This window comes from Rhodococcus sp. HNM0569 (genome assembly GCF_012726205.1).
Lineage (GTDB): Bacteria > Actinomycetota > Actinomycetes > Mycobacteriales > Mycobacteriaceae > Rhodococcus_F.
Map to the genome: position 1 here is coordinate 225,777 of NZ_JAASAE010000002.1, position 57,047 is coordinate 282,823.

At 69.4% G+C, this 57,047-nt stretch carries 52 protein-coding genes and 4 pseudogenes (2 of these 56 cut by a window edge); 19 read left to right on the plus strand and 37 right to left on the minus strand.

Going from position 1 to position 57,047, the window contains the following annotated elements:
• The 5 genes from HCA44_RS03415 to sdhC form a co-directional block, all read right to left on the minus strand.
• A protein-coding gene (locus tag HCA44_RS03415) for a D-alanyl-D-alanine carboxypeptidase family protein (protein ID WP_169647130.1) crosses the window boundary here: on the minus strand, positions 1–974 show its 5' portion. It extends 361 nt beyond the left edge of the window; 974 of the gene's 1,335 nt are visible here — the first part of the coding sequence; the start codon lies at positions 972–974; its stop codon lies off the left edge, out of view.
• A 206-nt stretch (positions 975–1,180) separates the two neighbouring features.
• Positions 1,181–1,948, minus strand: coding sequence for a succinate dehydrogenase iron-sulfur subunit (locus HCA44_RS03420; RefSeq protein WP_169647131.1), 768 nt, complete (start codon positions 1,946–1,948; stop codon positions 1,181–1,183).
• A complete protein-coding gene (gene sdhA / locus HCA44_RS03425) occupies positions 1,948–3,699 on the minus strand; it encodes a succinate dehydrogenase flavoprotein subunit (RefSeq protein ID WP_169647132.1) in 1,752 nt (583 codons plus the stop codon). The genes HCA44_RS03420 and sdhA overlap by 1 nt, the downstream gene beginning before the upstream one ends.
• Positions 3,700–3,714: 15 nt before the next feature.
• Positions 3,715–4,170: a succinate dehydrogenase hydrophobic membrane anchor subunit gene (locus HCA44_RS03430; RefSeq protein WP_169647133.1), complete on the minus strand. Its 456-nt coding sequence runs from the start codon at positions 4,168–4,170 to the stop codon at positions 3,715–3,717.
• 1 nt (position 4,171) lies between these two features.
• Entirely contained in the window at positions 4,172–4,576 is a 405-nt protein-coding gene (gene sdhC / locus HCA44_RS03435; protein ID WP_169647134.1) for a succinate dehydrogenase, cytochrome b556 subunit, read from the minus strand.
• A gap of 270 nt (positions 4,577–4,846) precedes the next feature.
• Here sdhC and HCA44_RS03440 point away from each other — a divergent pair, with 270 nt between their 5' ends.
• From HCA44_RS03440 to HCA44_RS03450, 3 genes are read left to right on the plus strand one after another with little or no spacing between them, the layout of a single operon-like run.
• Positions 4,847–5,251: a cytidine deaminase gene (locus HCA44_RS03440; protein WP_346764577.1), complete on the plus strand. Its 405-nt coding sequence runs from the start codon at positions 4,847–4,849 to the stop codon at positions 5,249–5,251.
• Complete coding sequence (locus HCA44_RS03445) at positions 5,244–6,548, plus strand: thymidine phosphorylase (protein WP_169647136.1); 1,305 nt, start codon at positions 5,244–5,246, stop codon at positions 6,546–6,548. The genes HCA44_RS03440 and HCA44_RS03445 overlap by 8 nt, the downstream gene beginning before the upstream one ends.
• Before the next feature lie 28 nt (positions 6,549–6,576).
• Positions 6,577–7,680 carry an adenosine deaminase gene (locus HCA44_RS03450; RefSeq protein WP_169647137.1) on the plus strand — a complete coding sequence of 368 codons (1,104 nt, stop codon included), beginning with the start codon at positions 6,577–6,579 and terminating at the stop codon, positions 7,678–7,680.
• 9 nt (positions 7,681–7,689) lie between these two features.
• On the opposite strand, the gene HCA44_RS03455 is transcribed toward HCA44_RS03450, so the two are convergent.
• The 5 genes from HCA44_RS03455 to HCA44_RS03475 all read right to left on the minus strand — a co-directional run bounded on the left by HCA44_RS03455 (position 7,690) and on the right by HCA44_RS03475 (position 11,200).
• A complete protein-coding gene (locus HCA44_RS03455; RefSeq protein WP_169647138.1) occupies positions 7,690–8,991 on the minus strand; it encodes a primosomal protein in 1,302 nt (433 codons plus the stop codon).
• A gap of 84 nt (positions 8,992–9,075) precedes the next feature.
• Complete coding sequence (locus tag HCA44_RS03460; protein ID WP_169647139.1) at positions 9,076–9,393, minus strand: YbaB/EbfC family nucleoid-associated protein; 318 nt, start codon at positions 9,391–9,393, stop codon at positions 9,076–9,078.
• Entirely contained in the window at positions 9,390–9,734 is a 345-nt protein-coding gene (locus HCA44_RS03465; protein ID WP_169647140.1) for a hypothetical protein, read from the minus strand. Before HCA44_RS03465 ends, HCA44_RS03460 begins: the two co-directional genes overlap by 4 nt.
• Positions 9,735–9,752: 18 nt before the next feature.
• Complete coding sequence (locus tag HCA44_RS03470) at positions 9,753–10,889, minus strand: C40 family peptidase (protein WP_169647141.1); 1,137 nt, start codon at positions 10,887–10,889, stop codon at positions 9,753–9,755.
• Positions 10,886–11,200 (minus strand): type VII secretion target, encoded by a 315-nt coding sequence (locus tag HCA44_RS03475; RefSeq protein WP_169647142.1) that lies wholly within the window; start codon positions 11,198–11,200, stop codon positions 10,886–10,888. The genes HCA44_RS03470 and HCA44_RS03475 overlap by 4 nt, the downstream gene beginning before the upstream one ends.
• 146 nt (positions 11,201–11,346) lie before the next feature.
• On the opposite strand from HCA44_RS03475, the gene upp reads away from it, so the two are divergent.
• Entirely contained in the window at positions 11,347–11,970 is a 624-nt protein-coding gene (upp, locus tag HCA44_RS03480) for a uracil phosphoribosyltransferase (RefSeq protein ID WP_169647143.1), read from the plus strand.
• Between the two features lie 57 nt (positions 11,971–12,027).
• Here upp and HCA44_RS03485 read toward each other — a convergent pair whose 3' ends face one another.
• Both HCA44_RS03485 and HCA44_RS03490 read right to left on the minus strand, forming a co-directional pair.
• Positions 12,028–13,635, minus strand: coding sequence for a phospho-sugar mutase (locus HCA44_RS03485; RefSeq protein ID WP_169647144.1), 1,608 nt, complete (start codon positions 13,633–13,635; stop codon positions 12,028–12,030).
• Positions 13,632–14,480, minus strand: coding sequence for a purine-nucleoside phosphorylase (locus HCA44_RS03490; protein ID WP_169647145.1), 849 nt, complete (start codon positions 14,478–14,480; stop codon positions 13,632–13,634). Before HCA44_RS03490 ends, HCA44_RS03485 begins: the two co-directional genes overlap by 4 nt.
• Positions 14,481–14,500: 20 nt before the next feature.
• Between HCA44_RS03490 and HCA44_RS03495 the strand changes: the two genes are divergently transcribed.
• From HCA44_RS03495 to HCA44_RS03510, 5 genes and pseudogenes are all read left to right on the plus strand, one after another.
• The gene (locus HCA44_RS03495) at positions 14,501–15,199 is read left to right on the plus strand and encodes an enoyl-CoA hydratase-related protein (RefSeq protein WP_169647146.1); all 699 of its coding nucleotides are present in this window, start codon (positions 14,501–14,503) and stop codon (positions 15,197–15,199) included.
• A 37-nt stretch (positions 15,200–15,236) separates the two neighbouring features.
• The gene (locus HCA44_RS03500) at positions 15,237–16,427 is read left to right on the plus strand and encodes a M20 family metallopeptidase (RefSeq protein WP_169647147.1); all 1,191 of its coding nucleotides are present in this window, start codon (positions 15,237–15,239) and stop codon (positions 16,425–16,427) included.
• Positions 16,427–17,644, plus strand: coding sequence for a M20 family metallopeptidase (locus HCA44_RS03505; RefSeq protein ID WP_169647349.1), 1,218 nt, complete (start codon positions 16,427–16,429; stop codon positions 17,642–17,644). The genes HCA44_RS03500 and HCA44_RS03505 overlap by 1 nt, the downstream gene beginning before the upstream one ends.
• Positions 17,645–17,728: 84 nt before the next feature.
• A pseudogene (locus HCA44_RS21240) lies at positions 17,729–17,800 on the plus strand (helix-turn-helix domain-containing protein); the annotation flags it as partial.
• On the plus strand, positions 17,800–18,561 hold the full coding sequence (locus HCA44_RS03510) for a transposase (protein ID WP_240945268.1): 762 nt from the start codon (positions 17,800–17,802) through the stop codon (positions 18,559–18,561). The pseudogene HCA44_RS21240 and the gene HCA44_RS03510, both read left to right, overlap by 1 nt.
• 180 nt (positions 18,562–18,741) lie before the next feature.
• Here HCA44_RS03510 and HCA44_RS03515 read toward each other — a convergent pair whose 3' ends face one another.
• From HCA44_RS03515 to HCA44_RS03535, 5 genes and pseudogenes are all read right to left on the minus strand, one after another.
• Positions 18,742–19,281, minus strand: a complete 540-nt coding sequence (locus HCA44_RS03515) for a DinB family protein (RefSeq protein WP_059384781.1) — start codon at positions 19,279–19,281, stop codon at positions 18,742–18,744.
• 243 nt (positions 19,282–19,524) lie between these two features.
• The gene (locus HCA44_RS03520; protein WP_226435577.1) at positions 19,525–19,764 is read right to left on the minus strand and encodes a hypothetical protein; all 240 of its coding nucleotides are present in this window, start codon (positions 19,762–19,764) and stop codon (positions 19,525–19,527) included.
• Between the two features lie 170 nt (positions 19,765–19,934).
• Positions 19,935–21,011 (minus strand): NAD(P)-binding domain-containing protein, encoded by a 1,077-nt coding sequence (locus HCA44_RS03525; RefSeq protein ID WP_169647148.1) that lies wholly within the window; start codon positions 21,009–21,011, stop codon positions 19,935–19,937.
• A pseudogene (locus tag HCA44_RS03530) lies at positions 21,008–22,242 on the minus strand (MFS transporter). The gene HCA44_RS03525 and the pseudogene HCA44_RS03530 overlap by 4 nt, the downstream one beginning before the upstream one ends.
• A gap of 5 nt (positions 22,243–22,247) precedes the next feature.
• Positions 22,248–23,588, minus strand: a complete 1,341-nt coding sequence (locus HCA44_RS03535; protein ID WP_169647149.1) for an FAD-dependent oxidoreductase — start codon at positions 23,586–23,588, stop codon at positions 22,248–22,250.
• 100 nt (positions 23,589–23,688) lie between these two features.
• Between HCA44_RS03535 and HCA44_RS03540 the strand changes: the two genes are divergently transcribed.
• Positions 23,689–24,576 carry a metalloregulator ArsR/SmtB family transcription factor gene (locus tag HCA44_RS03540; protein WP_206037692.1) on the plus strand — a complete coding sequence of 296 codons (888 nt, stop codon included), beginning with the start codon at positions 23,689–23,691 and terminating at the stop codon, positions 24,574–24,576.
• 17 nt (positions 24,577–24,593) lie between these two features.
• Positions 24,594–24,905 carry a hypothetical protein gene (locus HCA44_RS03545; protein WP_064063798.1) on the plus strand — a complete coding sequence of 104 codons (312 nt, stop codon included), beginning with the start codon at positions 24,594–24,596 and terminating at the stop codon, positions 24,903–24,905.
• A 73-nt stretch (positions 24,906–24,978) separates the two neighbouring features.
• On the opposite strand, the gene HCA44_RS03550 is transcribed toward HCA44_RS03545, so the two are convergent.
• From HCA44_RS03550 to HCA44_RS03570, 5 genes are all read right to left on the minus strand, one after another.
• The gene (locus HCA44_RS03550) at positions 24,979–25,818 is read right to left on the minus strand and encodes a F510_1955 family glycosylhydrolase (RefSeq protein WP_064063736.1); all 840 of its coding nucleotides are present in this window, start codon (positions 25,816–25,818) and stop codon (positions 24,979–24,981) included.
• A gap of 39 nt (positions 25,819–25,857) precedes the next feature.
• Positions 25,858–28,023, minus strand: a complete 2,166-nt coding sequence (locus HCA44_RS03555) for a copper-translocating P-type ATPase (protein ID WP_169647150.1) — start codon at positions 28,021–28,023, stop codon at positions 25,858–25,860.
• Between the two features lie 52 nt (positions 28,024–28,075).
• Positions 28,076–28,741, minus strand: coding sequence for a DUF305 domain-containing protein (locus tag HCA44_RS03560; protein ID WP_169647151.1), 666 nt, complete (start codon positions 28,739–28,741; stop codon positions 28,076–28,078).
• Positions 28,742–28,827: 86 nt separating this feature from the next.
• Positions 28,828–30,345 carry a multicopper oxidase family protein gene (locus tag HCA44_RS03565; protein WP_169647152.1) on the minus strand — a complete coding sequence of 506 codons (1,518 nt, stop codon included), beginning with the start codon at positions 30,343–30,345 and terminating at the stop codon, positions 28,828–28,830.
• Positions 30,338–30,625: an SHOCT domain-containing protein gene (locus HCA44_RS03570; RefSeq protein WP_066903553.1), complete on the minus strand. Its 288-nt coding sequence runs from the start codon at positions 30,623–30,625 to the stop codon at positions 30,338–30,340. Before HCA44_RS03570 ends, HCA44_RS03565 begins: the two co-directional genes overlap by 8 nt.
• A 213-nt stretch (positions 30,626–30,838) precedes the next feature.
• On the opposite strand from HCA44_RS03570, the gene HCA44_RS03575 reads away from it, so the two are divergent.
• Together HCA44_RS03575 and HCA44_RS03580 are read left to right on the plus strand one after the other, a co-directional pair.
• Entirely contained in the window at positions 30,839–31,537 is a 699-nt protein-coding gene (locus HCA44_RS03575; protein WP_066904106.1) for a response regulator transcription factor, read from the plus strand.
• Complete coding sequence (locus HCA44_RS03580) at positions 31,534–32,691, plus strand: ATP-binding protein (RefSeq protein ID WP_169647153.1); 1,158 nt, start codon at positions 31,534–31,536, stop codon at positions 32,689–32,691. The genes HCA44_RS03575 and HCA44_RS03580 overlap by 4 nt, the downstream gene beginning before the upstream one ends.
• Positions 32,692–32,733: 42 nt before the next feature.
• Here the strand turns inward: HCA44_RS03580 and HCA44_RS03585 are convergent, their stop codons facing one another.
• The 10 genes and pseudogenes from HCA44_RS03585 to HCA44_RS03630 form a co-directional block, all read right to left on the minus strand.
• Complete coding sequence (locus HCA44_RS03585; protein ID WP_246222381.1) at positions 32,734–33,144, minus strand: alkylmercury lyase; 411 nt, start codon at positions 33,142–33,144, stop codon at positions 32,734–32,736.
• Positions 33,141–33,542 carry a MerR family transcriptional regulator gene (locus tag HCA44_RS03590; protein WP_169647154.1) on the minus strand — a complete coding sequence of 134 codons (402 nt, stop codon included), beginning with the start codon at positions 33,540–33,542 and terminating at the stop codon, positions 33,141–33,143. The genes HCA44_RS03585 and HCA44_RS03590 overlap by 4 nt, the downstream gene beginning before the upstream one ends.
• 428 nt (positions 33,543–33,970) lie before the next feature.
• Positions 33,971–34,317: pseudogene (locus HCA44_RS03595) on the minus strand (DUF3703 domain-containing protein).
• Positions 34,314–34,830: pseudogene (gene lspA / locus HCA44_RS03600) on the minus strand (signal peptidase II). The pseudogenes HCA44_RS03595 and lspA overlap by 4 nt, the downstream one beginning before the upstream one ends.
• Complete coding sequence (locus tag HCA44_RS03605) at positions 34,827–36,785, minus strand: cation-translocating P-type ATPase (protein WP_169647155.1); 1,959 nt, start codon at positions 36,783–36,785, stop codon at positions 34,827–34,829. The pseudogene lspA and the gene HCA44_RS03605 overlap by 4 nt, the downstream one beginning before the upstream one ends.
• On the minus strand, positions 36,782–37,153 hold the full coding sequence (locus tag HCA44_RS03610; protein WP_054720048.1) for a metalloregulator ArsR/SmtB family transcription factor: 372 nt from the start codon (positions 37,151–37,153) through the stop codon (positions 36,782–36,784). The genes HCA44_RS03605 and HCA44_RS03610 overlap by 4 nt, the downstream gene beginning before the upstream one ends.
• Positions 37,154–37,301: 148 nt before the next feature.
• On the minus strand, positions 37,302–38,168 hold the full coding sequence (locus HCA44_RS03615; RefSeq protein ID WP_072738915.1) for a TniQ family protein: 867 nt from the start codon (positions 38,166–38,168) through the stop codon (positions 37,302–37,304).
• Positions 38,169–38,214: 46 nt separating this feature from the next.
• Positions 38,215–39,150, minus strand: a complete 936-nt coding sequence (locus tag HCA44_RS03620; protein ID WP_169647156.1) for an AAA family ATPase — start codon at positions 39,148–39,150, stop codon at positions 38,215–38,217.
• Positions 39,151–39,264: 114 nt separating this feature from the next.
• On the minus strand, positions 39,265–41,319 hold the full coding sequence (locus HCA44_RS03625; RefSeq protein ID WP_172506154.1) for a helix-turn-helix domain-containing protein: 2,055 nt from the start codon (positions 41,317–41,319) through the stop codon (positions 39,265–39,267).
• Positions 41,316–42,005 (minus strand): TnsA-like heteromeric transposase endonuclease subunit, encoded by a 690-nt coding sequence (locus HCA44_RS03630; RefSeq protein ID WP_226435562.1) that lies wholly within the window; start codon positions 42,003–42,005, stop codon positions 41,316–41,318. Before HCA44_RS03630 ends, HCA44_RS03625 begins: the two co-directional genes overlap by 4 nt.
• A 143-nt stretch (positions 42,006–42,148) precedes the next feature.
• Between HCA44_RS03630 and HCA44_RS03635 the strand changes: the two genes are divergently transcribed.
• A complete protein-coding gene (locus tag HCA44_RS03635) occupies positions 42,149–42,466 on the plus strand; it encodes an RNA-guided endonuclease TnpB family protein (RefSeq protein WP_346764557.1) in 318 nt (105 codons plus the stop codon).
• Positions 42,467–42,562: 96 nt separating this feature from the next.
• Here HCA44_RS03635 and HCA44_RS03640 read toward each other — a convergent pair whose 3' ends face one another.
• On the minus strand, positions 42,563–43,033 hold the full coding sequence (locus HCA44_RS03640; RefSeq protein WP_169647157.1) for a gamma-glutamylcyclotransferase: 471 nt from the start codon (positions 43,031–43,033) through the stop codon (positions 42,563–42,565).
• A gap of 131 nt (positions 43,034–43,164) precedes the next feature.
• Between HCA44_RS03640 and HCA44_RS03645 the strand changes: the two genes are divergently transcribed.
• Complete coding sequence (locus HCA44_RS03645; protein WP_169647158.1) at positions 43,165–44,571, plus strand: NAD(P)H-quinone dehydrogenase; 1,407 nt, start codon at positions 43,165–43,167, stop codon at positions 44,569–44,571.
• Between the two features lie 214 nt (positions 44,572–44,785).
• Complete coding sequence (locus tag HCA44_RS03650; protein WP_169647159.1) at positions 44,786–45,994, plus strand: PLP-dependent aminotransferase family protein; 1,209 nt, start codon at positions 44,786–44,788, stop codon at positions 45,992–45,994.
• Here the strand turns inward: HCA44_RS03650 and glpK are convergent.
• Positions 45,979–47,484: a glycerol kinase GlpK gene (gene glpK / locus HCA44_RS03655; RefSeq protein ID WP_169647160.1), complete on the minus strand. Its 1,506-nt coding sequence runs from the start codon at positions 47,482–47,484 to the stop codon at positions 45,979–45,981. The two genes, HCA44_RS03650 and glpK, sit on opposite strands and share 16 nt — an antisense overlap.
• Positions 47,485–47,589: 105 nt before the next feature.
• Here glpK and HCA44_RS03660 point away from each other — a divergent pair, with 105 nt between their 5' ends.
• The 3 genes from HCA44_RS03660 (at position 47,590) to HCA44_RS03670 (ending at position 50,685) form a co-directional block, all read left to right on the plus strand.
• Complete coding sequence (locus HCA44_RS03660) at positions 47,590–49,314, plus strand: glycerol-3-phosphate dehydrogenase/oxidase (RefSeq protein WP_169647351.1); 1,725 nt, start codon at positions 47,590–47,592, stop codon at positions 49,312–49,314.
• A gap of 71 nt (positions 49,315–49,385) precedes the next feature.
• On the plus strand, positions 49,386–49,958 hold the full coding sequence (locus HCA44_RS03665; RefSeq protein WP_169647161.1) for a TetR/AcrR family transcriptional regulator: 573 nt from the start codon (positions 49,386–49,388) through the stop codon (positions 49,956–49,958).
• A gap of 7 nt (positions 49,959–49,965) precedes the next feature.
• The gene (locus HCA44_RS03670; protein ID WP_169647162.1) at positions 49,966–50,685 is read left to right on the plus strand and encodes a DUF1353 domain-containing protein; all 720 of its coding nucleotides are present in this window, start codon (positions 49,966–49,968) and stop codon (positions 50,683–50,685) included.
• Here the strand turns inward: HCA44_RS03670 and HCA44_RS03675 are convergent.
• The 3 genes in view from HCA44_RS03675 to HCA44_RS03685 are tightly spaced (at most 55 nt apart) and all read right to left on the minus strand, a layout consistent with a single transcriptional unit that may run on beyond the window.
• The gene (locus HCA44_RS03675) at positions 50,678–51,424 is read right to left on the minus strand and encodes a DNA-formamidopyrimidine glycosylase family protein (RefSeq protein ID WP_169647163.1); all 747 of its coding nucleotides are present in this window, start codon (positions 51,422–51,424) and stop codon (positions 50,678–50,680) included. The two genes, HCA44_RS03670 and HCA44_RS03675, sit on opposite strands and share 8 nt — an antisense overlap.
• Before the next feature lies 1 nt (position 51,425).
• Positions 51,426–55,970 carry an ATP-dependent helicase gene (locus tag HCA44_RS03680; protein ID WP_169647164.1) on the minus strand — a complete coding sequence of 1,515 codons (4,545 nt, stop codon included), beginning with the start codon at positions 55,968–55,970 and terminating at the stop codon, positions 51,426–51,428.
• A gap of 55 nt (positions 55,971–56,025) precedes the next feature.
• Positions 56,026–57,047, minus strand: partial view of an FAD-linked oxidase C-terminal domain-containing protein gene (locus HCA44_RS03685; RefSeq protein WP_169647165.1) — the 3' portion only. 355 nt of this gene lie beyond the right edge of the window; 1,022 of the gene's 1,377 nt are visible here — the last part of the coding sequence; its start codon lies off the right edge, out of view — the gene reads right to left on this strand; its stop codon occupies positions 56,026–56,028.

A 57,047-nucleotide genomic window follows, 5' to 3' on the forward strand; every position in this document is an offset into this window, starting at 1 on the left:
CGCTGCGCGCCGCCGACGTAGGTGTGCCGCGACGCATTCGTGAAGCCCGTCTTGCCGCCGAGCGCGCCGGGGTAGTTGTAGAGGAGGTCGTTGTCGTTGGTCAGCTCGAATCCGGGACGGTCGAAGTCGAGTGGATCGGCCGGATCCTTCGGATGCCCGGGGAAGAACACCTCGGGCACCGAGATCAGCTCACGGAACACCGGATTCTTCAGTGCTTCGCGGAACAGCAGCGACAGGTCGTACGGCGAACTGCTCTGACCCGGCCCGTCGAGTCCCGACGGTGTGGCGGCACGCGTGTCGAGGGCGCCGAGGGCCTGCGCCTTGGCGTTCATCTTTGCGACGGTGGCGTCGACGCCACCCAGCTCGCGCGCGAGCATGTTCGCGGTGTCGTTCCCGGACGCCATCATCAGGCCCTGCATCACGGTGTGGAGCGTGTAGGTGCCGCCGAGGCCCACGCCCACCCGGCTGCCTTCCATGTCCTCGTCCTCCTGCAGCGCGACGACCGTCTTGTTCAGGTCGAGTTCGTCGAGTGCGACGAGAGCGAGCAGGATCTTGATCGTGCTCGCGGGGCGGTACCGCCCGTGCGGGTCCTTCGCGGCGAGCACCTCGCCGGTGTCGACGTCGGACAGCAACCAGCCCGCAGCGAGGATGCCCTCGGGCAGCGGCGGCGCACCCGGCGGGAGGGCGTAGCCGCAGGTCGACAGTGCGCTGCCACCGATCGTGGTGGCGGGCACCGGCAGCGGTTCCGGGGCCGCGGCGCCGGGGCGCGGCACTTCCGACTCGTCCGCCGCGGGCGCCGGGGTGAGCCGGAAAGGGCACGCGTCGGTGTTCGGCGTCGTCGGGCCGGGCGGCGGCTGTTCGTGCGCGGGCTCTGCGGGGAGGGGTACTCCGATGGGCTGGGCGGCTGCGGTGCCGCCTGCGAGGACGAGTGCACCGCACGTCGCCACGACCGCGAGGGTGCGAAGTGTCAGCATGGCGTCTTCGAGCCTATGCGCTGGGGCCCGCCAGGACGACCGTATGGTCTGTGATTGTGGTGAGAGCGATGCACCGGTAGGCCCTATCGGCACCCCTCGTCGCGCACCTCGCCCGGCACGCGGTACGAGAACGGCCCGGTGCGCGTGCCCTCCCTCGACGGGAGAACACGCACACCGGGCCGTCGGTCGCCGGTGCGGCCGCGAGATCAGCGGCTGAACAGCAGGGCGCGCTTGACCTCGGCGATCGCCTTCGTCACCTGGATGCCACGAGGGCACGCGTCGGTGCAGTTGAAGGTGGTGCGGCAGCGCCACACGCCTTCCTTGTCGTTGAGGATGTCGAGACGCTCGGCGGCACCTTCGTCGCGGCTGTCGAAGATGAACCGGTGAGCGTTGACGATCGCGGCGGGGCCGAAGTAGCTGCCGTCGCTCCAGTACACCGGGCACGACGTCGTACAGCACGCGCACAGGATGCACTTGGTGGTGTCGTCGAAGCGCGCGCGGTCGTGCTGGCTCTGGATGCGCTCACGCGTGGGCTCGTTGCCGGTCGTGATGAGGAACGGCTTGACGGCGCGGTACGCGTCGAAGAACGGCTCCATGTCGACGACGAGGTCCTTCTCGACGGGCAGTCCGCGGATGGGCTCGATCGTGATCGTGACGGGCTTGCCGTCCGACGGGAGCATGTCCTTCATGAGCAGCTTGCACGCGAGCCGGTTGACGCCGTTGACGCGCATCGCGTCCGAGCCGCACACGCCGTGTGCGCAGCTGCGGCGGAACGTGAGCGTGCCGTCGAGGTAGCCCTTGACGTACAGCAGCAGGTTCAGCAGCCGGTCGGTGGGCAGCGCCGGAACCTGGAAGCTGTCCCAGTGCTGGGTCTCGCTGACCTCGGGGTTGAATCGTGCGATCTTGAGGGTGACCATCACCGCGCCGTCGGGGACGGGCGGCAGGGCGGGGGCTTCTACAGCTGGCGCGGACATCAGTACTTACGCTCCATCGGCTCGTAACGGGTCTGGACCACCGGCTTGTAGTCGAGACGGATGTCGGAGAGAAGTTCCTTGCCCTCCTTGTAGGCCATCGTGTGCTTCATGAAGTTCTCGTCGTCGCGCTTCGGGAAGTCCTCGCGCGCGTGACCGCCGCGCGATTCCTTGCGGTTGAGCGCGCCGACCACGGTGACCTCGGCCATTTCGAGCAGGAAGCCGAGCTCGACGGCCTCGAGCAGGTCGCTGTTGTAGCGCTTGCCCTTGTCCTGGACGACGATGTGGTTGTAGCGCTCCTTGAGCGCCCGCACGTCCGTCAGGGCCTGCGTGAGGCGCTCCTCGGTGCGGAACACCGACGCATTGTTGTCCATCGACTGCTGCAGCTCGGAGCGGATGTCCGCGACCCGCTCGTGGCCGTGATCCGAGAGGATGACCTCGAGCCAGTCCTCGACCATGCCCTCGGGCTTCTCGGGCAGTTCGGTGAAGCTCGCCGAGTTGGCGTACTCGGCTGCGGCGATGCCGGCGCGGCGGCCGAACACGTTGATGTCGAGGAGCGAGTTGGTGCCGAGACGGTTGGCGCCGTGCACCGACACGCACGCACACTCGCCTGCGGCGTACAGGCCCTTGACGACGTTGTCGTTGTCGCGCAGCACCTCGCCGTTGATCCGGGTGGGGATGCCACCCATGACGTAGTGGCAGGTCGGGTACACCGGCACCGGTTCCTTGACCGGGTCGACACCGAGATAGGTGCGCGAGAACTCCATGATGTCGGGGAGCTTCTCGTTGAGGGTTTCCTCGGGGATGTGCGTGACGTCGATGAGGACGTAGTCCTTGTTCGGACCGGCGCCGCGGCCTTCGAGCACCTCGAGCACCATCGAACGGGCGACGATGTCGCGCGGCGCCAGGTCCTTGATGGTGGGGGCGTAGCGCTCCATGAAGCGTTCGCCGTCGGCATTGCGCAGGATGCCGCCCTCGCCGCGCACCGCCTCGGAGATGAGAATGCCGAGGCCTGCGAGTCCCGTCGGGTGGAACTGGTGGAACTCCATGTCCTCGAGCGGCAGGCCCTTGCGGAACACGATGCCCATGCCGTCACCGGTGAGGGTGTGCGCATTGGACGTCGTCTTGTACATACGACCCGAGCCGCCGGTGGCGAAGACGATCGACTTGGCATGGAAGACGTGCAGCTCGCCTGTCGCGAGCTCGTAGGCGATGACGCCGTTCGCGACCGGGCCGTCCTCGGTCTCGACGATCGAGATGTCGAGCGCGTAGAACTCGTTGTAGAACTCGACGTCGTGCTTGACGCAGTTCTGGTACAGCGTCTGCAGGATCATGTGGCCCGTGCGGTCCGCCGCATAGCACGCGCGACGCACCGGCGCCTTGCCGTGGTCGCGGGTGTGACCGCCGAACCGGCGCTGGTCGATCTTGCCCTCGGGGGTGCGGTTGAACGGCAGACCCATCTTCTCGAGGTCGAGCACCGCGTCGATGGCCTCCTTGGCCATGATCTCCGCGGCGTCCTGGTCGACTATGTAGTCGCCACCCTTGACGGTGTCGAAGGTGTGCCATTCCCAGTTGTCTTCTTCGACGTTCGCGAGCGCGGCACACATGCCACCCTGCGCAGCGCCGGTGTGGCTGCGCGTCGGGTACAGCTTGGTCAGCACGGCGGTGCGGGCACGGGGGCCCGCCTCGATGGCTGCGCGCATTCCGGCGCCGCCAGCGCCGACGATGACGACGTCGTAACGGTGTTCCTGCATGAAGTGTGTGCTCCCCTAGCTCGCGGCGATGTTGGGGTCGAAGGTGAAGATGACGTAGGTGCCGAGACCCATGATGAGGATCATCGCGACGACCAGCACGGTGTTGAGCCAGAAGCGCGTCGAGTCCTTGCGCGAGTAGTCGGCGATGACCGTGCGCAGGCCGTTGCCGCCGTGCAACTGGGCGAGCCACAGCATCAGGAGGTCCCACACCTGCCAGAACGGGTTCGACCAGCGGCCGGCCACGAACGCGAAGTTGATGCGGTGGACGCCGTCGTCGAGCATCAGCATGATGAACAGGTGGCCGAGCACGAGCACGATGAGTGCCACGCCCGAGAAGCGCATGAACAGCCACGCGTACAGCTCGAAATTGTTCTTGGACTGACGGCGCGGCGAACGCGGGTTGTCCAGGCTGGCCGGGCGGTCGTAGGTCTTGCCGAGGCTCACGGCCTCGCTGCCGGAAGTAGTCGCCATGTCAGTGCCCCGCGAACATGTTGTAGAAGATTCGACCCGCACCCGGGATCATGACCACGAACCACACCGCGATGATGATCCAGAGCATCAGGCGCTGGTACTTGGGTCCCTTCGACCAGAAGTCGACGAGCAGGACACGCAGACCGTTGAGCGCGTGGTAGAGGACGGCCGCCACGAGGGCGATCTCCATGAGACCCACGACCGGGTTCTTGTAGGTGTCGATGACCCGGTCGTAGGTGTCCGGGTTGACACGCACCATGGCGGTGTCGAGGACGTGTACGAACAGGAAGAAGAATGTGAGTACGCCAGTGATCCTGTGCAGGACCCAGGACCACATACCGGGGTCGCCCCGATAGAGCGACCGGGTGCGCTCCCTGGCAGGAGCGGCTTCAGCCGTGGTTGTCATCGAGTGCTGTGCCTCCAACGTCTTCGGTGGGACGGTCGAGCCTGGGAATGCTCGGGGCAAGCAGTGGGCGCTCCGGGCAGGTGTGTGACCCGACTTCGATCCTGTATCGACTCCTTCGAGAACTCTAAACCCAACGGATTCCGGGGAACTAATTCACTCCGAAGTTCGTACCGCTCGGGCCATTTGAGTTAGGTATGCCTTTCCAAATGTCGAAATGTGACTCGTGTGACGCCGTGCCGACACGAAGCGGACGTGACAGGATGGGAAACCGTGGGCGAACCGGACTGGAAAACGTTGCGCGACAATGCACATTCGACGTCGGCGCGCGCGTACGCGCCGTACTCCGGCTTCGCGGTGGGCGCCGCGGCGCTGGTCGACGACGGCCGGATCGTCGTCGGATGCAATGTGGAAAATGTCTCATACGGCCTGGGTTTGTGTGCGGAGTGCGTACTCATCGGTAACTTGTTTTCTTCTGGTGGCGGCCGTCTGACGGCCTTCGCGTGCTGCGACGGCGACGGCACCGTTCTCCTGCCGTGTGGGCGCTGCCGACAGCTGTTGTTCGAGCACGGCGGTCCCGGTCTGCTCGTCGACCACCCCGACGGGCCGCGTCCGCTGTCGCAGCTTCTGCCCGACGCCTTCGGCCCCGCCGAACGAGATCGGATCGGCCGTGCCTGACGCCGTGTCGGTCATCGCGAGCAAACGCGACGGCCACGAGCTCACCTCGGCGCAGATCGACTGGGTGATCGACGCCTACACGCGGGGCGAGGTCGCCGACGAGCAGATGGCCGCGTTGGCGATGGCCGTGTACTTCCGCGGCATGACGCGGCCGGAGGTGTCGCGCTGGACACACGCGATGATCGCGTCCGGCACGCGTCTCGACTTCACGCATCTGCCCAGGCCCACGGTCGACAAGCACTCCACCGGTGGCGTCGGCGACAAGATCACGCTGCCGCTCACCCCGCTGGTCGCCGCGTGTGGCGCGGCGGTACCGCAACTGTCCGGTCGCGGGCTCGGGCACACGGGCGGCACGCTCGACAAGCTCGAATCGATACCCGGCTGGCGCGCGGACCTCGACAACGCCGAGATCGACCGCATCCTCGCCGATCCCGCGGTCGGAGCCGTCGTGTGTGCCGCCGGGTCGGGCCTCGCACCCGCCGACAAGAAGCTGTACGCGCTGCGCGACGTCACCGGAACCGTCGAATCGATACCGCTCATCGCGAGCTCGATCATGAGCAAGAAGATCGCCGAGGGCACCGGCGCGCTCGTGCTCGACGTCAAGGTCGGCTCCGGCGCGTTCATGACCGACGTCGACGACGCACGAGCGCTCGCCCGCACGATGGTTGCGCTCGGCACCGACGCCGGTGTGCGCACCACCGCGCTGCTCACGGCGATGGACGAGCCGCTGGGGTGCACCGCGGGCAACGCGCTCGAGGTGCGCGAAGCGCTCGACGTCCTCGCGGGTGCCGGGCCGCCCGATGTCGTCGAACTCACGCTGGCACTCGCCCGGGAGATGGTCGCCGCCGTCGGCCTGGACGGAGTCGACCCCGCGGACGTGCTGGCGTCCGGGGCGGCGATGGATCGGTGGCGCGCGATGATCGCCGCGCAGGGCGGCGACCCGGACGCGCCGCTGCCCGCCGCGGCACACACCGACACCGTCCGCAGTGCCGGTGCCGGGATCGTCCACCGTGTCGACGCGCGGGCGGTGGGGATCGCGGCGTGGCGGCTCGGAGCGGGCCGCGCCGTGCAGGGCGAGCAGGTGCAGGCGTCGGCGGGCGTCGAACTGCACGTGCGCCGAGGCGATCGTGTCGCGGCGGGTGCGCCGCTCGCGACTCTGCACACGGACACCCCCGAGCGCTTCGAGGCCGCGCGGGCCGCGCTCGCGGACGCGTTCGCGGTGGGCCGGACAGAGGAAGACGCACGCCCCGTCACGCGCCCCTTGGTCCTCGAGCGGATCGGCGAGGCAGCCGGCTGATCGGAGGGCCAGGGGCTAACGTCTCCTCATGACGGAACTCGCCCACTCCTCTGCACCTGTCCTGCCGGAGTTGCGGCAGGCGCCCAAGGTCTTGCTGCACGACCATCTGGACGGCGGGCTGCGTCCCGCCACGGTCCTCGAGCTCGCACGCGAGTGCGGGTACGACCGGCTGCCCGCGGACGATGCCGACGCGCTCGCGCGGTGGTTCCGCGACGCCGCCGACAGCGGTTCGCTCGAGCGCTATCTCGAGACCTTCGAGCACACGGTCGCCGTCATGCAGACGCCGGATGGGCTGAGTCGCGTCGCGCGCGAATGCGCGGTCGACCTCGCCGCCGACGGCGTCGTGTACGCAGAGGTGCGGTTCGCGCCGGAGCAGCATCTCGAGCGCGGGCTCAGCCTCGACGACGTCGTCGACGCCGTACTCGCCGGCATGCGGGCGGGCGAATCCGAGGTGCAGGCGTCGGGCCGGCGGATCCGCGTCGGTGTGCTGCTGACGGCGATGCGGCACGCCGCACGGTCGCGCGAGATCGCGGAGCTCGCCGTCCGCTTCCGCGATCGCGGGGTGGTCGGCTTCGACATCGCGGGCGCCGAGGCGGGCAACCCACCGAGCCGCCATCTCGACGCGTTCGAGTACATGCGCGACGCCAACGCGCACTTCACGATCCACGCGGGCGAGGCGTTCGGCCTGCCGTCGATCCACGAGGCGGTCGCGTTCTGCGGCACCGACCGACTCGGCCACGGTGTACGCATCACCGACGACATCCAGGTCGGACCCGACGGCACCGCGACATTGGGTCGTCTCGCGAACTACGTGCGGGACAAGCGAATTCCGCTCGAACTGTGCCCGAGTTCGAATGTGCAGACCGGTGCCGTCGACTCTCTCGAGCAGCACCCCTTCGACCTGCTGGCGCGGCTGCGTTTCCGTGTCACCGTCAACACCGACAACCGGCTCATGAGCGACACGACGATGACGCGCGAGATGGACCGTCTCGTGCAGACCTTCGGCTACGGCTGGAGCGATCTCGAACGGTTCACGATCAACGCGATGAAGTCCGCATTCCTGCCGTTCGACCAGCGGCTCGCGCTGATCGACGACGTGGTCAAGCCCGGCTACGCCGTGCTGATCGGTTGACCGGCCGGCTCACTCGGCGTTCTGCAGTCGCGCCTCGAAGCCGTGCTCGAGCTCGCGCCACGCCTCGGTCTCCTCGGTGAAGGGCGCGCTCGGTGCCATCCGGCCGCGGTCCGGTTCGAGCAGGTACGACACGTACCAGCCGAGGGGAGTGGACGACGCGAGCGCGATGTCGACGGTGTCGTCTCCCGCGAAATCGGCTGCATCGGTGAACAATTCGACCGCAAGGTCCAGCTGGTCGCGGTCCACCGCGGCCGGCCCCTCGGCGAGATCGTCGGCCAGGCCCGGCAGCACGTACACATTGTCGTCGGTGACCTCGACGTCGAGCGAACCGTCGACCGCGGCCACCTGGATCTCGTCGTACGTGCTCACCTTCGCGAGAGCGTGCTCGTGGTTGTCGGCGAGATACCGGGCGAGCCCACGCTCGGACGAGAACACGAAGATCGTGCCCGCGCGGCCGAGGAACACCGCGTCGTCGCCGAGATAACAGCGCAGCGTGTACCACGTGGCGCTCGTCGTGATGATCTTGATCGGGTCGACACCCACCGACGTCCAGAAGGTCTCGTCGGCCTCGTCGTACTCGGTGTCGTCCGTGTCGTCGGTGTCCTCCTCGTCGGAGAACTCGGTGTCGGCGTCGTCGGGCGAATCGAGATCGAGCGGCTCGTATTCCTCGTCGTCGATCTCGGCGTCGTCGTCGGCATCGACGGTGTTCTGCGCCGCCGCCACCAGTTCGGCCTCCGCCACCTCGACGGCGGACGCGTCGACTGCCGGGGCGGTGACGATCTCGTCGACCGCGTCGAGGACGCCGTCCCAGCCCTTCGCGATGGCGGCGCCGATACGCAACCACAGGTCCTCGCCGTCGCGGCCCTCGAAGATGTCCGGCCCCGAGCCCAGCGCACCCAGGTACAGGTTGGCATTGAAGAACTTGGTGACCGAGTCGAGCTCGCACACCTCGCCGATCGTGCGGACCATCTCCAGGGTGTCGCCGAGTTCGGCGATCGTCTGGTCGTCCGGATCGCCGGCCGCGAGTTCGGGAACACCGACGATGTCGTAACGGTGGTTGTCGTCGGGCTCGAACTCGACGGCCGACAGCGCGGACAGCTGCTTCCACGCGGGATGGTCGACGAGGTCGTTGTCGTCGTTCGTGCGGACGAACGCGGCGAGCTCGGCGACCGATTCGAAACCGTAGAGATCGTCGTCGTGTCCGAGGAACGCTTCCCACTCGTCGTCGCCTTCACGCCAGCGCGGCGCCCACAACGTTGTGAAGTCGCCGTCGGTGAGACCCAGTTCGATCGGGACGATGTCTCCAGCCATGGCGCGAGCCTATCCACCCGACGTGAATTCTTGTACCCGGACCGGTGAAGCGTGCCCTCAAGCGCCGGCGCCGGCGCGGCCGCGTCAGGCTCGGCGTTCGAAACCGTTCTCGAGGGCCGCCATGATCTTCGTGCGCCGCTCGGTGGCCTGGCGCGCGGCCTCGGCCGCCGTGGACACCACGAGGGCTTCGACCGCGCGGGCGTCGAGCCGGGTGATCGCGTCGTCCATCCACAGGCCGGTGAGTGCGCCGTTGCCGTCGACCTCCGCGGTGACCTCGCCGCCCTCGCTGTCGACGCGGACCCGGATGCCGTCGAGCCCGGCCAGAGTGTCCTCGAGCAGTGCAATCTGGTCGTGGGCGCGGTTCACGATGTCGTCGACCGTGCGGCCGTCCGGGGTGCTCATACGGGCCTCATCCAACTCGTCGGTTCGGGCTCTTCCTCGTCCTGTGCGCGTTGAGCTTCGGCGACCTGTGCGCGCGTGGGCAAGCCCATCTGGTCGAGGATGTCGGTGCGCATGCCGTCGCGTTCGAGGGCCTCGCGGCGGCGCGCACCCGCTTCCATCGCGGACCGCTTGCACAGTTCGAGGATCTCGTCGGCGAGCCTGCGACCGCCGTACCGCAGCTCGCGCGGGTCGAGGCGCAGTTCGACCGGCAGACCCTGCTCGGTGGTGCGGACGGCGACGGTGCCGGACCGGTTGCTGATCGCGGTGGTGGCCGCAGGTCCTGGGGGCGGGGGAGGGAACACGATGCGCTCCTGTGGTGACTATTCGGTGGGACGGTAGAAGCCCTTGAAGGCCATACCGCTGTTGGAGGTTCGGATGGGGCCGGTTTGTACGGGGTCGCCTGCCTCCACGAGCTGGCCGTTCCCGATGACCATCGCAACGTGACCGTCCCACACCGCGAGATCGCCGGGCATGAGCTCGCTCTGGTCGACCGGAACGCCCACGTTCTGTTCCTGCGCCAGGCGCGGCAGGCCGACGCCGGCTTCGCCGTAGGCCCACTGCGTGAGTCCGCTGCAGTCGAGGCCCTCGCCGGGCGACGTGCCGCCCCACACGTACGGGACACCCTGCTGAGAGAGCGCATTGCGCACCGCCTCGGCAGCCTCCTTGTTGGGCGCGACCGCGGTGCTGCCGTCGGGCAGCGTGAGCTCGACCCCCTCTCCGGTGCTCCGCGGATCGGTGGACGTGCCTGCCGCCGAACGCGACGGCCCGGACAGCGAGGAACGCGACGACGAGGCGCCGAAGAGTCCGGACATCGACGACGTGCCACTCGACCCGAGCGACGACGCGGCCTGTGTGAGCGGAGCGGCGACGTTCTGCAGAGCGGGCGCTGCGGACGCGGCGGTGGTGGATGCCGCGGGCGCCGTCGTGGCGGGTGCGCTGTCGGTGGGTGCCTCGGGGCCTGCGTCGGCCGGGGCGAGCGCGGTCATCTTCGCGGTCTGCTCGCTCAGCTCGCCGCGTACGCGCGTGACGACCGCAGTGGCCCGCGAGAGATGGTCGAGTGCGGCGGCGACGAGCATTGCCTGTCCGGCAGGAGTGAACAGCACCGGACCGGCCGCGACCGCGAGGTCGACGAAGGACCGCAGGATCGCCTGCAGTTCGGCCGTTCCCGCCCGCACGATCTCGGACGCGTCGGCGAGGACGACGGCGATGTCGTTGCCGCGGTCGGACGCGTGCGCCGCGGCACGTTGCGCTTCCTCGGTCTTGACGAGGGCGCCGGTGCCCGCGTCGCCCTGCCATGCCCCGTAGACGCTGCTGACGCCGGTGCGCCCGGTGTCGTGCACCGCGTCGATCGCGGCCGACGACGCGGTGAGCGCGTCGGACGGTCCGCCGGTGGGCATGACGCCGCTGCCGAACGAGCCGAGCAGTTGCAGGATGGGGGCTGCGAGTGCGTCGATCATGCGCGCACCTCGGTGCCCGCGAAGCCGGCGCCGGTTGCGGTGTCGGTGTCCGCGTAGCCCGCGGCGCTCGACGCCGCAGCGGCACTGATGCCCCCGTAGACGAGCGCGAGCTTCTCGATCGACGCGATGTGAGCGCCCTGCACGGTGGCGAAGGCGGCGAGGAAGTCGCCGCCGATGAGGCCGAACGCGGGCCCGAGCAGCTCGGCGCCCGCCGCGGCGGCGGTGGCCGCCGCCTGCATCTGCGCGGCCATCGCTGCGGTGGTGGCCGCGAAACCGGCCACGCTGTCGAGCTCGACGTGAAGCTGTTCCATGCCGATACCCCCCTGTTTTCAGAATCCCGAGTGTTCCGATGCTCGCCCGTGCTCCGTCGAAACCCCCGCACGGACGAGTGTGTGCTGACACTCTATTCGACGTCACGGACGACGAGCCGGTTCCCTGCCCCTTATATCCTCGGGACATGATCACTCAGGTTGTCGACCATCCGCTCGCCGCGAGCCTCCTCACCACGATGCGGGACGAGCGCCACGACAACGCCACATTCCGCGCCGCGCTGCGCAGCCTGACCCACCTGCTGGTGTACGAGGCGATGCGCGAGGCGCCGCTCACTCGTTTCGACGTCCGGACCCCGCTCGCGACCACCGACGGCTACGAGCTCGCGAACCCGCCGCTGCTGGTGCCGGTGCTGCGTGCGGGCCTCGGCATGGTCGAGCAGGCGTCGTCGCTGATCCCGCAGTCGCGCGTCGGCTTCGTCGGCATCGCGCGCGACGAGCGCACTCATCAGCCGGTGCCGTATCTCGAGTCGCTGCCCGAGGATCTCTCGCAGCTGCCCGTGTACGTGCTCGACCCGATGCTCGCCACCGGGGGCTCGATGGTGCACACGATCGACCTGCTGGTGGCGCGCGGTGCGCGCGACATCACGGCGGTGTGCGTGGTCGCCGCGCCGCAGGGCGTCGAGGCGCTCGCCTCGAGTGGGCATCCGGTGCGGCTCGTGGCGGCGTCGATCGACGACGGACTCGACGAGAACGCCTACATCGTGCCGGGTCTCGGCGACGCGGGCGATCGGCAGTTCGGCCCGCGCTGACCCGTGCGTGACAGCCGACCCGTGCGTGAAACAGGAGTGCCTGGACTCGCAAAGTGCTCACAGGAGGGCGGCGCAGTCGGCGCGCACGCGCCCGAGACGCTCGTGGGCGGAGGCCCGTACCCGCGCGAGCGCCTCGATGCCGGGCACGGGTTCGGTCACCTCGAGATAGCACTTGAGCTTCGGTTCGGTGCCCGACGGCCGCACCACCACACGCACGCCGCCCGCACGGTCGCGGCCCGCGAGGATCACCGCATCGGTCCGTAGCGCGCCGCGCACCTGCTGCAGGTCGGTCACCTCGACCGGCACGCCTGCGAGCTCGCGCGGCGGGTCGGCGCGCAACGACGCCATCGTGTCGGCGATCTCCCCGAGCCGGTCGACCCGGTGGGACAGCTGCCCGCCCACGTGCACGCCGTGCTCGACGGCGAAGTCGTCGAGCCGATCCGGCAGAGTGCGGCCCTCGGCCGCGAGCGCCGCGACGAGATCCGCTGCGACGACGGCAGCCGACATGCCGTCCTTGTCGCGCACCGCGTCCGGGTCGGCGCAGATGCCGAGTGCCTCCTCGTAGGCGTAGACGAGGCCGTCGCCCGCGCGGGTGAGCCATTTGAAGCCCGTCAACGTGCGGGCGTAGCGGGCGCCGTGGGCCGCGGCGATCTCGCCGAGCAGAGTCGACGAGACGATCGTCGTGGCGACCAGCGGGTCTGCGGCGGCGTACGCGAGCACATGGTCGGCGAGCAGCACACCCGCCTCGTCTCCCGTGAGCATGCGCCACCCCTCGCGGTCGCGCACACCGAGCGCGCACCGGTCCGCGTCGGGATCGAGAGCCACCGCGAGATCGGCGTCGACCTCGGCGGCGAGCGCGAGCAGCGCGTCGGTCGTCCCCGCTTCCTCGGGATTGGGGAACGGCGCCGTCGGGAAGTCGGGGTCCGGTGCGTACTGCGCTTCGACGACGTGCACGTCGTCGAAGCCCGCGCGGTGCAGCGCGGCGAGCGCGGTCTCCCCGCCGACACCGTGCAGCGGGGTGAGCGCGATCCGCACGTCGCGCCTGCGCTGCCTGGGCAGGCGCGCGACGCGGTCGAGGTACTGCTCGACCAGCTCGTCGCCCGTGGCCTCGACGGCGGTGCGCGGCACCGCGGCGGCGGGCCCGACGCGCGCGATCGCTGCCTCGATCTCGGTGTCGGCGGGCGCGACGACCTGCGCCCCGCCCGACAGGTACACCTTGTACCCGTTGTCGCCCGCAGGATTGTGCGACGCGGTGATCTGGACACCCGCGACGGCGCGCAGCCTGCGCACCGTAAACGCGACGAGCGGGGTCGGCAGCGGCCGGGGCAACAGCACGACCACGAATCCCGCAGCGCTGAGCACCTCGGCGGCCGCGCGCGCGAACGCCTCGGATCCGTGCCGCGCGTCGCGGCCCACGACGACGGTGCCGCCGCCCAGACAGCGATCGGCCAGCCAGGCGGCGAGCCCGGCCGTCGCGCGGGTGACGACGGCGACATTCATGCCGTTGGGCCCGGCGCGGACGGGTCCGCGCAGCCCGGCCGTGCCGAACGTGAGGTGCCCGGCGAACCGTTCGGCGAGTGCGTCGCCCGTCAGCGCGCGCAGTTCGGCGCGGGTGCCGGGATCGGGGTCGCCGTCGATCCACGCCGCGACGTCGGCGGCGTTCACAGGGCAGCGACGACGTCGCGCAGCAGCGTGCCCATGCGCGTGGCGGAGGCACGTCCGGCGGCGAGCACCTCGCGGTGGTCGAGGTGCTCGCCGGTGATGCCCGCCGCGAGATTCGTCACCAGCGAGACGGCCAGGACGTCGGCGCCGAGTGCTCGCGCCGCGATCGTCTCGTGCACCGTCGACATGCCGACGAGGTCGGCGCCGAGTGTGCGGAGCATCCGGATCTCCGCGGGCGTCTCGTAGTGCGGCCCCGGCAGTCCCGCGTACACGCCCTCGGTGAGCGTCGGATCGATGCGCTGGGCGTGCGCACGCAGCATCGGGCTGTACGCGTCGACGAGATCGACGAACTCGGCGCCCGTGAGCGGCGAGCGCGCCGTGAGGTTGAGGTGATCGGAGACGAGGACGGGCTGCCCGACGACGAGATCGGGCGCGATACCGCCCGCCGCATTGGTGAGGATCACGGTCTGCGCGCCCGCCGCGGTCGCCGACCGCACAGGGTGCACGACGCGTGCGAGAGCATGTCCCTCGTACGCGTGGGTGCGGCCGAGCAGCAGCAGCACGTCGTGGTCGCCGACGTGCACCGAGCGGATCGTGCCCGCGTGGCCGCGTGCCGTGGGTGGCGCGAAGCCCGGAAGCCCTGCCATGGGCACCGTCGCGTCGGGCTCGCCGAAGGCGTCCGCGGCGTCCTGCCAGCCGGACCCGAGGACGACGGCGACCGTGTGCCGCGGCTTGCCGGTCGCCGCCGAGATCACGCGGGCCGCCTCCGCCGCGGCGCGAGCAGGCTCGGACCCGCTCTCGGACGAGTCGTGTCGATCGGGCAGGGGAGCGGAAAGCGGGCTGTTCATGGGGCGATAGTCTTCCACCCATGCCGTATCTGCACCGTGAAGGTGACGTCTTCGTCCTGTACCTCGGCAACGAAGGCGAGACCGACAACGAGAACCGCTTCCATCCGGACTGGATCGACCGTGTCCAGGCGCTGCTCGACGAGGTCGAGTCGTCCGAGGGGCCGGCGGCACTCGTGACGGCGGCGACCGGCAAGTTCTACACCAACGGTCTCGACACGGACTGGATCTTCGGCCATGTGGCCGAGCTGCCCGGCTATCTCGACCGCGTGCACGCGATCTACACGCGACTGCTCACCTTCCCGATGCCGACGGTCGCGGCCGTACAGGGGCATGCTTTCGGCGCGGGCGCGATGCTCACGCTGGCCCACGACTTCCGGGTCATGCGCGGCGACCGCGGCTTCTGGTCGCTTCCCGAGGTCAAGCTGAACATGCCGTTCACCGTGGGGATGGCCGCGCTGGTCAACGGCCGGTTGCCCAAGCAGACCGCGCTCGAGGCGATGGTGTCGGCGCGCCGTTACGGTGGTGCCGACGCGCTGGCGGCGGGCATCGTGGACGCGACAGTCGACGAATCGGCCGTACTGAGCGACGCGATCGCACGAGCGGGCGCGCTCGCGGGTACCCGCGGGCCCAATCTGTCGGGCATCAAGCGGAGTATTCATCCCGAGGTGCTGGCGGCGCTGGCCGTCGAGACCGGGCCCGACAACTTCTCGTTCGGCTGACCCGACCGGCACCCCGGCCGGGTGCGACACTGGTCGAGTGAACCTCGACATCGCCGCTGCCGTCGGAGCCGTCGCCACCGACCTCACGGGCCTGTCGCACTCGCTGCACGCCGAGCCGGAACTCGCGTTCGAGGAAACGCGGAGCGCCGCGAAGATCACGTCGCTGCTGCGTGAGCACGGTTTCGACGTCACGACCGGCATCGCCGGGCTGCCCACGGCGTTCGACGCCCGCTTCGGCGACGGCGATCTCGAGCTCGCATTCTTCGCCGAGTACGACGCGCTGCCCGGCATCGGGCACGCGTGCGGGCACAACATCATCGCGGCGGCCGCGGTCGGTGCGGGCATCGCCCTCGCGGCAGCGGCACCCGACGCGGGGATCACGGTGCGGGTCGTGGGCACGCCCGCGGAGGAGACCGGTGGCGGCAAGGTCCTGATGCTCGACCGCGGGGTGTTCGACACCCTCGGCGCCGCGTTCATGGTGCACCCGGGGCCGGAGGACATCGCGGGCGCGACGTCGCTCGCCCTCGCCGACGTCGCGGTCACCTTCGCGGGCCGCGAGTCGCACGCGTCGGCCGCACCCGAGTACGGCCGCAATGCCGCCGACGCGGCGACCGTCGCGCAGGTCGCGGTCGGTCTGCTGCGTCAGCATCTCACCGGCGATCAGCAGATCCACGGCATCGTGAGCGACGGGGGAGCGGTGCCGAACATCGTGCCGGCGCACACCGAGATGCTGTACTACCTGCGCGCACGGTCGGAGGCGTCGCTGCGCGATCTCGAGGACAAGGCGCAGGCGTGCTTCGCGGCGGGCGCGCTCGCGACGGGCTGCACGCACGCGGTGCGCACGGTCTCGCCCAGCTACACCGAGCTCACGCCCGATCCGTGGCTCGTCGCGGCGTACCGTGAGGAGATCGTGCGGTGCGGGCGTGCGCCGATCCCGATCGAGTGGGAGGCCCGGCGGCCGTTCGGCAGCACCGACATGGGCAATGTCACCCACGTGCTGCCCGGCATCCATCCGATCGTCGGTATCGAGTCGCAGGGTGCCGTGACGCACCAGCCCGAGTTCGCCGCCGCGTGCATCACGCCGTCGGCCGATCGCGCGATCCACGACGGCGCGGTCGCGATGGCGCGCACCGCGTTACGGGCCGCGTGCGACGACGGTGAACGCACTCGGTTGCGCGAGGGCGTCGAACGCCGCGCCGCGCGCAGCGAAGGGAGGCAGTACCGGTGATCTCGGCCGTCGACAAGCAAGCCCGCGTCGACAAGTGGGTGGAGGCACACACCGACGAGCTGTCGCGGTGGCGCAGGCACCTGCACGCCAACCCCGAACTGGCATTCCGGGAGTACGCGACCACCGAGTTCGTGGCGAGCACGCTCACCGACGCGGGGCTCGAACCCGTCGTGCTGCCCACGGGCACCGGATTGACGTGCGACCTCGGCCCCACCGGTGGGCCGCGCTTGGCGCTGCGCGCGGACATCGACGCGCTGCCGCTGCAGGAGCTCACCGGCGCGTCCTACGCCTCCACCGTCGCGGGCGTGTCGCACTCGTGCGGGCACGACGCGCACACCACCGTGCTGCTGGGCACCGCGCTCGCACTGGCGGAGCTGCCCGAGTTGCCGGTCGGCGTGCGGCTGATCTTCCAGCCCGCCGAGGAGGTCATGCCGGGCGGCGCGCGCCGCGTCGTCGAGGCGGGCCGCCTGGAGGGCGTGTCGAGAATCTTTGCGATGCACTGTGATCCGCGTATCGAGGTGGGCAAGGTCGGCGTGCGGCTCGGTGCCATCACGTCGGCGGCCGACACCGTGCAACTCGTGCTCGACTCGCCGGGAGGACACACCTCGCGTCCGCACCTGACCACCGACCTCGTCTATGCGATGGGCACGGTCATCACTGGTCTGCCCGGCATGCTCAGCCGCCGCATCGACCCGCGCACCGGCACCGTGATGGTGTGGGGAGCGGTCAGCGCGGGGCAGGCCGCGAATGCGATCCCGCAGACCGGCATGATGACCGGCACCGTGCGCACCGGCGACCACGAGACGTGGGGCCTGCTCGAGCCGCTCGTGCGCGAGATCGTCGACGGGCTGCTCGCCCCCACCGGCGTGAGCTACACCCTCGAATATCGCCGCGGTGTGCCACCGGTGGTCAACGACGACGTGTCGACGCGCATGTTCGAGGACGCGGCGCGCGCGCTGGGACCGGGCGCGCTGTCGGACACACCGCAGTCGGGCGGCGGCGAGGACTTCTCGTGGTACCTCGAAGAAGTGCCCGGCGCGATGGCACGGCTGGGCGTGTGGACGGGCCGCGGCCCACAGCTCGACATCCACCAGCCCACATTCGACCTCGACGAACGCGCCCTCGCGGTGGGCGTGCGGGTGTTCTGCAATCTGGTGCTCGACGAGCGAGCCCTCGCGGACGGTGGCCTCACCGACGGCGGAGTCGGCCGCGGGTGACCGGACAAGGTAGCGCGCAAGCCCGGTCCTTCAGGGCCGGGTTGGTGCCTCAATCATGTCGGTGGTAGTGGCTATGGTCCTGCTGTGCAGCTTCGGTATCAGTACCGTGTCTATCCGACGCCCGGCCAGCAGAACGCGCTGGCTCGGTCGTTCGGATGTGCGCGGGTGGTATTCAACGATGCACTGCGTGCCCGCCAGGACGCGTTCGCCGCTGGGATGAAGATCAGCGACACCGAGGTTCAGAAGCGGGTCGTCACCAACGCCAAGAACAGCCCGAACGCGAATGGCTCGCCGACGTGGCGTCGGTGGCACTGGTGCAGTCGGTGCGCGACTCGGCGACGGCCTGCAAGAACTGGTTCGCTTCCCTGTCCGGGAAGCGGAAGGGACGCAAACTCGGCCCTCCGCGATTCAAGTCCCGCAAGGACAACCGGCAGGCGATCCGGCTCACCCGCAACGGCTTCTCGATCCGCCGGAACCGGAAGCTCTACATCGCGAAGATCGGCGAGCTGAAGGTGGCGTGGTCGAGGGATCTGCCGTCGGTGCCGTCGTCGGTGACGATCATCAAGGACTCTGCGGGCCGGTCTTTCGCCTCGTTCGTCGTCGAGGTCGACCAGGCTCCACTGGCGGAGGTCGATGTCGAGGTCGGTATCGACTTGGGGCTCGCCACGTTCGCCGTCTTCTCGGACGGGAGGGTCGTCGAGTCGCCGAGGTTTCTGCGGCGTGCGGAGCGCACGCTCCGCAAGGCGCAGCAGAACCTTTCCCGCAAGGAGAAGGGCAGCAGGAATCGGGCCAAGGCCCGGTGGAAGGTCGCTCGGGCACACGCCCGGGTTGCCGATTCGCGTCGCAACTTCGTGCACCAGCAGTCCACGGCGATCATCCGCGACAACCATGCGGTGTATGTCGAGGACCTGGTGTAGGTTCCCGCCGGAGGTGTCAGTAGTGCGGCGCACGGGCCTGCGGCTTTCCAATTTCGTGTCAGTCAGGGATTCTCACGATCTTGTCGGAATCCTCAGGCATCCCGGACGATGTTTCGGTCCTGTGCCCAAGCCGCGAGAACCGAATCGAAGAGTCTGCTGCCTCGAAGCCTGAGTTCTGACTCAATGCGGACGATCGAGAGTGAGCTGTCGTTCGTGGAAATCGAAATGTCTGACGGGATATCGGTACAGCTCACCAATGGTCATGTAATCGGTGAAGAACGGGTCCCAGCGCACCGGGAAGAACATTCCCCGTCCCAACGCCTGCTCCGATTCGCGTTGCAGTCGGCGGCTCAGCGCACCGATGACCCGGTCGGCTTTCGTGCCCATCCGGTTCCGGTCAAACACCAGGGCTGCAGCGCATGAACCGTAGTAATTCACCACGTCAAAAGGCCGCGTACCGGCATCGAGGACCTGGGCGAATCGACGCTCCACTCCGGCGGGCAGCCGGCTGACCATCCGCACCAAGGGCAGCAGCGCCGCCACCACCATGTACCCGAAGACCATGTGGAACAACAGTTGCTCGTTGGTCCACCGCGTCCCCGCCGATCGACTCCGCAACGAGGTGTCGGAAGCGTCGGCGAGGAGCCGGTGCAGATGCACACGGGTGCGTTCGAGCTCGCCGGCGATAGCGGCCCTGTCCACCCGCTCGGAATGGCCCATGATCCACCACCTGTCCAGGGAGCCGACGGCACTCGATGGCCGTCGATACCAGACTTCCCCCTCCCGGGCGGCCTCCACAACTGCCGGCCGAATTCAGTCTCATGTCGCGAATCGATATAGCGCCCCCGTCGACCCTCGGATGCCACGTCGGACGTACCTGCCGCAGTGGCGCGGCGCGGATCGCCGTGTCGTGACCGCCGGACGGCTGGCGTAACAGCAGCAGCGCGGGATGACGTGCGCCGCTCAGAGATCGAACAGCGAGAATTGGTCCTTCTGTGCTCGAGTCTCGGAGTCGGCGAGGTATCGGTCGGCCATGGCCCGGGCGACGGTTTCGTCGCAGCCGAGCTCGGCGGCGACTTCACTCCAGTCGTGTCCGTTGTGCTGGAGTTGCCACGCCAGCTGGTGCAACTGTTCGTCCATGTCCATCAGCGCCGCTCCCGCGGTCGTGTCGGCCGGAACCCGTTCGACGACGCGGGTTCTCATTGAGACAGATGGTAAACGCGGATGCGGGCATGCGGCGGCAGACATGCCGCCCACCGTCTCGAATCGGCGACGGATCGCACGAGAGATAGGTAAACCCGCCCCCGAGGGGACGGGCGGTGTGCCGTCCATGGTGTCACCGTTTCCGTGAACATCTATGGACGCAGCGCCGGTCAGGGACGGATAGGCAGTGCGCGGCGGGACCGGGCGGCGGCGACCACACGATCGGCGACCCGGCCGGCGTCGCGGCCGACCCCGCGCAACGACGCCGACGACAGGCTGCGCTGCCATTCGAGACCGACATACCCCAGCCCCAGATGAGTGGTGGAGAGACCCTGCCGGTGCCGGGGCCGGCCCGTCTCGTCGAGAGCGCCGAGACCGGTCAGATAGGGCAGGTGCGGGCGATAACCGGTACCCAACAGCACGGTGTCGGCGGTGGTGGCGGCGCCGTCGGGCCAGAACACCCGGCGGTCGTCGAGGCCGGTGAACAGCGGCCGCGGCTGCGGGTTGCCGCTGGCCAGGGCACGCCGGTAGCGGCCGGTATCGAGGACCTGCTGGGTCGGCGACGCAGGCAGCCACGGCCCCAAGGGGGCGCGGTCGACTCCGGTGACCGTGAGCCAGAAGTGCACATCACGGCCGAAGATCCGCTGCGGCAGGAACTTCGGCGGTCGGCGGCTGGCCAGAGTCACAGTAGCGACCTCGGCGAGTTCGGTGGCGATCTGCACCGCCGAGTTACCGGCACCGACCACCACCACGTTCTGGCCCGTGAGTGCAGCGGGGTCGCGGTAGTCGCCGGTGTGCAGCACCGTGCCGCCGAACGTGTCCAGCCCCGGCAGCGGTGGGATATTCGGGGACCCGAGATAGCCGGTGGCCGCGATCAGAATCGGCGCGGTGACACTGCCGCCGACAGCGGTGTGGGCGGTGTAGACGCCCCGCTCGCAGGTGACGGTCTCGACGCGGGAGCCGGTCACAATGTCGACGTCGAGTCCGGCGGCGTAGCGGCGCAGATACTCGATCACCTCGTCGCGCCGCGGATAGCGGTCCGGGGCGCCCGGAAACGCCAGGCCGGGCAGGGCGCTGTATTTCGCCGGGGAGAACAGGGTCAGGCTGTCGTAGTAGTGCGGCCAGGCCCCGACCGGCTCGTCGCCGGCTTCGAGCAGCCCGGTGCGCAGGCCGCGAGCAGACAGGGCGTGGGCGGCGGCGAGGCCGGACTGGCCACCGCCGACGACGAGAGCGTCATAGTCGGTCATGGTGTTCCTTCGAGGGTGTCGGTGGGGGTCAGCCGCGGCACGGACGCGATCGCCAGGAGTGCGGCGAGCGCGGCGACGACCGCGAGGACGAGGTAGGCGGTGGCGTAGCTGCCGGTCGCGCCGGCCAGGGCGGTTCCCGCCCACGGCGCCAACGCCATGACCAGGACGATCGGGGCGGACATCAGCCCGCCGAGGCGCCCGTAGTGGGTCGAGCCCCACCGGTCGGTGATGGCGGTGGCCTGGATCAAGGTGAACAATCCGCGCACCAGTCCCGCGCCGATCGCCGCGCCGATCAACGCCGCGGCCGTGGTCACCGCCCCGAGCAGCGCGGTGGTTGCCGCGGTGCCGGCCAGGATCACCACGATGCGGCTGCGGACGCTGGTACGGGCGACCAGGGTCAGATAGCCGAGGCGGCCGAGGACCTGTCCGGCGCCGCCGAGCCCGAGCGTCACCGCCGCCACCGACGGGGAGAAGCCCTGTTCGAGCAGCAACGGCACCAGATTGAAGACCCGGCGAAGGCGGTGAACGCACCGAGAGCCGACGCGCCCACCAGTGCGAGGAACGCGGGGCTGCGGGCGATCTCCCGGTGCCCCAGGGCCGCGCCGTTCGCCGGTGGGGTCGCGGCGGGCCAGGATCCGCATAGTCCCCACCAGTGTCCGGGGATGGTGATCGCGGCGAGGATCGCCGCGAGGATCAGGTAGGTGGTGCGCCAGTCCGACTGCTGATCCACTGCGGAGGTCAACGGGGCGAAGATGGTGCTGGCCAGGCCCGCGGCGAGGGTCAGGATCATCAGGGCGTGCACGGAGCGGTCGCCGTACCAGCGGGTCAGCGCGGCGAACGCCGGTGGGTAGAGCACCGCGCCCATCGCGGTGCCGGCCAGCAGCCACCCGGCGTAGAACACCGGCAGCGTGGGGGCGAGCGCGATCAGGACCAGCGCGGGGACGGCGAGGACCGAGCCGGCGGTCATGATCGTGCGCGGTCCGACCCGGTCGAGGATGCGCCCGACCGGGATACCCGCGAGCGCGGTGGCGAGCTGACCGAGCGAGAACGCCGCGGTGATCGCCGTGGGCGACCAGCCGGTCTCGGCAGAGATCGAGACCGACAGGACCGGGAACGCGTAGTACAGGATGCCCCAGCTGGTGATCTCGGTCAGGCACAGCACCGCCAGCACCCGCCGCAGCCCGGCCCCGGTGAGGGCACCGGGCTGCGGGCGGATCGAGGTGTCGGTCACCGGCGTTATCCGCCGGCGCGGGCGGAGAGGGTGACCAACGCCGGCTCCGCGGGGCCGCAGCACCCACCCGCGTCGGCGGTGTCGGCGGCGGGGTCGTCGAACACTCCGGCGCCGCCGCACACTCCGGTCTCGGGCAGGGTCAGCTCGACGCGGGCGGCGGCATCATGATCACCGGCGAGGGCGGCGGCGATGCTGCGGACCTGCTCGTAGCCGGTCATCGCCAGGAACGTCGGGGCCCGACCGTAGCTCTTCATCCCGACCACATAGAAGCCGGGTTCGGGGTGGGTGAGCTCGGCGACGCCGTGCGGGTAGACGGTGCCACAGGAGTGCACGTTCGGGTCGATCAGCGGGGCGAGTGCGGTCGGGGCCTGCAGCACCGGGTCGAGGTCGAGACGGATTTCCGAGAGCCACGACAGGTCCGGCCGGAAGCCGGTCGAGGCGATGACCTCGTCGACCGCCTCGAGGCGGGCGCCGGTATCGGACACCATGACGACCTGACCGTCGGTGGCGGGTTCGACGGCGGCGGTGCGGAACCCGGTGACCACGGTGAGCAGCCCGTCGTCGACGGCCTTCTTGGCGCGCAGTCCCAGGGCGCCGCGGGCGGGCAGCTGGTCGTCCTGGCCGCCGCCGAACGCGGCGCCGACCTCGCCGCGGCGCACCGCCCAGGTCAGGCGGGTGCCGGGGTCGGTGCGGGTGAGCTCTGCCAGCGCCACGATTGCGTTGAGTGCCGAGTGGCCGCTGCCGGCGATGACGGTGTGCCGTCCGGCGTAGCGGGTGCGCACCGCGTCGTCGTCCAGGTCGGGGACGCGGTAGGTGATCTTCTCGGCTGCGGCGCGTTCACCGAGGGCGGGCAGGCCTTCGCCGCCGAGCGGGTTGGGGGTGGCCCAGGTGCCGGAGGCGTCGAGGACGGCGCGGGCGAGCAGGCGGGTTTCGGTGCCGTCGCGGTGGCGGAGGTGCACCGACAGGGGTTCGGTGTCGCGGCCGGCGTCGACGATGCGGTCGCGGCCGCGGCGGGCGATGCCGACGACCTCGTGGTCGAGGCGGACTGCGTCGCCGAGGGCATCCGCCAGTGGGGTCAGGTACTGCCCGGTCCAGTCTTGGCCGGTGGGGTAGGCGTCGTCGTCGGGGGCGGTCCAGCCGGTGGTGTCGAGGAGGCGGCGGGCGGCGGGGTCGATCAGTTCGGCCCAGCGGGAGAAGGTGCGGACGTTGTGCCACTGTGCGACGGCGGCTCCGGCGAGGTTGCCGCGTTCGAGTACCAGCGGTTCGAGTCCGCGTTCGCGTAGGTGGGCGGCGGCGGACAGGCCGATCGGTCCGGCTCCGATGACGACGATGGGCAACTCGCTCATGACAGATCCTTTCATCGATGGGTATCGATCTAAGCTGCTGTCAGAGTATCGACGGGCATCGATGTATGCAACCATCGATGCCGATCGATACAGTGGGGGTATGACAGCACTCGGCCTACCGATCACGGTGACCCCCGGCGCGGAGGTGGACCTCGACGCCCTGAGCCCGCAGGACGCGGCCACCTACGCCGGATGGTTCGCCTGCCTGGCCGAACCCACGCGGGTGCGGCTGCTGCACCACGTCGCCGCCCATCCGTCCGGCATCACCGTCGGCGAGCTCGCCGACAGACTCGGAATCGGCCAGCCCACCATCTCCCATCACGTCCGCAAACTCGCCGACGTCGGCTTCGTCACCACCGGCAAACACGGCACCAGCACCGTGGTGCGGGTCAACCCGAGCTGCTGCAGCGACCTGCCCAGTGCCGCCGACGCGGTCATGGGGGTGCTCACCGCCCGCCCGTGCTGCCCCGAGGATGTCCCGGCCGACGTGGCCGTGCGCCCACTCGCAGGCGGTGACTGGGAGGCGGTGCGCCGCATCTACGCCGACGGCATCGCCACCGGCGCCGCGACGTTCACCACCGAGGTCCCCAGCCGCGACCACCTCGAGAGCCAGTGGTTGCCCGAGCATCGCTGGGTCGCCGAGATCGACGGTGAAGTGGTCGGCTGGGCAGCGTTGAGCCCGGTGTCGAACCGCGAGTGCTATCGCGGGGTGGCCGAGAATTCGGTGTATGTCGGCGACGGCATGCGCGGGCGCGGCGTCGGCAAGGCCCTGTTGCGCACCCAGGTCATCGCCGCCGATCAGGCCGGGTTGTGGACGCTGCAGACCTCGATTTTCCCGGAGAACCGGGCCAGCCTGGCGCTGCACCATTCGGCGGGTTTCCGCACCGTGGGGGTGCGCGAACGCATCGGCCGGCTCGACGGCATCTGGCGCGACACCGTGCTGCTCGAACGCCGCTCCGAGGCCGTTCCCGCCGCCGGGAACGAGTGAGAGCGAATCGGGTGGGGATGGACATCGAACTGCCGTACTTCGACGGCTGCCCGAACTGGGAGCTGATGCGCGACCGCCTCGCCGAGGCCCTGGCAGCGACCGGCAACGCCGGTACCCCGATCCGGCTGCGCCGTATCGAGACCCCGGAGGCCGCCGAGCGCGTCGCCTTCCCCGGATCCCCGACCATCCGCATCGACGGGACCGATCCGTTCGGCCCCACCGAGGGCGTCGGGTTGACGTGCCGCGTCTACCGCACCGCCGACGGGCACGGGGGTGTCCCGAGCACCGCCGATCTGATCACCGTGCTGCGGCAGGCCGAACACCGGTAGAGACCGGGTATCGGCTTGACCTTCGAGTCGACTCGAGGGTTCACCGTCGCGGAGTGAGCATGCTCCTCCGGGGTCAGTTCAGCGGATAGAGCATCTGGGCGGTCGCGGCGTAGGCGGTGTCGAAGTCGACGGCCAGCACTGCCTCGACCGGCCCGAGCACCGCGCGTGGCTCCCAAGCCTGGCCGGTGCGGCTACGCCACGCGGTGCCGGCGGTGTCGATACCCCACAACGAGCCATCCGGCGCCGCGGACAGCAACGCCAGCGGTGGGGCGTCCGGCACCACGGCGAAGGTGAGCCCGCCGTCGATGCTGTGCTGCAACCCGGCGGTAGTGGTCGCCCACACCCCGGCGTCGGTGACGGCGAGGGCGGCCGCGGCCACCGGGGCGCCCGCGGTCCAGCTGCTGCCGCCGTCGGTGGAGGTCAGCAATCCGGTGACGCCGTCGAAGCCGACCAGCAGCTCACCGTCGGTGGCCAAGGCGTGAAAATCCACCTCGCCGCTCAAGGATTTGGGTATCCAGGTGTGGCCGCCATCAGTGCTGTCGATCAGCCCCAGCGGATTCGGCGCCGAACTCGACGCCCCCGGATGCCCGGAGGCGAACAGACGGTCGGTGCCCGGCGCCCCGGTCAGTCCCATGAAGTCGTCGTCGGAGACGCCGACGCGGGTGGTGCGCCCGTTGTCGGCGATCTCGACGAGGCCGGTGTGGGTACCGGCCAGCACCACACCGCCGGAATCGAGGTGCAGACCGTGCAGATGATCGAGGGCCGGTTCCAACGCGACGCCGGGCACCTCCGAGACCGCCGCCGGCTCGGTGGTCGTGGTGGATTGTTCACCGGTCGCACAGCCGGCGAGCACAGCCACCGCAGCAACAGGCACCAGGACACGCGCCCACCGGCGCAGGGAAAAACTCGACATGAGAAGAAGGAACTCGTTTCGGATCGATCGGACGGCGGTTCAGGTACGAGCCAGACGGGTGGGGTCGAGGTCGAGGCGGCGCAACAGTTGGGCGTTGAGCGCCACGACGATGGTCGAGACGGACATGAGGATCGCGGCGACCGCGGGGGAGATCGCAACCCCGGCGAAGGCCAGCACCCCGGCGGCCAGTGGCACGGCGATGACGTTGTAGCCGGTGGCCCACACCAGGTTCTGCCACATCTTGCGGTAGCTGGCATGCGAGAGTGCGATGATCGACAGCACCGCCCGCGGATCGTTCGCCGCCAGCACGACCCCGGCGGATTCGATGGCCACATCGGTGCCGGCACCGATCGCGACACCGACATCGGCGCGGGCCAATGCGGGGGCGTCGTTGACCCCGTCCCCGACCATCGCAACCTTGTGCCCGCGATTCTGTAGTTCGGTGACCTTGGCGTCCTTGTGCTCGGGCAGCACCTCGGCGAACACCTCGTCGATCCCGAGGTCGGCGGCCACCGCGTCGGCGACCTGCCGGGCGTCGCCGGTGATCATGGCGACCTTGACCCCACGGGCGTGCAGGGCATCGATGGCCTGACGCGATTCCTCGCGCACGGCGTCTTCGAGCGCGACCGCGCCAAGCACCCGGTCCCCTTCGGCGACGTGCAGCACCGACGCTCCGCGCGCCACCCACTGCTGGGCCGCGGCGGTGACGTCGGCGGGCACCGACAACCGCAGATCGGCCAGCATCGCCGGGCCGCCGACAGTGATTTCGGCGCCGTCGACAAGCGCACGCACCCCGCGGCCGGGCAGCGACCGGAAATCGGTGGCGGCGATCCGCTCGCCTGCCGGGACACGCGTCTCGGCGGCGGCGACGATAGCCCGCGCCACGGGGTGCTCACTGTCGGCTTCGACCGCCGCCGCCAGCGCCAGCAAATGCTCGTCGGTGACCTGATGGGCGGCGGCGACGCCGGTGACCTGATGCCGGCCCTGGGTCAAGGTGCCGGTCTTGTCGAACAGGACCACGTCGACGGTGCGCATGCGTTCGAGCGCGAGCCGGTCTTTGACCAGCACCCCGGATCTGGCGGCGCGTTCGGTGGAAATCGCGATCACCAGCGGGATCGCCAACCCGAGAGCGTGGGGGCAGGCGATGACGAGCACGGTGACAGTGCGGACCACCGCTTCGTCGACGCTACCGACGAGCAGCGTCCAGACCCCGAAGGTGAGGATGCCGGCGAGGGTGGCGAAGTAGAACAGGAACGCCGCGGCCTTGTCCGCCAGCGCCTGGGCCCGGGACGAGGAGGCCTGGGCGTCGGCGACCATCCGCTGGATACCGGCCAAGGCAGTGTTCTCGCCGACCGCGGTGATCCGCACCCGCAGCGCGCTGTCGGTCGCGACGGTCCCGGCGACCACCGTGTCGCCCACCTGCCGGGTCACGGCCTTGGATTCGCCGGTGATCATCGATTCGTCGACCTCGGCACGGCCGTCGGTGACAGTGCCGTCGGCGGGCACCCGCGCCCCGGCACGCACCAGCACCAGATCCCCGAGCGCCAGATCCGACAAGGGCACGTCGGCGGTGCCGGTCTCGGTGATCTTCTCGGCCGTGTCCGGCAGCATCGCGGCGAGCGCGTCGAGGGCACCCGACGCCGAGCCCAGGGCCCGCATTTCGAGCCAATGCCCGAGCAGCATGATCACGATCAGCAGCGCCAGTTCCCACCAGAAGTCCAGATCGAATCCGCCGAGACCCAAGGTGGTGACCCAGGACGCGAGGAACGCGACGCTGATCGCCATGGCGATCAGCAGCATCATCCCGGGCCGGCGGGAGCGGAGTTCGGCCCAGCCGCCGGTGAGGAACGGCATGCCGCCGTAGACGAAGATCACCGTGCCCAGCACCGGGGGAATCCACATGGCGCCGGGGAAGTCCGGCATGGTGTAGCCGAGCAGGTCGGCGACCATGTGGCTGAAGAACACCACCGGTATCGCCAGCACCAGCGACACCCAGAACCGGCGGCGGAACATCTCCCCGTGTGCCCCGTGCCCGGCATGCCGATCGCGCCCGGTGTGCTCACCCGGCCCGACGTGGGCGAGGTGCTCGCCGTGCCCGGCGTGCGCATCATGCTCGTCGGGTGGCGGGCTCTGAACCTCGGCGCCGTCATTGTGTCCGGCGGGCGACGGGTCCGGGTGGGGGTGTCCGTGCTGCGGGTGCGACATCGAAAGCCTCCTGGGATGGCGAACGGGCCGAGAGGAACCGGGCGGCGCCCGGTTACAGGGTGGTCAGCAGCTGCCGCATGGTCTCGATCTCCTGCTGCTGCGTGTCGACGATGGTGCGGGCCATCTCCACCGCGTCGGGGAACTGTCCGTCCTCGATCTCGGTCTGCGCCATGTCGACCGCGCCTTCATGGTGGGCGATCATCTGCTCGAGGAACAGGCGAGCGGCGTCGGCGCCCTGCGCCTCGGACAGCGCCTGCATGTCCTCCTCGCTCATCATCCCCTCCATCTCCATCCCCTCCATACCGTCCATGCCCTCGTCCATGTCCATGCCGGGCATGTCGTTGTTGCCGGTCTCGGGCATCTCGGTGGGCTCGCCCCACTGCTCGAGCCAGGACTCGAGCTGCGCGATCTCCGGGCCCTGAGCGGCCTTGATCTGCTCGGCCAGGGCGGTCACGTCCGCGGGAATGTCCTGCTTGGCCAGCAGCATGTCGCTCATCTCGATGGCCTGACTGTGGTGCGGCAGCATCATCTGCGCGAACATCACATCGGCGTCGTTGTGCGCCGCGGCCTCGTCTGCGGCGGACGTGGTGGCCGAGGTCGTGGCGGGCGCGGTCGCGACGGTGGTGTCGGTGTCGGTCCCGGTGTCGCTGCACGCAGCCGCGGCGAACACCACCGCCAGGGCGGTGGCGCCGACGGCGAGAATCTTCGTGTTGTTCATGGGATGTGGTCCTTTCTCGAAACGGTCACTAGGACAGGAACAGTGAGAACCGGCACCGACCGGGAACGGCCCGTCCGGTGCGGCCACTAGGCCAGATAGGACACGGTGGTCATCATTCCCGCTTCCTGGTGATACGCGTTGTGGCAGTGCAGCGCCCACTGGCCCGGATTGTCGGCGTCGAATTCGATCTCGACGGTGCGCATCGGCCCGATCGTGACGGTGTCCTTGCGCAGGCCGGTGTCGGTGAGCGCGAAGGTGTGTCCGTGCAGGTGCATCGGATGGAACATGTCCGACATGTTGCGCATCCGCATCCGCACCCGCTGCCCTTCGGCCACGTTCAACGGCGGGATGTCGGGGTGGGCGCGGCCGTTGAGAGTCCACCGGTACGGCGACATGGTCCCGCCCATGTCCACGCTGTGATACACATCGTGCTCCTTCTCGGCCAGGCGCACATACTCCCGAGGTGCCAGGTCGGTGCCGAGCAGCACCTGCCGGTCCAGCTCGCCGGGCCTCGACTGGGCGGGCAGCGCGCCGGCAGCGGTACGCACCAGGGCCTGCCCGTGCCCGGTCTTACCTTCCGCCTGGGCGAACAACGGGAATACGCCATCGCCGAGAGTGACGAGCACGTCGACACGCTCACCCATCCCGAGCAGCAGCGCATCGGTATCCTGCGGCACGACGGGGAAGCCGTCGGTGTGGGTGACGGTCATCCGGTGCCCACCGAGCGCGACGCGGAAGGCGGTGTCCGCGCCGGCGTTGATGAACCTGATCCGTGCCCGCTGCCCGGGTCTCGCGGTGAACACCATCGGGTCTTCCGGTACACGCCCGCCGACCAGGAAAAGCGGATAGCTCACGTCCCCGGCGCCGCCGAGCAGCGGGGAGAGCATCGATTCCTCCCCCATATCCATACCGTCCATACCGCCCATGGCGCCGTGGTTCATCCCGCCCATCGGGGCGTCGCCACCCTCACCGGTGGCGCCGATGCCGAGGTCGCGGGCCACATCGTCGGGGGTGCGGCCGGTGCCGTCGAGCCAGTCGTCGAGCACCACGATCCAGTCGTGGTCGTAGTCGCCGGGCTCGTTCGGGTCGTCGATGATCAGGGCGCCGTACAGGCCGCGGTCGAGCTGCAGCCCGGAATGCGAATGATAGAAGTAGGTACCCGAATCCGGAACGGTGAACTCGTAATCGAACCGGGCCCCGGCCGCGATGGGATCCTGGGTCAGCCCGGGCACACCGTCCATGTCGTTGCTCAACGCCAGCCCGTGCCAGTGCACACTCGTCTGCGCCGGCAGCTGGTTGGCGACCTCCACCCGCAGCAGATCCCCGGCGCGGGCCCGGATCAGCGGACCGGGCAGAGTGTCGTCGTATCCCCAGGTCGAGACGATGCGCCCGCCCAGGTCCACCTGGACCGGACGCGGCGTCAACCGCGCCGAGACCACCTGCTGACCCGGGATGCGGCGTTGCTGTTCGAGACGGCGCACCGCAGTCGACGAGGCCTGCACGGGGGCGCCGGTCGGTGAGCCCGACCCGGAACACGCCATCAGGACTCCGGCCCCGGCAAGTATTGATCCGAGAAGGAAGGATCGACGGCCCAGCTCAGCCATGAACCTGCCCCTGCCGGTGCTCGACCGACGTGGTGTCGCCGGGGTGCATCAGCACCTGCCGACGGGCCACGAATTCATCGGAGTCGATGTCACCGCGAGCGAACCGCGCCTCGAGCAGCTGAAGCGGATCGGACTCCTCGAGGGTGCGGCCGGGCCCGTTCGCACGGTCGGTGCGGAACATCATGGCCACCAGGTAGAGCACCACCGCCCAGAACGCGAACATGCACACGGCCATGACGATCCATCCGGTCCAGGTCAGCTCTCCTGCCCAGCCCATCATGATCGCCTCCTTTCTCCGTTGGTGTCTCAAGCCTGACGCGTGTACCCCCTGATTCCTGTGGAGGTCGTATGAAGATTTGCTCAAGAAGCCCCACTGCGTCGTCGGCAGCGGTGTCCGCTGGTGAAGATGGACGCCATGGACTCCTCCGCTCGCACTCCCACCGCGACCAGCGATCCTGCGGCGCCGCCGCGCCCGTCGACCGGGTTGCGGGCGATGGTCGTCGAAGACGAAGCACCGTTGGCGAACCTGATCGGCTCGTATCTCGAACGCGACGGGTTCGAGACCGCGCTCACCGGCGACGGCACCGACGCCGTCGCCCTCGCCCGACAGGTCGACCCCGACGTCGTGGTCCTCGATCTCGGTTTGCCAGGACTCGATGGGGTCGAGGTGTGCCGGCAACTGCGGACGTTCTCCGACGCCTATGTCGTGATGCTCACCGCCCGCACCGAAGAAATCGACACCCTCATCGGGCTGTCCGTCGGCGCGGACGACTACATGAGTAAACCGTTCAGCCCCCGCGAATTGATGGCCCGCATCCAGGCCATGCTGCGCCGTCCCCGCGCCAGTACCGCCACACCCGGACCCGCCGAGACCGCCACCACCGATCTGATCCGACGCGCCGGGGACCTGGCCCTCGATGTCGACGGCCGGGACGTCACCGTTGCCGGGAGGCCGGTGGCCTTGACTCGCACCGAATTCGACGTCCTCGCTGCCCTGGCCCGCGATCCCGGTACCGTGCTCACCCGGGCCCAGCTGATCGAGGCGGTGTGGGGACCGAGCTGGACCGGCGACGAACACCTGGTCGACGTGCACATCGGTCATCTGCGCCGCAAACTCGGCGACGACGCCACCCGCGGCCGCTATGTGCGCACCGTCCGCGGGGTCGGCTACAAGATGGGCGCCGGACAATGACGGCCCGGCGCCCCCACCGCAGACGAGATTCAGCCGCATCGCCCCGGCAAGCGCTGGCGGGATCGAGTTTCGGTACCCGGCTCTTCCTCGCCCTGACCGTGGTGGTGGTCGGCTGCGCCGCCAGTGCGTGGCTCGTCGCCTCCGCCCTCGCGCCCGGCATCTTCCACGATCACCTCGGCCAGGCCGGCATCGACCACAACTCCAGCCAGGCCGCGCACGTCGAAGAGGCGTTCGCCTGGGCAATCGTCCTTGCCTGGGGTCTGGCGGTCGCGGTCGCGGTGCTGCTGGCATTGGCGGTGAGCTGGTACGTCACCCGGCGTGTTCAACGCTCGTTGACCGCGGTGACCACCTCGACCGCCCGGATCGCCGGTGGCCGGTACGACACCCGCGTACCCAGCCCCGGTCTCGGCCGCGAATTCGACGAACTCGCCGTCACCGTCAACGAACTCGCTCGCCGCCTCGGCGCCACGGAAAGTACCCGTCGCCGGATGCTCGCCGACCTCGGCCACGAGATGCGCACCCCGATCGCTACCCTCGACTCTTATCTCGAAGCCCTCGACGACGGCGTCCGCACTCTCGACGACGACACTCGACACGTGTTGCGCGAGGCCACCCACCGGCTGGGGCGTCTCGCCCAGGACATCACCGCGGTCTCGCGCGCCGAAGAACACCTCACCCGCATCCGGCCGGTGCCCACCACCACCGGCGCCCTCGTCACCGCCGCGGTCGATGCGGTGCGCGAACGGTACGAGAGCAAAGGCGTCGACTTGCACAGCCGTCTCGACGATTCCATGGTCGTGTCGGTCGATCCCGATCGGCTCGGCCAGGTCCTGGGTAATCTGCTCGACAATGCCCTGCGTCACACCGCTTGTGGCGGCACGGTCACCGTCACCAGCAGACGAGCCGGCAACGATCGGGTGGAGGTCACGGTGGCAGACACCGGTGAGGGTATTGCTCCCGAGCACCTTGACCATCTCTTCGATCGCTTCTACCGTGCCGATACCGCCCGCGACCGCAGCCACGGCGGCAGCGGTATCGGCTTGACCATCACCCGTGCCCTCGTCGAAGCCCACCACGGCCGCATCCGCGCACACAGCGACGGACCCGGACACGGAGCCCGATTCACCCTCGAACTGCCCATCGTCAGGCTCTGAACTGCAGGGACATCAAGCGTTGTCACGCCTGGCCATGTTCCGTCAGGTGTCCGCATCGTGCAGGCACCGCTGCTCGATCGTCCTGTCAGCCGTGGCCGAGGTGCAGCACGAGGACGTGGTGTTGTCGTCAGCTTCCGGTGGGCTGTTCGAGTCGAGTCGCAGAGCCGTGCGCAGGTCGGAGACCGAGGGTGCGCCGTCGAGCCGTCCGGTGTCGGAGGGGTAGAGGCGGCAGGACAGGCTCGGGACCTGTCCCGGGATCGCGAACGGGTCGCGGCCGTCGACGAGCAGCGTGGGCGAGCCGGTCATGCCCGCGGTGGCGGCCCGGCCGGGATCGTCGATCACGCGGAGGGTGATCTCCGGCTGCACCGGCTCGCCGGCGGTGGCCTGCCGGATACGCCGCTCGAGCACCGCCACGTTGGGGCAGTCGGGGACCTGGAGAATGTCCAGTTTCACGGGTGGTCTCCTTCGTGTAGCGAGGACAGGACCGGGCAGGACCGGTGGTTGCGGGGCAGCCCGCATGTCGCGATCAGTTCGGTCAGCGAGCCGTGCATGCGCTGCAGGTCGGCGATACGGCGTTCCAGCTCGGCGGCACGGGATTCAGTCAAGGCGCGGGCGGTGTCACAGTCGTCGGGGCCGCCGTCTGCCAGGTTCAGCAGTTCGGCGACATCGTCGAGGGTGAACCCCAGCTCCTGGGATCGTTTGACGAACCGGACCACCGCGACCGCGTCGTCGGGATAGCTGCGGTAGCCCGACGGGGACCGGGCCGGTCGCGCGAGCAGGCCGCGACGCTCGTAGTAGCGCAGGGTCTGCGCGTTGACTCCCGCCCTGGCTGCCAGCTCACCGGTTCGCATCCACACATTCTCAACCCTGTACCCGAGTACAGGGTCAATGCCGCCCAGCTTCCCTGGCGCATTCTTCGGTCCCGCTGACCCGCAGCCTGTGCATCAAAGGCAACGCGCACGTGCCCGTGCCGGTCCCGGGCTTTCCTCGTAGCATGACGGAGAAGGTTCTTCCCTTCCCGAAGGAGGGGAAGTCAGGTCGCAGGACTCGTTCACCTCGACTCGGCAGTGTGAGGGAAGTCGAGCTCTGCGACTCTGAGGTACCGCGCCATTGCCCGTCGGCACACGTTATCCGTGGTGCGCAGCGCATGCGCGGAGCTGCTCTTTGACCGGTGCTGTCGAGCCGAGGAGGGCGGACGGTGCAGAAACAGTGCAGGAGGCCGGTCAACTAGCCGGAGGTGTCGTTTCGGTGCGGCACAGTTGCTGCGAGCGACGCGGTCTCAGGCGGGCCGAGTGAGCATCGCGGCCAGATCGGCGGGGATCGGCATCGGGGTCATCAGCCCAGCTGCAGTCCGTCCGGTGTTCCCGTCGGGTAGCGGCCCAGCGCGAACCCGGGAGCAGTGACGATGATTCGCACCATCTGACCGAGAGCCTCACGACGGTCGCGCTGGCGCAGGGCGAGGCCGAGCATGGCGAGGTGGTTGCGGGTGTGCGGCCACGGATACGGCTGGGACAGGATGTGGGCGCGTTCGAGGTGGTGCCAGCGCCCGGCGTCGTCGTCGGTGTGGCGGGCAGCGGCCATTTCCGCGATGTAGACCGTGCGTAGAGAAGCGGGCATTCGGCTCATGGCGTGGGGTCCTTACTGGTGGATTCGAGGAACAGTGCGACGAGGACGAGGACGACACCGCAGGTGATGTAGGTGTCGGCGAGGTTGAAGGTGGCAAAACCATCCGGTGTGGAAATAGTCGGTGACTGTGCCGTCGAGGAAGCGGTCGATGACGTTGGCGGTGGCGCCGGCGACGATCGCGGCGAATCCGAGGGTCTGGAGCGGGTGACTGTCGGGTGCGGTGCGCCAGGCGTACACACCGATCGTCGCGGTGATGGCCGCGGTGACGGTGAGAACGACGGCGGTGGGGAGCTGGTCGCCGAGGCTGAATGCGACCCCGGTGTTGTAGGTCAGGCGCAGTTGCAGCAGACCGAGATCGAGTGCCCGCCCGTCAGATAGCGCGTCGCGGGCCACCGGGTCGAGGATCAGCGCGAGAGCAGCCAGCGCGCCGGCGAGTACGACGAGACTGCCGCGTCTGCGACCCTGCCCGGCCCCGGCCACCGAGGGTGCGACAGAGCTGTCATCCGGCGTCATAGCCGGGCTCCGGTGGCCGGTTCCGGCATCTTTGTCGATGGTGGTGCCTCGGTGAGGGCGTGGGCGCGGCCGGCGCGGACCCCGTTGGCGATCACGACGATCTCGGCGACCTCGTGAACCAGGACAACCGCCGCCAACCCGAGCACACCGAACAGGGCCAGGGGCATCAGGACGGTGATGATCGCGAGCGAGAGGCCGACGTTCTGCAACATGATCGTTCGTGATCGGCGGGCATGCTGCAGGGCTTGAGGTAGATGCCGCAGGTCCTCACCCATCAGGGCGACGTCGGCGGTCTCGATGGCCACGTCGGTGCCCATCGCGCCCATCGCGATCCCCAGATCGGCGGTGGCCAGGGCAGGGGCGTCGTTGACACCGTCGCCGACCATCGCCGTCGGCCGTGTACCGCGGAGGGTGTCGATGATGCGGGCCTTGTCCTCCGGACGCAGATCGGCGTGCACCTCGTCGATACCGACATCGGTGGCCAACGCTCGTGCGGTGCGCTCGTTGTCGCCGGTGAGCATCGCCACGGTGTAACCGTCGCGGCGCAGCCCCGCGACGACGTCGCGGGCTTCGGGACGAAGTTCGTCGCGCACCGCGATCGCCCCGATCAGGGCGCCGGCCCGTTCGATGAGCACCGCAGTGGCTCCGGCGTGCTGCATCCGCTCGATATCGGCAGCCAGAGAGCCCGGGTCGATCCACCCGGGCCGACCCAGACGGGCAGGAATGCCGCCGACGTGACCGGTCAGTCCGGCACCGGGGACCGCGTCGACGTCCTCGGCGGGGGTGTAGTCGTCGACGGCGGCGAGGATCGCTGCAGCGAGGGGGTGCTCACTGCGTGCCTCGAGCGCAGCGGCGACATTCAGAACGTCGGCGCGGGTGGCGCCGCCCGTGGTGGCAACGTCGATGACCTCGGGGCGGTTCCGGGTCAGGGTGCCGGTCTTGTCCAACGCGACGATGCGGATCCGGCCCAACGCTTCGAGGGCGGCACCGCCCTTGACCAGGACGCCGAGCTTGGAGGCGGCGCCGATCGCGGCGACCACGGTCACCGGGATCGCGATGGCCAGCGCACACGGGGACGCGGCGACCAGCACGACCAGGGCGCGTTCGATCCACACCAGCGGATCACCGAATACGCTGCCGATCGCGGCGATCAACGCCGCGGCAACCATCACTCCCGGCACCAGGGGCTTGGCGATCTTGTCGGCCAGACGCTGGGCCTCGCCCTTGCGGGATTGCTCGGCCTCCACGATCTTCACGATCTTGGCCAGCGAGTTGTCCTGCGCGCCGGCGGTGACCTCGACCTCGAGAACGCCGGTGCCGTTGATCGACCCGGCGAACACCTCGGAGCCCGGTCCGGCCTCGACCGGCACCGATTCCCCGGTGATCGCGGAGGTGTCCAGGGCGGTGCGCCCGGTGCGGATGGTGCCGTCGGTGGCGAGCCGCTCCCCGGGTTTGACGATCATGATCTCCCCGAGCCCCAACTCCGCGGGGGCGACGGTCTGTTCCCGGCCGCCGCGCAGGACGGTGGCAGTGTCCGGCACCAGATTCAGCAGGGCGCGCAGGCCCCGTCGGGTGCGAGTGACCGCGTACTCTTCGAGACCCTCACTGATGGCGAACAGGAACGCGAGCATCGCGGCTTCGCCGACCTCGCCGAGCAGCACGGCGCCGACGGCAGCGATCGTCATCAGGGTCCCGACCCCGATCTTGCCGCGGGCCAGCCGCTTGAGGGTCGAGGGGACGAAGGTGTAGCCGGCGACGACCAGCGCCACCGCCTCGAAGCCCGTCCCGAGAGCGTCGGGCCCACCGGTGACGCGGACGATCAGGGCCGCAATCAGCAGGACACCCGCGGCGGCGGCCGCCCGGATCTCGGTGACCTGCCACCACTTGTCGGGCTCCTGGTCGTCTTCGCCCTCGACGCGGGGTTCGTCGGGGCCGCATCCGCAGGCGTCGCTCATGCCGTCACTCCCGTGTCGGTGTCGGTGCCGTAGTTCGGGCACAGCGCGACGGCGTTGCCCGTGGCGGCCAGGAGGGTTTCGGCCGAGGCCAGCAGGTCGAGCAGTTCCAGTCGGGCCAGCGAGTAGAACACCTGCCGGCCCTGCGGGCGGCCTTGCACCAGGCCGCAGTCCCGCAGGCATGCCACGTGCGCCGACACTGTCGATTGCGCCAATCCCAGCTCGCCGACCAGGTCCGCTACTCGGGATTCCCCGGCGGCGAGGCGGCGCACGATGGCCAGGCGGGTGCCGTCGGAGAGACTGTGGAACAACGCTGCTGCAGAGTCGAGACTTTCACCGAAGCAGGTCGTCGCTCGCTCATTCATCGTCATAAAACGATGATATTGAGGAAACATGATTAATCAAGCGGAGGGAGCGGGACAACGCGCGTTCTACTCCGCCAGTGCGGACTCCGACAACGGTCGCGAATGATGACGGCTGGCGGATTCTCGGACCGGCTCGTCACGACTCAAGGGACGTTCACAGACTGGCCGGCTGGCTCCCAGCCTGGAACGGCCAACGGGTCGCATGCCAGTTCTGCCTCGCGGGAGGATCGCCTTGCTCAGACTGTCCAGGCCGGTCGCCAGGTCCTCGCACGGGAGAGCCGATCGTGTCGACGAATCGACGGCACAGCTCGTCGAGCACCTCGGTGATGGGCATGTCGGTGGTGCCGTAGCGCAACTGTCGGCTCGGCTGAAGGTCGGCGAGGGCAGCGAACTCGATCAGATTCTGCTGGGCATGACACAGCTTCGCCGGTGCAGCGAGGACAGCAGCGTCACGCAGGTCGTATCGGCAGAACGGTCTCACACGCCCCGGGCGTTGCGGTTCGCGAGCATGGCGCTGCGGGCACTGCCACGGCGGGGCCAGAGCGCTCATCCACGCCGTTCCTGTCCACGGCACCTGACCGCAGCCTTCGCATGTCGACTGCAGATACACCTGGTGGCGTACACAGAGCGGCAGCAGCGGATTGGCCCAGCCTGCATGCCACCACGGATCGGGTTCGGCCAGGCATCGGGCACAGAAACGCGATCCTCCCCGGTCGGGCCGAATGTGGCGGTGGTGCACCAGGTACCGTGCCGCGGCGGCATCGATCGGCCGGCCCCACAGGGCGGCGCGCAGGTCACCGGCAGGGACACCGAGGTGAGCGGCGATCCACCGAGCGTGCAGGCTCAGGTGCTCGAGAACGAGGTGATATCCGGTCGGGCTCCGCGGCACACGGAGCTCGCGCAAAATCTGGATCGGGGTCAGTTGGTAGCGACAGCCGACGCGCATCAGCCAGCCCGGCAGATACTCGGCGGGATGTAGTTGCACGGTGATCGGCCACCGGTCGACTCTTATCGTGGCCATAGTGGTTCCCCAACCACTGAGCCGGCCAGGGCGGGACCAGCCGGTATCAGCCGGTGCGGGCGGCGGATTCGCTGGCATTGTCGACGGTCGCGGTGGTGATCAACTCAGCAGTGACGGCTTCGACGCCGGTGACGATCGCGAGATACGAGATCCGGTCGAGCAGATTCGTCAACGACGCGATCCGCCCCTGGGTGCGGCGGTGCAGCAGCCGAGCATGCTCGCACAGCATCCCGTCATGGCTGCCGGCGAGGGTGAGGTGTTCTTCGGCGGTGCGCAGCAGCGCGAGCCAGCCGCGCATCCCGGTGTCGGTGTCGATGCTGAACGGGGCAACCGGGCAGCGGGTGGCGCGGCGGCTGGTCTGGGCGTAGACGGTGTGCTCGCCGAGCAGGCCTTCGTCGAAGAAGCGTTTGGCGGTCAGATTCACCCCGACGTAAATGAAGGTAGCGGCCATGTCGTTGGCCAAACCCTTGAGATGGTTCGATACCTCCAGGCCGTTGCGGTGCCGGAAGTCGACGAAGTGCAGATCGTCGAGCACGATCAACCGGGTACCGCAGGAGGTGACACAGTCCACCGCCAAGGCCCCGAGTTTCGAGGTGGAGGCACGGTCCACGGCCGGATGGCCGTAGAACCGCAGGATCTGCTGATTGAGGCCTTTGAGGGTGACCCCGGCGCTGAGCGGGATGAACGCCACCGGCCACCGTTGATGCCCCTCCACGGTGAGGGGTCCGTCGCGGCGCAGAACTCGCCGGTGGACGTCGCGGGCATAGCGGGTGGCGATGGTGGTCTTGCCGAGGCCGGGTTCGGCGTCGATGACCACCGAGCCGCGCAGCTTGTCGCCGTCCCGATACGCCGAGGCCATCACCTGATCGCAGATCCCGTAGGCGGCGGCGAGTTGGCTGGTCTTGATCGTCGGCAGGTTGGCGTTCCACACCATCCGGGCTTCGTTGTAGTCCTCGAGCTCCTCCTGCGACAGTCGGGACATCGCGGTGCGGGAGAGGACCTCGAACGGTTCACGCGGTGGGGCGGTGACGAAGGCGTGCCAGCCCTGTTTGCGGGAGAGCTGGTAGCGGACAGTGCCATACGTTGGCCCAGGGGTTCATTCGTCGAACACCTCGAACACGTCTTCGTCGGGATGCTCCGCGTAGTACCGGTCGAATACGTCGACGTCGTCGACCACCTCCAACCGTTGAGTTCGACTGGTGGCGAGTTCGTCGAGCAGCTCGGCGACGCCCGGCACGGACGCAGTGTCGCGTTCGTCGTCGATACCGGACTGCTGTCCTTCGGTTTCCGGATGCGGGCGGTGGGCACTGAGTCGGCGGGCCAGGGCGCGGTCGCGGCGTGTCGCGACGTCGTCTCGGCTCCACGCGAGCAGCAGATCCCGTACCGCGGCGGCGGGATCGAAGTGGCGATGCTCGCGCACGGCGATGCGTTTGGCGTAGTCGGCGGCGTCCCTGCTGAACGGCTGGTTCAGGCAAGCGCCGTGCTCCCACACCAACTGATGCCAACGGTGGCTGTCCGGGTCCTGGAACCAGGCGTGCCGGATGTCGTGATTGTCGACGAAGATCGGCCACTTGCCGGCGTGCACACCGCCATACGGCGAACGGGTGGTGCGATACAAGGTGAGCCCGGATCCGTCGTAACGCAGTCCGTCGACCTCGACGCCGTAGTGCTGGATCGTACGCCAACGCACATCGAGGAACTCATACGCCAGATCCGGATTCGCCGGCAACAGCAGACCACCCGATTTGGCGACCCCGATCTCGAACATCTCGCTCGGCGAAAACCCCACCCGCGGCAGTTCCGGCACGCACAGCCCGTCATGTCGGGTGTGGTGATAGACCCGGCCCACCCATTCCCGGATGATCTGCTCGAGTTCGCTGGCGTAGTAGAACGCGGCGTCTTCGACGTCTTTGCCCCGTGAGTACACGTCCGGGCCCTTGTAGGCGGGCAGGTGCTGTAGCAGTGATTCGCGCAGGGTGCGGAAGAAGCGTTCGACGGTGGGTTTGTCGGTGGGCTTGTGCGGGATCGCCGGCTGAACGGTGATACCCAGTCGGGCGCAGACTCCGATCACATGAGAGGACAGGTACTGCTTGCCGTGATCGACGACGATCGCCTCGGGCAGACATGCCGGTAGATCCCCGACGCGTCGCTGGGAGATCCCGTCCGGGGACTCGGTGCCGACGAGCAGGTTTCGCGGCACCCCGTGATACGGCCAGAGTTGATCCGCAGTCGGGTCGGTGTCGCGGGCGGGAGTGATGCACTGGTACAGCACATTCGCCACGTCCTGGGACCGCGTCGATAGCGGTGTCAGGCGCAGTCCGAGGATGCAGCGGGTGAACAGGTCCATCGCCACGGTCAACTCCACCCCGACCCAGCGCATGGTGACCGGTTCCATCGCGAACACATCCAGCGCGGTGGTATCGAGCACCACGTACTCCCCCGGACGGGTCGCGCGCAGTCGGCCGAGGACACCGCGGGGCCGGTCCGCCACCGACCGCCGGCCTTTCGCGCTACCGAACGCGTGCCGCCCCTTCGACAATGTCTTCACCCGCCGGTATGCCGTGCTCAGGGAGGGCAACGGCACCATGCCCGGCCCGAATTCTGCTTCCAGGTCCTTGGCAACGGCATCGATGACCGCGCCGATCGTCGGGGTCGAGACGGTGACGTACCTATCGAGCACCCGCACACATGCTGCGTCCCACCGGTGATCGACACTGGTGGCGTAGCGGCTACGGATCCGACTGTCCGTGAGTCCGGCAACTCCTGCCGCGCGGTATCCGGCGATCCAGCGGTACAGGGTGCGCACAGAGACGTGAAGTTCCGCCGCTCTGGTGGCCAACACCGATTCGAGTTCGGCGCCGGAGGTCGCAACCTCGGTCAGGATGCCGCGGACGTGTTCGGCTCGTGTTTCCAGTTCCTGAATCTGGGTTGCGGTCAGCGAGGAGAGCACTACGGCAGCAGGGTCAGCGGAGGCGGTGTCGTCCGGCGGTGAGATCGCTGTTCCCCGTGCCGCGATCTCGGTGACCGCGACACGCTGCATCCGCTCTCCGGACCGGAGGGTGACATCGTGTCCCTGCAGCGCCACGACTTCCCATGAGCAGCCGTCGAGCCAGACCTTGATTCCTGCACGTAGTTCGACGATGTTGGTCACGGCGTGCTCCTTACACCGGACACCTGCGACTGTCCGGACAGCGGCACCGTCAGGTCCACCGACCACAGACCGGACCACAGCTTCGCCAGCACCGCGATTCGCGAGCCGGGCCTGTTCACCGATGCGGCGAGGTCGTCGAGGGTCATCCCGGGCACTGCGACGCTGTCGAGTGCCCTCATCACCGCGGGGTCGATCCACTCGCTACGACGAGCGCCCCCGAGGATTCGGAGGTTCGCCAGCACTACTGGGTTTGCACCGGTCCACACTTCATACGACCAGCCCCGACTCGAACACAGTCGTTCGGTCCAGGCGAACACCTGCGCAACTGCGTCGCGACGGGCGAACTCGGCGGGTTTGACGTCGACGACCGTGAATCCGCCGTCTGTGCGTTGGAGCAGCAGATCGGGCGCATGCCGACGCATGGTCTTCCCGTCCGGGCCGCACAGCCACATCGGCTGTGCGGCGATCCGCACCACTTCCGGTGCGTAGTCCGCCAGCCACAACCGGTCCAGTTCGAGTCGGCTCTCGTAGAGGACGTGGCCACGGTTGGTGGCCGACCAGAACATCCCGGAATAGTGGCGCTGATGGGGGTGACTGCGGACTTTCCGTACCGGCAGGCCCAGGATCATCCGATAGGGATCTGCCGCAGCGAGGGTCGTCGCGACAGGATCACCTGATTCCTGCACGTACCTGACCTCAACCTCGCTGGTCCGGGGCACTTTTTCAGGGTCCCGCTACTGACACGAATTTGAGAAACCGACACGCCGCTGACAGGCGACTGACATGAAATTGAGAAACTGACACCGAATCCGAGAACCTACACCTGGCGGTGTCCGGGTTGGTGCGAACACGGTTGGCGAAGTCGGTACACGACGCCGGGTGGGGCATGTTCACCGCCATGCTCGAGGAGAAAGCCGCACGATATGGGCGGACCTTCGTGAAGGTGGATCGCTGGTTCCCGTCGAGCCAGACGTGCTCGGCGTGTGGAGTGGTCGACGGGCCGAAGCCGCTCTCGATTCGAGAGTGGACGTGTGCAGCGTGTGGTGCGGTCCACGACCGCGACCTGAACGCCGCAATCAACATTCTCGCCGCAGGACGTGCGGAGAGGTTAAACGCCTGTGGAGGGACCGTAAGTCCTGCCGCGTAGCGGAAGGCAGGTCCCGGTGAAACAGGAACCCACCGAAGCGGCACGACGTGCCGCTGTAGGAATCCTGGTCGTTCACGGCCGGGAGGACGTCAACGGTCAGTCTGTGCCGGGACCGACGTTGCGGCTGTTGCGGGTACGCAGTGTGCGGACGTACTCCTCGGGGGCGCCCGCGACCTCCGCGGCGTCGGCCATCACCCCGAGATAGCGCGCCGACGGCAGGCCGCCTTCGTACGCGTCCATCACGTAGAGCCACGCGAGCGTGGGTCCGTCCTGCGTCTCGATGCGGACGCGGATCTTGCGGTGGATGCCGAGCTCGGAGCCCTCCCAACGGTCGAGTCGCTGCTCGTCCTCGGACGGGACGTCGTACAGGACGACGAACACCTTCGCCTCGGGGTCGTCGAGGTCTTCGACGACGGTGGCCAGTGCGCCCTCCCACCCGATGTCGCCGCCGCTGAAGGTGAGCCGCCAGCCGTGCAGCCAGCCGGTGCCCGCCATCGGGGAGTGCGGGCAGCGTTGCATCATCTGTTCGGGATCCATGTTGGACCCGTAAGCGGCATAGATCGGCACGGGCGTCAGCCTAATCTGTGGCTAGTAACCTGTTGCGTGCAGTGTGCGGAACACGCTGACTGCGGACGCGTGCTCGGCCGCGTCCGGCTCGCCGCCCGGAGACCCCGGTCGGCCCAGAATGTGGAGGACGAATGACGACCCGGATCGTGATCATCGGCGGCGGTCCCGCCGGCTACGAAGCAGCTCTCGTGGCGGCACAGCACGGAGCACAGGTCACGGTGGTCGACTCGGACGGCATCGGCGGCGCGTGCGTGTTGTTCGACTGCGTTCCCTCCAAGACCTTCATCGCCTCCACCGGGATCCGCACCGACATGCGCCGCGCCACCGATCTGGGGATCGCGCTCGATCCGTCGCAGGCGCGCATCTCGCTTCCGCAGATCCACTCGCGCGTCAAGGGCCTCGCCCAGGCGCAGTCGTCCGACATCCGTGCGCGTTTGCAGACCGAGGGCGTCGAGTTGCTCTCGGGCCGCGCCGAGCTGATCGACCCGCTGCTCGGCATGGCGGCGCACCAGGTGCGCGCGGTACTCGGGAACGGCGACGAGCGCACCCTCGACGCCGATGTCGTCCTGATCGCGACGGGCGCGAGCCCGCGCGTGCTCCCGGGTGCCGAGCCGGACGGCGAACGCATCCTCAACTGGCGCCAGCTCTACGACCTCGACGAGCTGCCGTCGCACCTCGTGGTGGTCGGCTCGGGTGTCACGGGCGCCGAGTTCGTGTCCGCCTACACCGAGATGGGGGTGAAGGTCACACTCGTGTCGAGCCGCGACCGCGTGCTGCCCGGCGAGGACGCGGACGCGGCTCTCGTGCTCGAGGACGCGCTCGCCGAGCGCGGTGTCGAACTGGTCAAGCACGCGCGCGCCGATGCTGTCGAGCGGGTCGGCGACGGGATCGTGGTCACGCTGTCGGACGGGCGCACCGTCGAGGGCAGTCACGCACTCATGACGGTCGGTTCGGTGCCCAACACCACCGGCCTCGGGCTCGAGAAGGTGGGCATCGAGCTCGATCGCGGCGGCTACCTGCGTGTCGACCGCGTGTCGCGGACCACTGTCGCGGGCATCTACGCCGCGGGCGACTGCACGGGCCTGCTGCCGCTCGCATCGGTCGCCGCGATGCAGGGCCGGATCGCGATGTACCACGCGCTCGGCGAGGGCGTGAGCCCGATCAAGCTGAAAACCGTTGCCTCCGCGGTGTTCACGCGGCCCGAGATCGCGACGGTCGGCGTCAGTCAGGCCGCTATCGACGACGGCCAGGTACCGGCGCGCACGGTCATGCTGCCGCTCAACACCAACCCGCGCGCCAAGATGTCGAGCCTGCGTCGCGGTTTCGTCAAGATCTTCTGCCGTCCCGCGACGGGCGTCGTGATCGGCGGTGTCGTGGTGGCGCCCAACGGTTCCGAGCTGATCCTGCCGCTCGCGATGGCGGTGCAGAACAATCTCACCGTCACCGATCTCGCGAATACCTTCTCGGTGTACCCGTCGTTGTCGGGCTCGATCACCGAGGCCGCACGGCAGTTGATGCGTCACGACGACCTCGACTGAGTCGATCGAGGGCTTCGTCTCACCATTCGGGCATCTCGTTTCAGATTATGGGGGAAGGAGTAGGGTGGCCGGTACGGCGGTCACCCCGCTCCGCCGTGTCCGGCGCTCTCCCGCCCCGTGATCCAGGACGGCCAGGGTGTTCAGTCGCCTACCGTTTCGTCCGTCGTCCGGTTTCCACGCGCGCCGTGAATTCCGGGCGGCCCCGGGAGTCCGTATGTCCCTCGCATTCTCGTCGCGGATGGCGGAGCTGCGCAGCTCCGCCATCCGCGATCTCCTCTCGCTCACCGCGAAGCCCGAGATCCTCAGTCTCGCGGGCGGCCTGCCCGCACCCGAGTTCCTCGACCGCGAACGCGTCGCCGCCGAAGCCGCGCGGGTGCTCGCCGCACCGTCGTCGGTGCAGTATGGGGAGACCGTCGGATCACGCGACGTGCGCGACGCGATCGCCCGGTTCGACAGGTGCGGTCGTGACCTCGACGGCGACCACATCGTCGTCACCAACGGCTCGCAACAGGCACTGAGCCTGGTCGCGCAGGTCGTGCTCGATCCCGGCGACGACGTCGTGCTCGAAAGCCCCGCCTACACGGGTGCCCTTCAGGTGTTCCAGGCCGCGCAGGCCCGGATCACCACCGTCCCACTCGACGACGACGGCCTCGACGTCGAGGCGCTGACGACGCTGCTCGAGAACGGTCTGCGGCCCAAACTCGTGCACACTGTGGCGAACTTCCACAACCCGCGCGGAGTCGTGCTCGCCGACGACCGCAGGCGAGCACTGGCCGCGTTGGCCGAACGCTACGACTTCCGGATCGTCGAGGACGACCCGTACGGCAGGCTGTGGTTCGACGTCGCGCCGCCCGCCTCGCTCGCCGCGTACTCGGACAGGGTGGTGCGTCTGTCGAGTGTGTCGAAGATCCTGGTGCCCGCGCTGCGCGTCGGCTGGTTGCATGCGGACGCCGAATTGTGTTCCGCCGTCGAGCGACTCAAGCAGAGTGCCGACCTGTGCGGGTCGTCGCTCACACAGCAGATCGCGGCCGGGCTGCTCGACGACCGGCAATGGCTCGACCCGCACGTCGACCGGGTCCGCGCGGCCTACCGCGCGCGTGCCGCGACGCTCGTCGACGCACTCGAGGCCGCATTCGGCGACGACGTCACCGTGTCGCGGCCGCGCGGCGGGATGTTCTGTTGGGTGCGGTTCGGCGGCGGCGTCGACACCGAACTCCTGTTGACCGATGCGGCCGACGAGGGCGTCGCGTTCGTACCCGGTGCGGCGTTCTCGCCCGACGCCGAACCCGCATGGGGGCGGTCGGGTGCGCGCCTGTGCTTCGTCACCTACCGCGAGGAACTGCTCGTGGAGGCCGTCGGGCGCTTGCACGGTGCGTGGTCACGACACGTTCGCGTGCGGGCCTGCGCTCATGCGAGGTCGTAGCTGCGCAGGACGGCGTCGTTCCAGCCGTCCGTCAGCCGGGCACGGGTGTCGTCGTCCATCTGCGGTTGCCACCGCTGATCGGTCGCCCACTTGCGTTCGACCTCGGCCCGATCCGCCCAGAAGCCCACCGCCAGGCCTGCCGCGTAGGCGGCGCCGAGGACCGTCGTCTCGATGATCTGCGGCCGGATCACAGGGATGCCCAGGATGTCGGACTGGAACTGCATGAGCAGATCGTTGACCACCATGCCGCCGTCGACCTTGAGTTCGGCGAGCGTGGCACCGGAGTCCGCGGTCATCGCATCGACCACCTCGCGGGTCTGGTACGCGGTGGCCTCCAGTGCCGCACGTGCGAGATGGCGGCGGTCGACGAATCGGGTGAGTCCGGTGATCACGCCGCGCGCGTCGGGCCGCCAGCGCGGCGCGAACAGTCCCGAGAACGCGGGCACGATGTACGCGCCGCCCGTGTCGTCCACCTCACGGGCGAGGCTTTCCACCTCGGCGGACGACGCGATCATCCCGAGATTGTCGCGGAGCCACTGCACGAGGGAGCCGGTGACCGCGATCGACCCTTCGAGCGCGTAGACCGCGGGTTCGCTGCCGAACCGGAAGCACACGGTGGTGAGCAGGCCGTGATCGCTGAAGATCCGTTCGGTGCCGGTGTTGAGCAGAACGAAATTTCCTGTGCCGTACGTGCTTTTCGCGTCGCCTGCCGAGAAGCACGCTTGGCCGACCATCGCGGCCTGCTGATCGCCGAGGATGCCCGCTATCGGCACTCCCGCGAGGGAACCCCGTTCGCGGACCGCACCGTACGTCTCGGACGAACTGCGGATCTCGGGCAGCATCGACATGGGGATCCCGAACTCGCGGCACAGGTCCTCGTCCCATTCGAGGGTCTCGATGTTCATCAGCATCGTGCGCGACGCGTTCGTGACGTCGGTGACGTGGACCGCGCCGCGGCCCCCGCCGGCATTCGTCATGTTCCACACGAGCCAGCTGTCGATCGTGCCGAAACACAGTTCGCCGGCGTCGGCGCGCTCGCGTGCGCCGTCGACGTTGTCGAGGATCCACCGCACCTTCGGTCCCGCGAAGTACGTCGAGAGCGGAAGGCCCGTGCGGTCGCGGAAGCGCTCGCGCCCCTCGTCGCCCGCGAGACGGTCGCACAGCGCGTCGGTGCGCGTGTCCTGCCACACGATCGCGTTGTACACCGGCTCGCCCGTCGTGCGGTCCCACACGACGGTCGTCTCCCGCTGGTTCGTGATGCCGAGCGCCACGACGTCGCGCGCACTCACATCGCCCTTCGCGAGCGCGAGAGCGATGACTTCGCGCGTGTTCAACCACAGTTCGACGGGGTCGTGCTCGACCCAGCCCGCGCGCGGAAAGATCTGCCGGTGTTCCTTCTGGGCGGAACCGACCACCACGGCGTCGTGGTCGAAGATCATGCACCGGCTGGAGGTGGTGCCCTGGTCGATCGCGACGATGTACTGAGCCACGTGCTTCAAGCTACTAGCCTGGACACGCACGCGCCTCGTTCTCGGCCCGCGCGCGTGGCCCGTCCACCGACAGGAGCCCGAGTTGAGCAGGAGACCGCAGTGAGCATGCAGCCGGAAACCGTCCGCCTCGGCCCGTCGCAGCGCGCGGACGCATGGGAAGAGCTGACCGACACACAGTTCGACGTCGTGGTCGTCGGTGGGGGAGTCGTCGGTGCGGGCGCCGCGCTGGACGCCGCGACGCGTGGCCTGAGGGTCGCGCTCGTCGAGGCCCGCGACTACGCGTCGGGCACGTCGAGTCGGTCGTCGAAGATGTTCCACGGCGGTCTGCGGTATCTCGAACAGTTCGAGTTCGGCCTCGTGCGCGAAGCGCTGCGCGAACGCGAACTCTCGCTCACGAAACTCGCGCCACACCTGGTCAGGCCGTTGCGCTTTCTGTACCCGCTCGAACACCGGCTGTGGGAGCGGCCCTACATCACCGCGGGCATGATCCTGTACGACCGCATGGGCGGCGCGAAATCGGTACCCGCACACCGGCAATTCACGCGCGCGGGGGCCCTGCGCACCGCACCGGGGTTGCGCCGCGATGCGCTCGTCGGCGGTATCCAGTACTACGACACCGTCGTCGACGACGCGCGACACACGATGACCCTCGCGCGCACCGCCGCCCAGTACGGCGCCGTCGTGCGCACGTCCACACAGGTCGTCGGGTTCCGGCACGAAGCCGACCGGGTGTCGGGTGTCCGAGTGCGCGACACCGAGACCGGCGCCGTCGGCGACGTCCGCGGTCACGTCGTCGTCAACGCGACGGGCGTGTGGACCGACGAGATCCAGGCGCTGTCCCATCAGCGCGGCCGATTCCGCGTGCGGGCGTCGAAAGGGGTGCACGTCGTGGTGCCCCGCGACCGTATCGTCAGCGACGCCGCGCTCATCCTGCGCACCGAGAAGTCGGTGCTGTTCGTCATCCCGTGGGGCAGCCACTGGATCATCGGAACCACCGACACCGACTGGCATCTCGATCTCGCACACCCGGCGGCGACACGGGCCGACATCGACTACATCCTCGACCACGTCAACACGATCCTCGTCACGCCGCTCACGCACGACGACATCGAGGGCGTCTACGCGGGGCTGCGCCCACTGCTCGCGGGTGAGAGCGACGAGACGTCGAAACTGTCCCGCGAGCACGCGGTGGCGCGCGTCGCGCCGGGCCTGGTGGCGATCGCGGGCGGCAAGTACACCACCTACCGGGTGATGGCGAAGGACGCGGTCGACACTGCGGCCCAGGACATTCCGGCGCGGGTCGCGCCGTCGGTCACCGAGAAGGTGCCGCTGCTCGGGGCCGACGGCTATTTCGCGCTCGCGAACCAGACGATCCGGCTCGGCGAGGAGTACGGCGTGCACCCGTACCGCATCGAGCACCTGCTCGACCGGTACGGCTCGCTCGTCGACGACGTCCTCTCGCTCGCGGCCGACGCGCCCGAGGTGCTCGCCCCGCTCGCCGGTGCGCCGTCGTACCTGCAGGTCGAGGTGGTGTATGCGGTGGCCGCGGAAGGCGCACTGCATCTCGACGACATCCTCGCCCGGCGCACCCGGATCGCGATCGAATACGCGCATCGCGGAGTCGACTGTGCCGAGCAGGTCGCGGCGCTCGTCGCGCCGGTACTCGGGTGGGACGACGCGACGCGCGAGCGCGAGGTGCAGACCTACCTTGCGCGCGTGCGCGCCGAGGTCGAATCGCAGAAGCAGCCCGACGACGAGTCGGCCGACGCGCTGCGGGCCGGGGCGCCCGAGTCGCGGGCCGAACTGCTCGAGCCCGTCACCCCCCTGTGAGCGATCCAGGCGTACCTGGACTCGTCAAGTGCTCACAAGGCAATACAGTGGGGGCGAACGGAAGGGGAACGGTGGACCTGCACGCACGCCGCGAAGCTCGGCGCGAGGCCCTGGTCGTCGCGGGAATCGAGTTGCTCGGGGCCGCCGACGGGCCCTCGGTGAGTGTGCGCGCGGTGTGCCGCGCGGCCGGGCTCACCGAACGCTACTTCTACGAAAGCTTCGACGACCGCGACGCGTTCGTCCGCGCCGTGTACGCCGAGGTCGGTGAGCGGGCACGGTCGGCGCTCGTCGACGCCGTCGGTTCGACGACCACGCCGAGTGAACGCGCCGAACGGGCCGTCGGTGCGTTCGTCGAGATGATGGTCGACCACCCGGCCGCGGGCCGTGTGCTGCTGGTGGCGCCGCTGTCCGAGCCCGCACTCAGCCGTCGCGGCCTCGAACTCATGCCCGCCTTCGTCGAACTCGTGCGCGAACAACTCGAAGCCGTCGCCGACCCCGTGTCTCGGCAACTCGTCGCGGTCGGCGTGGTGGGAGCTCTCACGACCCTGTTCATCGGATATCTGGACGGCACGCTCGACGCGTCGCGACAGCAATTCGTGTCGCATTGCGTCAGTCTGGTGATGCAAGCGAACCGCCGAGAGTGAGGTGTGCATGCCGTTCCAGAAAACGGAGGACGACCCGAGCCGTCCGGAGCCCGTGCTGAAGGTTCTCGACAGCAAGTTCTTCCAGCTCGAATCGGACTTCGTCTACGTGCACGGCAACACTGCGGTCCACGTGCCGAGCGGCCACCCCCGGATGCTGCGCACCGACCTCGCCTCCGTTCCCGCACCGCTGCACGGCCTCGTGACGCCGTACGGACGCCAGGTGCTGCCCGCGATCCTGCACGACGACCTGTGCAGGCGCGCGATCGCGCACGAGGACGGTAACGAGTACCGCAGGCACGCCGACGAGATGTTCCGGCTCGCCTTGATCGACGAAGGTGTCGGCCCCTTCCGGAGCCGCGTGCTGTGGCTCGGCACCGAAATGGGACGCCTGTGGACGTTCACCGAGTGGCAGCGATTCGCGATGATCGGCACCCAGGTCCTCGGAATGCTGTTGTGGGTGGTGGGGATTCCGCTCGCGCTCGCAGGCGGCGTGTGGTGGCTCGCACTGGTGTTCGGCTGTGCGCCGGTCGTGTTGTCCCTGACGTGGCGTCGCGATTTCCCGGTCGCCGTGCTCGGGTCGCTGGTGTTGCCGTTCGTCGGCCCGGCCTACGTGCTCACCGTGGTGATCGCGGCCGTGCTGTGGCTACCCGACGCGGCGTGGTGGCTGCGGCGCGGCCGCAGGACCGAACGCCCGCCGTTCGGGGCGCCGACCAACCGGCTCAGGTAGCCGGCGGCTGGCAGGACGGGCAGTGCACGATCTGCTGCCCCGCGATCTCGCGCGCGACGAGCGGGGTGCCGCATCGACGGCAACGGCGGCCTGCGCGCCCGTACACCCACGGCCTGCGGCGGATCGGATTGTTCTTGTCCGCGTGCATCATCCGGTGCGCGAGACGCACCATTGCGGGCAGGTCACGGACGTTGCGCACCGGGGTGGCCGGGTCGACCCCGCGCAGGAAACACAGTTCGCTGCGGTACACATTGCCGATGCCCGCGAGAGTGCGCTGATCGATCAGCGCGGCGGCGATCGGCTGGTCGCCCGCAGCGCGCAGACGATCGACGGCGACCTCGGGATCCCAGTCGGACCCGAGGAGATCGGGACCGAGGTGGCCCACCACCTCGCTCTCGCGCGTCCGCGGTAGCACCTCGGTGACACCCAGCGCGAACCCTACGGCTTCGAACTCGTCGTTCGCGAGGACGATGCGCGCCTCGTGCGCGGGCCTCTTCCAGCGCCCGCCTGCCGGGTGGACCTGCCACTCGCCTTCCATCTTCAGGTGCGTGTGCACGGTGTGCGCGCCGACTCGGATCAGCAGATGTTTCCCGCGACTCGCGACGTCGTCGACGCGCAGACCGGTGAGATCGACCGCCGCGTACCGCGGCACGCGGATGTCGCACCGTGTGAGCACCCTGCCGTCGAGTGCACGGCGGAGCCGGTTCGCGGTGCGCCACACCGTGTCTCCCTCGGGCACGTCAGCCTCGCAACCGGAATCCGCGTGGCGTGGCCGCGAAACCGCATTCGGTGAGCACGACGCCGAAGTCGCTTTCGTGGATCGAGACCCCGTCGACCTTTTCGACGACGATGCGGTCGATGCGCCGCGCCTTGACGGCGTCGGCAAGCGCGCCGACGGCGGTGCGTGCGACGCCGGGGTCGTCGCCGAACGTGAGCAGGGTGCGCCCACCGCGCTCGACGTAGAGCGCGAGTTCGCCGTCGACCAGTACCACGACGCCGCCCGCCTTGCGGCCCGGCCGGTGGCCGGATTTGTCGTCGCCGCGAGCGGGCCACGGCAGCGCCGCGCCGTACGGATTCGCGGGGTCGCTCGCGGCGAGCACGACCGCGGGCGCGGACCGGTGGCGGCCTTCGATCGAGTCGCCGAAACTGCGCAGCCGGTCGACGACATGTGGTGCCGCGAACTGTGCGCCACCGAGGGTCTCGACGAAATGGCCACGGCGGCAACGCCCGTTCTCCTCGAACCGGGCGAGCACCTTGTACATGAGGGCGAACCCGCCTGGCACGTCCTCGCCGACGACGGCTCCGCGCGTGACGACGCCGTGCCGCTCGAGCAACTGCTCCGCCGTCGCCGACGCGCGCAGCGTCGGATCGGCCTCGCGCTCGGGCAGCGCGGACCACCGGCCCGACACCGTGGGAGGCCCCCCGCGCGACGGAAGCGTGCCGACGCGGTACGACCGCGCGCGCGGAGCCCGACGCGCGCTGCGATGAGCCGTGGCGCGCCGCGACGTGTCCGACAGCAACGCACGCACCGGCGCGAGCGTGTCGCCCGCGACGTGCCCGAGCCACACGAGCTGCCACAGGGCGTCGGCCAGCGCCGTGTCGCTCTCGCTCGAGTCGGCGAGCCGACAGCCCGCGCCCACCGAGTCGGCGAGCTGCCGGAAGAAGTAGGCTCCACCACCGGCGAGGGTGTCGAGGACCGCGCGCTGCAGGTCCGTGAGATCGGCCTCGCCGGGCGGCGCGAGGGTGAGCGGCGCGCTGTCGGCGAGGTGCAGGCTGAGCCACCCGTCCTTGCCCGAGATCGCGCCCGCACCGGACCACAGCACCTCGCCGCTCGCGGTGAGCTCGTCGAGCATGGCGGGCGAGTAGTCGGCGACCCGGCTGGGCAGCACGAGCGATTCGAGCGCCGACGCGGGCACCGGTGCGCCCGCGAGCTGTTCGACGACCGTGGCGACGCCGTCGACTCCGCGCAGCCCGCCGCCGACGTGCTGCCATACGGGCAGGAACCGCCCCAATGTCGCGGTGCCGACCGGCTCGACCTCCTGGCGTGCCGCGGCGAGCGAGCGCCTGCGCAGGCGACGCAGCACCTCGGCGTCGCACCACTCCGTACCTGCGCCGCCCGGCCGGAAATCGCCTTCCACGACACGTTTCGCGGCCGCCAGTCGCGCGAGCACGTCCCGCGCGACGGCGGGCCCGATGCCGAAGCGCGCCGAGACGTCGGCGAGGGTGAACGGACCGTGCGTGCGGGCATAGCCGCTGACGAGGTCGCCGAGCGGGTCGTCGACCGGTTCGATGAACGCAGCGGGCACACCGATCGGTAGCGGCACACCGAGTCCGTCGCGCAGGCGTGCGGAGTCCTCGACCGCGGCCCACCGGTCGGCACCCGCGAACGACACGTACAGCGCGCGCTTGGAGGCGACGAGCTCGTCGAGCCACGGCTTCGGGTCGGCGACGGCGCGCTGCGCCACCTCGTCGGTGGAGAGCGGCCCGAGCAGGCGCAACAGATCGGCGACGCCCTCGACGTCCTTCGCGTGCCGCTCGGGCACGAGCCGCTGCAACTCGAGTTCGGCGCGTTCGACGACGTCCGCGTCGAGCAGCTCGCGCAACTCGACGCGCCCGAGCAGCTCCGACAGCAGCGTCGAATCGAGCGAGAGCGCGGCGGCGCGGCGCTCGGCGAGCGGACTGTCGCCCTCGTACATGAACTCGCCCACGTAGTTGAACAGCAACGACGCCGCGAACGGTGACGGCGACGCCGTCTCGACCTCGACGAGCCGCACCTGTCTGCGGGCGACACGGGTGAGCAGCGCGTGCAGGGCAGGAAGGTCGTAGACGTCCTGCAGGCACTCGCGCACCGTCTCGAGCAGGATCGGGAAGGTGGGATAGCGCTGCGCGACGTCGAGGAGCTGTGCCGAGCGTTGGCGCTGCTGCCACAGCGGTGCGCGTTTGCCGGGATTGCGACGAGGCAACAGCAGTGCGCGCGCCGCGCACTCGCGGAAGCGCGACGCGAACAGGGCCGAGCCGCCGACCTGTTCGGTCACGATGTCGTCGATCTCGTCGGGATCGAAGACGAACAACTCGGCGCCCGGGGGAGTGTCGTCGGTGTCGGGCAGACGCACGATGATGCCGTCGTCGGATGCGGTGGCGTTCGAGTCGACGCCGAGCCGCTCCTGCAGCCGTGCGCTGACCGCGAGCGCCCACGGTGCGTGCACACGCTGCCCGTAGGGCGAGTGCAGGATCACCCGCCAGTCGCCCAGCTCGTCGCGGAACCGTTCGACGACGAGCGTGCGGTCGGTCGGCACCTGGCCGGTGGCCGTGTTCTGCTCGTCGACCAGGCGCAGCAGGTTCTCGGTGGCGTTGACGTCGAGACCCGAGTCGAGGCAGCTCGCGGCGACGTCGGCGCGGTCGCCGTGTGCGACCTCGCGGAGGAATCCGCCGAGTGCCTCGCCCAGTTCGGCGGGCCGGCCGGGGCCGTCGCCGTGCCAGAACGGCAGCCGGCCCGGCATGCCGTACGCGGGGGAGACGAGCACGCGGTCGTAGGTGATCTCCTCGATACGCCAACTGGTCGCGCCGAGCGCGAAGACGTCGCCGACGCGTGACTCGTACACCATCTCCTCGTCGAGTTCGCCGACGCGAGAGGACTTCTCGCCCACCATGTACACCGCGAACAGGCCGCGGTCGGGGATCGCGCCGCCCGACGTGACGGCGAGTCGTTGCGAGCCGGGCCTGCCCGTGAGCACGTTCGCGTCGCGGTCCCACACCAGCCGGGGACGCAACTCGGCGAACTCGTCCGACGGGTAGCGGCCCGCGAGCAGGTCGAGGGTCGACTCGTAGGCCGAGCGTGGCAGGGTCGCGAAAGACCCGCTGCGGCGGACGATCTCGAACCACTCGTCGACGTCGACGGGTTCGAGCGCGGTGGCCGCGACGGTCTGCTGCGCGAGAATGTCGAGCGGATTGGCGGGGATCTCGAGCGCTTCGATCTGCCCGCGCTCCATGCGCTGCACGATGACCGCGCAGTGGACGAGGTCGGTGCGGTGTTTGGGAAAGACGACCCCGCGCGAGATCTCGCCCACCTGGTGGCCCGCGCGGCCGACCCGCTGCAGCCCGCTCGCGACCGAGGGCGGCGCCTCGACCTGGACCACGAGATCGACTGCGCCCATGTCGATTCCGAGCTCGAGGCTGCTCGTCGCGACGACGCACCGTAGCCGCCCCGATTTCAGGTCGTCTTCGATGAGCGCGCGCTGATCCTTGCTGACGGACCCGTGGTGGGCTCGCGCGAGCAGCAGTTCGCCCCCGTAGTTGACCTCGGTGGGCGACCCGAGCTGCGCGGGCGGTGCGGCGTGGCGGTCGACGTCGCCGCCGATGCGCTCGGCGTACAGCTCGTTGAGGCGCGCGGTGAGCTTCTCGGCGAGCCGCCGCGAGTTCGCGAACACGATGGACGACCGGTGGTCGAGGATCAGATCGACGATCTGTTCCTCGACGTGCGGCCAGATCGAGCCGGCCTGCGGGGTGTCCGAGGTCGACCCGGCGTCCGGCTCGGCGAGCCCGAGTTCGGTCATGTCCTCGACCGGGACACGCACCGTGAGGTCGAACGTCTTGGGCGCCGGGGGTGCGACGACGCGCACCGGAGCCGACGCGCACAGGAAATGGGCGACGGCGTCGTGCGGGCGGACGGTGGCGGACAGGCCGATGCGCTGCGCGGGACGCTCGAGCATCGCGTCAAGGCGTTCGAGCGACAGCGCGAGGTGCGCGCCTCGTTTGGTACCCGCGACGGCGTGCACCTCGTCGACGATGACGGTGTCCACGCCTGCAAGCATGTCGCGCGCCGACGACGTGAGCATGAGGAACAGCGACTCCGGCGTCGTGATCAGGATGTCCGGCGGGTTGCGCAGCAGTGCCCGCCGCGTGGCGGGCGGTGTGTCGCCGGAACGCACCCCGACGCTGACCTCGGGCGGTTCGAGGCCGAGCCGCTTCGCGGTCTGGGTGATGCCCACCAGCGGCGCGCGCAGGTTGCGTTCGACGTCGACACCGAGCGCCTTGAGCGGCGAGATGTAGAGCACCCGCGAGCTGCGGGCCTGGGGTCGGCCGCTCTCGGGCTCGGCCGTGAGCCGGTCGAGCGACCACAGGAATGCCGAGAGCGTCTTGCCCGAGCCGGTGGGCGCGACGACCAGGGTGTGCGCACCGCTCGCGATGGACTCCCACGCGCCCGCCTGCGCGGACGTGGGCGAGGTGAACGCACCCTCGAACCACTGGCGTGTGGCTTCGGAGAATCGGCGCAGGACATCGCTCACCCCTCCAGTGTGCCCGCGCACACCGACACGATCAGCGGCTTCAGGATCAGGTGGGCTACAGGACCGCCCCCGGGTTGAGGATGCCGGCCGGATCGAGCGCGTGCTTGATGCGCCGGGTGAGCTCCATGACGTCGGGTCCGACCTGGTCGGGCAGCCACGCCTTTTTCAGACGGCCGACTCCGTGCTCGCCCGTGATGGTGCCGCCGAGCGAGATCGCGAGATCCATGATCTCGCCGAACGCGACATTCGCCCGGGCTGTCTGATCCTCGTCGGTGGGGTCGTGCACGATCAGCGGATGGGTGTTGCCGTCGCCTGCGTGGGCGATCACGGCGATCAGCACGTCGCGCTGCGCCGCGATCGCCTCGATGCCCTCGATCAGGGCGGGCAGCGCAGGCAGCGGCACGCCCACGTCCTCGAGCAGCAGCGGTCCGATGCGCTCGACTGCGGGGATCGCGAAACGTCGTGCCGCCGCGAATGCTTCGCCCTCGTCCGGGTCGTCCGTCGCGAACACCTCGCTTGCGCGGCAGTCGGTGAACGCGCGTGCGATCGTCTCGATCTCCCGGGTACGCTCGGCGCCGCCGGCATCGGACTGTGCGATCAGCATCGCGCGCGCCGAACGGTCGAGGCCCATCTTCATCGCGTCCTCGACCGCACCGATCGCGGCGGCGTCCATGAACTCGAGCATCGCGGGACGCATGACCCGGGTGACCGCGAGGATCGCCTCGGTCGCATCGCGGACCGTGGCGAACGACGCGACCACGGTGCTCGCCTGCGGTTGGGCGGGCACGAGCCGCACGATGATCTCGGTGATGACGCCGAGCACGCCCTCGCTGCCGACGAACATCTTCGTGAGCGAGAGCCCCGCCGAGTCCTTGAGCCGCGGCCCGCCCAGACGCAGGGCGGTGCCGTCGGCGAGCACGACCTCGAGGCCGAGGATGTAGTCGGTGGTGACGCCGTACTTGACGCAGCACAGACCGCCCGCATTGGTGGCGGCGTTGCCGCCGATCGAACAGATCTCGAACGACGACGGATCCGGCGGGTACCACAGTCCGTGCTCCGCGACGGCCTTCTTGACCT

Bases quoted from the DNA above. Each gene is read 5' to 3' on its own strand.
- HCA44_RS03420 (WP_169647131.1), bottom strand. From the start codon at position 1,948: ATGTCCGCGCCAGCTGTAGAAGCCCCCGCCCTGCCGCCCGTCCCCGAC.
- sdhA (WP_169647132.1), bottom strand. From the start codon at position 3,699: ATGCAGGAACACCGTTACGACGTCGTCATCGTCGGCGCTGGCGGCGCC.
- HCA44_RS03430 (WP_169647133.1), bottom strand. From the start codon at position 4,170: ATGGCGACTACTTCCGGCAGCGAGGCCGTGAGCCTCGGCAAGACCTAC.
- sdhC (WP_169647134.1), bottom strand. From the start codon at position 4,576: ATGACAACCACGGCTGAAGCCGCTCCTGCCAGGGAGCGCACCCGGTCG.
- HCA44_RS03450 (WP_169647137.1), top strand. From the start codon at position 6,577: ATGACGGAACTCGCCCACTCCTCTGCACCTGTCCTGCCGGAGTTGCGG.
- HCA44_RS03455 (WP_169647138.1), bottom strand. From the start codon at position 8,991: ATGGCTGGAGACATCGTCCCGATCGAACTGGGTCTCACCGACGGCGAC.
- HCA44_RS03460 (WP_169647139.1), bottom strand. From the start codon at position 9,393: ATGAGCACCCCGGACGGCCGCACGGTCGACGACATCGTGAACCGCGCC.
- HCA44_RS03470 (WP_169647141.1), bottom strand. From the start codon at position 10,889: ATGATCGACGCACTCGCAGCCCCCATCCTGCAACTGCTCGGCTCGTTC.
- HCA44_RS03475 (WP_169647142.1), bottom strand. From the start codon at position 11,200: ATGGAACAGCTTCACGTCGAGCTCGACAGCGTGGCCGGTTTCGCGGCC.
- upp (WP_169647143.1), top strand. From the start codon at position 11,347: ATGATCACTCAGGTTGTCGACCATCCGCTCGCCGCGAGCCTCCTCACC.
- HCA44_RS03490 (WP_169647145.1), bottom strand. From the start codon at position 14,480: ATGAACAGCCCGCTTTCCGCTCCCCTGCCCGATCGACACGACTCGTCC.
- HCA44_RS03495 (WP_169647146.1), top strand. From the start codon at position 14,501: ATGCCGTATCTGCACCGTGAAGGTGACGTCTTCGTCCTGTACCTCGGC.
- HCA44_RS03510 (WP_240945268.1), top strand. From the start codon at position 17,800: ATGTGCGCGGGTGGTATTCAACGATGCACTGCGTGCCCGCCAGGACGC.
- HCA44_RS03515 (WP_059384781.1), bottom strand. From the start codon at position 19,281: ATGGGCCATTCCGAGCGGGTGGACAGGGCCGCTATCGCCGGCGAGCTC.
- HCA44_RS03520 (WP_226435577.1), bottom strand. From the start codon at position 19,764: ATGAGAACCCGCGTCGTCGAACGGGTTCCGGCCGACACGACCGCGGGA.
- HCA44_RS03525 (WP_169647148.1), bottom strand. From the start codon at position 21,011: ATGACCGACTATGACGCTCTCGTCGTCGGCGGTGGCCAGTCCGGCCTC.
- HCA44_RS03535 (WP_169647149.1), bottom strand. From the start codon at position 23,588: ATGAGCGAGTTGCCCATCGTCGTCATCGGAGCCGGACCGATCGGCCTG.
- HCA44_RS03540 (WP_206037692.1), top strand. From the start codon at position 23,689: ATGACAGCACTCGGCCTACCGATCACGGTGACCCCCGGCGCGGAGGTG.
- HCA44_RS03545 (WP_064063798.1), top strand. From the start codon at position 24,594: ATGGACATCGAACTGCCGTACTTCGACGGCTGCCCGAACTGGGAGCTG.
- HCA44_RS03550 (WP_064063736.1), bottom strand. From the start codon at position 25,818: ATGTCGAGTTTTTCCCTGCGCCGGTGGGCGCGTGTCCTGGTGCCTGTT.
- HCA44_RS03555 (WP_169647150.1), bottom strand. From the start codon at position 28,023: ATGTCGCACCCGCAGCACGGACACCCCCACCCGGACCCGTCGCCCGCC.
- HCA44_RS03560 (WP_169647151.1), bottom strand. From the start codon at position 28,741: ATGAACAACACGAAGATTCTCGCCGTCGGCGCCACCGCCCTGGCGGTG.
- HCA44_RS03565 (WP_169647152.1), bottom strand. From the start codon at position 30,345: ATGGCTGAGCTGGGCCGTCGATCCTTCCTTCTCGGATCAATACTTGCC.
- HCA44_RS03570 (WP_066903553.1), bottom strand. From the start codon at position 30,625: ATGATGGGCTGGGCAGGAGAGCTGACCTGGACCGGATGGATCGTCATG.
- HCA44_RS03575 (WP_066904106.1), top strand. From the start codon at position 30,839: ATGGTCGTCGAAGACGAAGCACCGTTGGCGAACCTGATCGGCTCGTAT.
- HCA44_RS03580 (WP_169647153.1), top strand. From the start codon at position 31,534: ATGACGGCCCGGCGCCCCCACCGCAGACGAGATTCAGCCGCATCGCCC.
- HCA44_RS03590 (WP_169647154.1), bottom strand. From the start codon at position 33,542: ATGCGAACCGGTGAGCTGGCAGCCAGGGCGGGAGTCAACGCGCAGACC.
- HCA44_RS03605 (WP_169647155.1), bottom strand. From the start codon at position 36,785: ATGAGCGACGCCTGCGGATGCGGCCCCGACGAACCCCGCGTCGAGGGC.
- HCA44_RS03610 (WP_054720048.1), bottom strand. From the start codon at position 37,153: ATGACGATGAATGAGCGAGCGACGACCTGCTTCGGTGAAAGTCTCGAC.
- HCA44_RS03615 (WP_072738915.1), bottom strand. From the start codon at position 38,168: ATGGCCACGATAAGAGTCGACCGGTGGCCGATCACCGTGCAACTACAT.
- HCA44_RS03620 (WP_169647156.1), bottom strand. From the start codon at position 39,150: ATGTCCCGACTGTCGCAGGAGGAGCTCGAGGACTACAACGAAGCCCGG.
- HCA44_RS03645 (WP_169647158.1), top strand. From the start codon at position 43,165: ATGACGACCCGGATCGTGATCATCGGCGGCGGTCCCGCCGGCTACGAA.
- HCA44_RS03650 (WP_169647159.1), top strand. From the start codon at position 44,786: ATGTCCCTCGCATTCTCGTCGCGGATGGCGGAGCTGCGCAGCTCCGCC.
- HCA44_RS03660 (WP_169647351.1), top strand. From the start codon at position 47,590: ATGCAGCCGGAAACCGTCCGCCTCGGCCCGTCGCAGCGCGCGGACGCA.
- HCA44_RS03670 (WP_169647162.1), top strand. From the start codon at position 49,966: ATGCCGTTCCAGAAAACGGAGGACGACCCGAGCCGTCCGGAGCCCGTG.